This window comes from Desulfovibrio sp. X2 (assembly GCF_000422205.1).
Lineage (GTDB): Bacteria > Desulfobacterota > Desulfovibrionia > Desulfovibrionales > Desulfovibrionaceae > Alkalidesulfovibrio.
On the sequence record NZ_ATHV01000033.1, the window covers coordinates 1 to 52956 of the forward strand.

50 protein-coding genes and 1 tRNA gene are annotated in these 52956 nt (G+C 69.5%); 24 read left to right on the plus strand and 27 right to left on the minus strand.

Features of this window, described 5'->3' with window-relative positions:
• Positions 1-52: 52 nt before the first annotated feature.
• The 3 genes from DSX2_RS11215 to DSX2_RS11225 all read right to left on the minus strand — a co-directional run bounded on the left by DSX2_RS11215 (position 53) and on the right by DSX2_RS11225 (position 3017).
• Positions 53-826, minus strand: a complete 774-nt coding sequence (locus DSX2_RS11215; RefSeq protein ID WP_020880750.1) for a glycosyltransferase family 2 protein — start codon at positions 824-826, stop codon at positions 53-55.
• A 52-nt stretch (positions 827-878) separates the two neighbouring features.
• Positions 879-2003 carry a glycosyltransferase family 4 protein gene (locus DSX2_RS11220; protein WP_020880751.1) on the minus strand — a complete coding sequence of 375 codons (1125 nt, stop codon included), beginning with the start codon at positions 2001-2003 and terminating at the stop codon, positions 879-881.
• A 75-nt stretch (positions 2004-2078) separates the two neighbouring features.
• Positions 2079-3017, minus strand: coding sequence for a sulfite exporter TauE/SafE family protein (locus DSX2_RS11225; RefSeq protein WP_020880752.1), 939 nt, complete (start codon positions 3015-3017; stop codon positions 2079-2081).
• 184 nt (positions 3018-3201) lie between these two features.
• On the opposite strand from DSX2_RS11225, the gene DSX2_RS11230 reads away from it, so the two are divergent.
• Together DSX2_RS11230 and DSX2_RS17630 are read left to right on the plus strand one after the other, a co-directional pair.
• Complete coding sequence (locus DSX2_RS11230) at positions 3202-4392, plus strand: TOBE domain-containing protein (RefSeq protein ID WP_020880753.1); 1191 nt, start codon at positions 3202-3204, stop codon at positions 4390-4392.
• 129 nt (positions 4393-4521) lie between these two features.
• Positions 4522-5193, plus strand: a complete 672-nt coding sequence (locus DSX2_RS17630; RefSeq protein ID WP_020880754.1) for an RDD family protein — start codon at positions 4522-4524, stop codon at positions 5191-5193.
• A gap of 174 nt (positions 5194-5367) precedes the next feature.
• On the opposite strand, the gene DSX2_RS11240 is transcribed toward DSX2_RS17630, so the two are convergent.
• From DSX2_RS11240 to DSX2_RS11255, 4 genes are all read right to left on the minus strand, one after another.
• Positions 5368-6531: an ABC transporter permease gene (locus DSX2_RS11240; protein WP_020880755.1), complete on the minus strand. Its 1164-nt coding sequence runs from the start codon at positions 6529-6531 to the stop codon at positions 5368-5370.
• Positions 6532-6544: 13 nt separating this feature from the next.
• Entirely contained in the window at positions 6545-7699 is a 1155-nt protein-coding gene (locus tag DSX2_RS11245; protein ID WP_020880756.1) for an ABC transporter permease, read from the minus strand.
• Entirely contained in the window at positions 7677-8372 is a 696-nt protein-coding gene (locus tag DSX2_RS11250; RefSeq protein ID WP_035042023.1) for an ABC transporter ATP-binding protein, read from the minus strand. Before DSX2_RS11250 ends, DSX2_RS11245 begins: the two co-directional genes overlap by 23 nt.
• A 76-nt stretch (positions 8373-8448) precedes the next feature.
• Entirely contained in the window at positions 8449-9693 is a 1245-nt protein-coding gene (locus DSX2_RS11255) for an efflux RND transporter periplasmic adaptor subunit (RefSeq protein WP_020880758.1), read from the minus strand.
• 318 nt (positions 9694-10011) lie between these two features.
• Here DSX2_RS11255 and DSX2_RS17635 point away from each other — a divergent pair, with 318 nt between their 5' ends.
• Positions 10012-11007: an acyltransferase family protein gene (locus DSX2_RS17635; RefSeq protein ID WP_020880759.1), complete on the plus strand. Its 996-nt coding sequence runs from the start codon at positions 10012-10014 to the stop codon at positions 11005-11007.
• A 109-nt stretch (positions 11008-11116) separates the two neighbouring features.
• Here the strand turns inward: DSX2_RS17635 and DSX2_RS18060 are convergent, their stop codons facing one another.
• Positions 11117-12988, minus strand: a complete 1872-nt coding sequence (locus tag DSX2_RS18060) for a DUF4209 domain-containing protein (RefSeq protein WP_020880760.1) — start codon at positions 12986-12988, stop codon at positions 11117-11119.
• Positions 12989-13661: 673 nt separating this feature from the next.
• Here DSX2_RS18060 and DSX2_RS11270 point away from each other — a divergent pair.
• From DSX2_RS11270 to phoU, 10 genes are all read left to right on the plus strand, one after another.
• Complete coding sequence (locus DSX2_RS11270; protein WP_020880761.1) at positions 13662-14132, plus strand: Fur family transcriptional regulator; 471 nt, start codon at positions 13662-13664, stop codon at positions 14130-14132.
• A gap of 61 nt (positions 14133-14193) precedes the next feature.
• Positions 14194-14769 carry a rubrerythrin gene (gene rbr / locus DSX2_RS11275; protein WP_020880762.1) on the plus strand — a complete coding sequence of 192 codons (576 nt, stop codon included), beginning with the start codon at positions 14194-14196 and terminating at the stop codon, positions 14767-14769.
• Positions 14770-14903: 134 nt separating this feature from the next.
• Complete coding sequence (locus tag DSX2_RS11280; RefSeq protein ID WP_020880763.1) at positions 14904-16250, plus strand: folylpolyglutamate synthase/dihydrofolate synthase family protein; 1347 nt, start codon at positions 14904-14906, stop codon at positions 16248-16250.
• Between the two features lie 50 nt (positions 16251-16300).
• Positions 16301-17731, plus strand: a complete 1431-nt coding sequence (gene selA, locus DSX2_RS11285; RefSeq protein WP_020880764.1) for an L-seryl-tRNA(Sec) selenium transferase — start codon at positions 16301-16303, stop codon at positions 17729-17731.
• A gap of 38 nt (positions 17732-17769) precedes the next feature.
• Entirely contained in the window at positions 17770-19161 is a 1392-nt protein-coding gene (locus tag DSX2_RS11290; RefSeq protein WP_020880765.1) for an aminopeptidase, read from the plus strand.
• Between the two features lie 337 nt (positions 19162-19498).
• Positions 19499-19711, plus strand: coding sequence for a hypothetical protein (locus DSX2_RS11295; protein ID WP_020880766.1), 213 nt, complete (start codon positions 19499-19501; stop codon positions 19709-19711).
• Between the two features lie 363 nt (positions 19712-20074).
• Complete coding sequence (locus DSX2_RS11300; RefSeq protein ID WP_020880767.1) at positions 20075-21679, plus strand: DNA repair protein RecN; 1605 nt, start codon at positions 20075-20077, stop codon at positions 21677-21679.
• A gap of 225 nt (positions 21680-21904) precedes the next feature.
• On the plus strand, positions 21905-22594 hold the full coding sequence (locus DSX2_RS11305; RefSeq protein WP_020880768.1) for a response regulator: 690 nt from the start codon (positions 21905-21907) through the stop codon (positions 22592-22594).
• 124 nt (positions 22595-22718) lie between these two features.
• Entirely contained in the window at positions 22719-23480 is a 762-nt protein-coding gene (gene pstB / locus DSX2_RS11310; RefSeq protein ID WP_020880769.1) for a phosphate ABC transporter ATP-binding protein PstB, read from the plus strand.
• A gap of 18 nt (positions 23481-23498) precedes the next feature.
• Positions 23499-24161 carry a phosphate signaling complex protein PhoU gene (gene phoU, locus DSX2_RS11315; protein WP_020880770.1) on the plus strand — a complete coding sequence of 221 codons (663 nt, stop codon included), beginning with the start codon at positions 23499-23501 and terminating at the stop codon, positions 24159-24161.
• Positions 24162-24237: 76 nt separating this feature from the next.
• On the opposite strand, the gene DSX2_RS11320 is transcribed toward phoU, so the two are convergent.
• The 9 genes from DSX2_RS11320 to DSX2_RS11370 all read right to left on the minus strand — a co-directional run bounded on the left by DSX2_RS11320 (position 24238) and on the right by DSX2_RS11370 (position 32754).
• On the minus strand, positions 24238-25389 hold the full coding sequence (locus DSX2_RS11320; RefSeq protein ID WP_020880771.1) for an RsiV family protein: 1152 nt from the start codon (positions 25387-25389) through the stop codon (positions 24238-24240).
• Positions 25390-25660: 271 nt separating this feature from the next.
• Positions 25661-26464: a hypothetical protein gene (locus DSX2_RS17645; RefSeq protein WP_020880772.1), complete on the minus strand. Its 804-nt coding sequence runs from the start codon at positions 26462-26464 to the stop codon at positions 25661-25663.
• 106 nt (positions 26465-26570) lie between these two features.
• The gene (locus DSX2_RS11335; protein ID WP_020880773.1) at positions 26571-27788 is read right to left on the minus strand and encodes an HD domain-containing phosphohydrolase; all 1218 of its coding nucleotides are present in this window, start codon (positions 27786-27788) and stop codon (positions 26571-26573) included.
• 223 nt (positions 27789-28011) lie between these two features.
• Positions 28012-28956 carry a hypothetical protein gene (locus DSX2_RS17650; protein ID WP_020880774.1) on the minus strand — a complete coding sequence of 315 codons (945 nt, stop codon included), beginning with the start codon at positions 28954-28956 and terminating at the stop codon, positions 28012-28014.
• 26 nt (positions 28957-28982) lie between these two features.
• On the minus strand, positions 28983-29966 hold the full coding sequence (locus tag DSX2_RS11350) for a tetratricopeptide repeat protein (RefSeq protein WP_020880775.1): 984 nt from the start codon (positions 29964-29966) through the stop codon (positions 28983-28985).
• Between the two features lie 47 nt (positions 29967-30013).
• A complete protein-coding gene (locus DSX2_RS11355) occupies positions 30014-30787 on the minus strand; it encodes a hypothetical protein (protein ID WP_020880776.1) in 774 nt (257 codons plus the stop codon).
• Complete coding sequence (locus tag DSX2_RS17655) at positions 30771-31424, minus strand: glycogen-binding domain-containing protein (RefSeq protein ID WP_020880777.1); 654 nt, start codon at positions 31422-31424, stop codon at positions 30771-30773. The genes DSX2_RS11355 and DSX2_RS17655 overlap by 17 nt, the downstream gene beginning before the upstream one ends.
• Complete coding sequence (locus DSX2_RS11365; protein WP_020880778.1) at positions 31421-31975, minus strand: RNA polymerase sigma factor; 555 nt, start codon at positions 31973-31975, stop codon at positions 31421-31423. Before DSX2_RS11365 ends, DSX2_RS17655 begins: the two co-directional genes overlap by 4 nt.
• A 104-nt stretch (positions 31976-32079) precedes the next feature.
• Positions 32080-32754, minus strand: coding sequence for a CBS and ACT domain-containing protein (locus tag DSX2_RS11370; protein ID WP_020880779.1), 675 nt, complete (start codon positions 32752-32754; stop codon positions 32080-32082).
• 117 nt (positions 32755-32871) lie between these two features.
• Between DSX2_RS11370 and larC the strand changes: the two genes are divergently transcribed.
• Positions 32872-33636 carry a nickel insertion protein gene (larC, locus tag DSX2_RS11375; RefSeq protein ID WP_236615112.1) on the plus strand — a complete coding sequence of 255 codons (765 nt, stop codon included), beginning with the start codon at positions 32872-32874 and terminating at the stop codon, positions 33634-33636.
• Positions 33637-33655: 19 nt separating this feature from the next.
• On the opposite strand, the gene DSX2_RS11380 is transcribed toward larC, so the two are convergent.
• Positions 33656-34504 (minus strand): PHP domain-containing protein, encoded by an 849-nt coding sequence (locus DSX2_RS11380; protein WP_035042009.1) that lies wholly within the window; start codon positions 34502-34504, stop codon positions 33656-33658.
• 230 nt (positions 34505-34734) lie between these two features.
• Here DSX2_RS11380 and DSX2_RS11385 point away from each other — a divergent pair, with 230 nt between their 5' ends.
• The 3 genes from DSX2_RS11385 (at position 34735) to DSX2_RS11395 (ending at position 35935) form a co-directional block, all read left to right on the plus strand.
• A complete protein-coding gene (locus DSX2_RS11385; RefSeq protein WP_020880782.1) occupies positions 34735-34938 on the plus strand; it encodes a Trm112 family protein in 204 nt (67 codons plus the stop codon).
• A 216-nt stretch (positions 34939-35154) separates the two neighbouring features.
• The gene (locus DSX2_RS11390; RefSeq protein ID WP_020880783.1) at positions 35155-35568 is read left to right on the plus strand and encodes an Hsp20/alpha crystallin family protein; all 414 of its coding nucleotides are present in this window, start codon (positions 35155-35157) and stop codon (positions 35566-35568) included.
• A 10-nt stretch (positions 35569-35578) separates the two neighbouring features.
• Positions 35579-35935 carry an Hsp20/alpha crystallin family protein gene (locus DSX2_RS11395; RefSeq protein WP_020880784.1) on the plus strand — a complete coding sequence of 119 codons (357 nt, stop codon included), beginning with the start codon at positions 35579-35581 and terminating at the stop codon, positions 35933-35935.
• 105 nt (positions 35936-36040) lie between these two features.
• Here the strand turns inward: DSX2_RS11395 and DSX2_RS11400 are convergent, their stop codons facing one another.
• From DSX2_RS11400 to DSX2_RS11435, 8 genes are read right to left on the minus strand one after another with little or no spacing between them, the layout of a single operon-like run.
• Entirely contained in the window at positions 36041-36691 is a 651-nt protein-coding gene (locus DSX2_RS11400; protein WP_020880785.1) for a histidine phosphatase family protein, read from the minus strand.
• Positions 36682-37926, minus strand: coding sequence for a DVU_1551 family NTP transferase (locus tag DSX2_RS11405; RefSeq protein ID WP_020880786.1), 1245 nt, complete (start codon positions 37924-37926; stop codon positions 36682-36684). The genes DSX2_RS11400 and DSX2_RS11405 overlap by 10 nt, the downstream gene beginning before the upstream one ends.
• The gene (locus DSX2_RS11410; protein WP_020880787.1) at positions 37923-38948 is read right to left on the minus strand and encodes an XdhC family aldehyde oxidoreductase maturation factor; all 1026 of its coding nucleotides are present in this window, start codon (positions 38946-38948) and stop codon (positions 37923-37925) included. The genes DSX2_RS11405 and DSX2_RS11410 overlap by 4 nt, the downstream gene beginning before the upstream one ends.
• Positions 38923-40014 carry a DVU_1553 family AMP-dependent CoA ligase gene (locus DSX2_RS11415; protein WP_020880788.1) on the minus strand — a complete coding sequence of 364 codons (1092 nt, stop codon included), beginning with the start codon at positions 40012-40014 and terminating at the stop codon, positions 38923-38925. Before DSX2_RS11415 ends, DSX2_RS11410 begins: the two co-directional genes overlap by 26 nt.
• Positions 40011-41477, minus strand: coding sequence for a radical SAM (seleno)protein TrsS (gene trsS / locus DSX2_RS11420; RefSeq protein WP_152512927.1), 1467 nt, complete (start codon positions 41475-41477; stop codon positions 40011-40013). Before trsS ends, DSX2_RS11415 begins: the two co-directional genes overlap by 4 nt.
• An 11-nt stretch (positions 41478-41488) precedes the next feature.
• Positions 41489-41941: a DVU_1555 family C-GCAxxG-C-C protein gene (locus DSX2_RS11425; protein WP_020880790.1), complete on the minus strand. Its 453-nt coding sequence runs from the start codon at positions 41939-41941 to the stop codon at positions 41489-41491.
• Positions 41938-42720, minus strand: coding sequence for a DVU_1556 family methyltransferase (gene trsM, locus DSX2_RS11430; RefSeq protein WP_020880791.1), 783 nt, complete (start codon positions 42718-42720; stop codon positions 41938-41940). The genes DSX2_RS11425 and trsM overlap by 4 nt, the downstream gene beginning before the upstream one ends.
• Entirely contained in the window at positions 42720-45314 is a 2595-nt protein-coding gene (locus DSX2_RS11435; RefSeq protein WP_020880792.1) for a pyridine nucleotide-disulfide oxidoreductase/dicluster-binding protein, read from the minus strand. Before DSX2_RS11435 ends, trsM begins: the two co-directional genes overlap by 1 nt.
• A 164-nt stretch (positions 45315-45478) precedes the next feature.
• On the opposite strand from DSX2_RS11435, the gene DSX2_RS11440 reads away from it, so the two are divergent.
• Positions 45479-46375 carry a DNA polymerase III subunit delta gene (locus DSX2_RS11440; RefSeq protein ID WP_020880793.1) on the plus strand — a complete coding sequence of 299 codons (897 nt, stop codon included), beginning with the start codon at positions 45479-45481 and terminating at the stop codon, positions 46373-46375.
• An 83-nt stretch (positions 46376-46458) separates the two neighbouring features.
• On the opposite strand, the gene DSX2_RS11445 is transcribed toward DSX2_RS11440, so the two are convergent.
• Positions 46459-47526, minus strand: a complete 1068-nt coding sequence (locus DSX2_RS11445) for a hypothetical protein (protein WP_035042012.1) — start codon at positions 47524-47526, stop codon at positions 46459-46461.
• Positions 47527-48314: 788 nt separating this feature from the next.
• On the opposite strand from DSX2_RS11445, the gene DSX2_RS11455 reads away from it, so the two are divergent.
• The 6 genes from DSX2_RS11455 to pheS all read left to right on the plus strand — a co-directional run bounded on the left by DSX2_RS11455 (position 48315) and on the right by pheS (position 52817).
• Positions 48315-48389 (plus strand) — tRNA-Val (locus DSX2_RS11455).
• Between the two features lie 63 nt (positions 48390-48452).
• Positions 48453-50399 (plus strand): threonine--tRNA ligase, encoded by a 1947-nt coding sequence (thrS, locus tag DSX2_RS11460; RefSeq protein ID WP_020880795.1) that lies wholly within the window; start codon positions 48453-48455, stop codon positions 50397-50399.
• Positions 50374-50946 carry a translation initiation factor IF-3 gene (infC, locus tag DSX2_RS11465; protein ID WP_052014769.1) on the plus strand — a complete coding sequence of 191 codons (573 nt, stop codon included), beginning with the start codon at positions 50374-50376 and terminating at the stop codon, positions 50944-50946. Before thrS ends, infC begins: the two co-directional genes overlap by 26 nt.
• Before the next feature lie 142 nt (positions 50947-51088).
• A complete protein-coding gene (rpmI, locus tag DSX2_RS11470) occupies positions 51089-51286 on the plus strand; it encodes a 50S ribosomal protein L35 (protein WP_020880797.1) in 198 nt (65 codons plus the stop codon).
• 103 nt (positions 51287-51389) lie between these two features.
• On the plus strand, positions 51390-51743 hold the full coding sequence (rplT, locus tag DSX2_RS11475; RefSeq protein ID WP_020880798.1) for a 50S ribosomal protein L20: 354 nt from the start codon (positions 51390-51392) through the stop codon (positions 51741-51743).
• Positions 51744-51755: 12 nt separating this feature from the next.
• On the plus strand, positions 51756-52817 hold the full coding sequence (gene pheS, locus DSX2_RS11480) for a phenylalanine--tRNA ligase subunit alpha (RefSeq protein WP_020880799.1): 1062 nt from the start codon (positions 51756-51758) through the stop codon (positions 52815-52817).
• Positions 52818-52956: the final 139 nt, after the last annotated feature.

Consider the following 52956-nt stretch of genomic DNA (forward strand, 5'->3'; position numbering starts at 1 on the left):
CGTGCGCGGGGCTTTTCGCGTTCCTGCCTGTTCAAGCTTCCCGGGACCGGGGTCAGGGCTCCTTGCGCCCCTGCCTTTCCCGCACGCGCATCTCCTCGAGCAGCAGGTACTTCTGGAAGACGTAGAGCATGTCGTAGAGCGCCAGGACGAAGCCCGCGCGGCCGTCGAGGAAGCCGCGCTTGAAGACGTACTTCTTCACGAAGCGCCCGAGCGCGCGGAAGATCGCGCCCGTGACGCCGCAGCGCTTGCCCCTGGCGTACATGATCTCGGCCGCGGTCTTGGTGTAGCTCGAGATCTTGCGCAGGTGCTCGGCCAGGTCCTCGTAGGGGTAGTGGATGATGTCCGCCTGAAGCCTCGGGGCCTCGCCCTTGGGGCGGAACTCCTCGTGCGGCAGGGTGCCCTGCAGCACGTAGCCGTCCGCGCGGAAGACCCGGAAGAGCCAGTCCGGGTACCAGCCGGAGTGGCCCATGAAGCGCTCGAAATAAAAAGAGCTGCGGCGCACCCAGAAGCCGCAGGCGTTGCCCGGGTTCTCCAGGCGCGAGAGGACGTTCTCGCGCAACTCGGGCGAGAGGACCTCGTCCTGGTCGAGGGTGATGATCCAGGGCGTCTGCACGTGCTCGAAGGCGAACGTGAACTGGGGGATGGTCCCCTCCCAGGCGCGGGTGAGGACGCGGGCCTTGAACTCTGCGGCGATGGCGAGCGTTTCGTCCGTGCTCCCGGAGTCCACGACCAGGATCTCGTCGCAGAAGGCGAGGCTTTCGAGGCATTGCCGCAGGAGGCGCTGTCCGTTGAAGGTCAGGACCACCGCGGTGATGGGCTGGCGCATGCGTATACCTGCTTTCGTCCGGCCGCGCGGCTCGCGCGCCGCGGCGTCCGTTTCAGCCGTTTCCACCGCTTCCGGTGATGAGCCCCTGGTAGAGGCTCAGGGTCTGGGACAGGAAATCCCTGCCCGAATACTGGCTCATGGTCCGCTGCTCCTCCTCGCGCACGGCGGCGAGCCACTCGGGCTGCGAGAGCGCGAGGAGCAGGAGCTCCTCCATGCCCGGCACGTCGCCCGGGCGGCACAGGGCCTGGGGCGGTATGAGGTCGGGCAGCACGCCCACGGAGGTGGAGATGAGAGGCCTGCCGCAGGCCATGATCTCCATGGGCGCGCGGGCGATGGTCTCGGAAAAGAGGGAGGCGCACACGCCCACGTCCAGGGCCGAGAGGCAGGCGGCCACATCGTCGCGCGGCCCGGTGACGCGCACGCCGTCCTCGATCCCCGCCTCGCGGCACCAGGCCATGACCTGCTCCGTGGAGAGGGTGGTGGGGAAGCCGACGAGGAAGAGGCGCGCGCGGTGCATGCCGTCGCGCTGCCTGAGCCTGCCCATGGCGGCGATCAGCTCGCGCTGGCCCTTGACCTCGTCGAAGCGGCCCACGATGCCCACGACCTGGTCGTCCGGCGTGAAGCCGAACTCCGCGCGCACCCGCTCGCGGCCCGCAGCGTCGAAGCGGAAGCAGTCCGTGTCCACGCCGCCGAGGATGGTCCAGACCTTGGAGCGGGGCAGGCCCATCTCGCGCACGAAGTGGCGCGCCATGCGGCTGTTGGTGGCGATCACGGCGTCGGCCGCGTCGCGGTGCAGCCACGTGTTGGGCAGGTTGGCCTTGGGCAGGCGCTGGTCGCCGCGCGTGCGCACGAGCCTGAAGGCGCGCGTGCGCAGCTTGAGGATCGCCCAGAGCAGGAAGGACTCGCCGCGGTGGCAGTCCACCACGTCGGGCCTGAAGTCGCTGACGAGCGCCGCGATGTCGCGGTAGAGCGCGGCCATGCGCAGGGGGTTCTGGGTGTTCAGCTCCATGGGGACCGGGGCGAGCCCCCACCTCTCGGCCACGCCGAAGCTCTCGGTGCCGGGCAGGCCCACGACCAGCGCCTCGTGCCCGGCCTCGCGCATGAGGCGGGCCAGGAAGAAGGCGTACCAGGCCGTGGCGTTGAAGAAGCGGACGTTGACCACCTGTATGGCGCGCATGGCGCGCACTATGGCGGTATCGGCGGCAAATGGCAACGCCCGGCGCGAAACGGCCGGAAGGTCGTGCGCGGGAGGCTAGAACAGCCAGCCGACGACGTACTTCGCGGCGGTGTAGACGATGACCGCGGCCAGCCCCCACTTGATGGCCCTGGCAGGGACGAATTTCTGGCAGCGCGCGCCGAGGTACATGCCGAGCATGCCGCCCGCGCCGAAGAGAAGACCCAGCGACCAGTCCGGGGCCACGGACATGTGCGGATAGAAGGGGGCGATGGCCTGGTAGAAGGCCACGCCGAAGACCGAGGTCACGAAGGTGCCCATGAGCGCGGCCCCGGCCACGGTGTAGATGGGCAGGCCGAAGACCGAGACGAAGAAGGGGGCGATGATGGAGCCGCCGCCGATGCCGTAGACCCCGCCGACCACGCCGACCACGAGGCTCAGGAGGAAGATGCCGGGCGAGGAGACGGTGAAGCGCTCGCCGTAGAACTCGTAGGAGACGTGGCGCAGGTTCCAGGCGAGGACCCGGGTCGTGGGCAGGGGCTCGCAGGTCTCCTTCGCACGCTTCCTGTGCGCGGCCACGAGCTCCTGGAAGCGCTTCTCGGCCGCGGCCTTGTCGCCCTTCCTGCACGTCAGGTCGCGGACCATGCGCAGGCCGATGTAGAGCAGCACGAGTCCCGCGAACATCTTGAAGTTGCGCGGGTCCGGCAGCCAGCGAACGCGGGCGATGGCGCCCAGGAAGACCCCGGGCAGGGTGCCGACGATGACCACCCAGGTCAGCGGCCAGACCATGCGGCCCTCGCGGATGTAGCGGTAGACCCCGGACGGGATGGCCACGATGTTGAAGAGCTGGTTCGTGGCGCTCACGGACGGGTTCGTGTATCCGAGGAAGGACATCTGGAAGGGCAGCAGCAGGAAGGCGCCCGAGATGCCGCCCATGGACGTGAAGAACGAGATGCAGAAGGCCACCAGGGGCGGGACCCAGGGCGCTACGTCTATGCCCGCGACGGCGAAGTGCATGGCGGCCTCCCTCCGGCAAGCGGGGCGGGACCGGCCTGCCCGGGCCCTCGGCTTGCCTTGTGTCACGGAAATATGTATTTCCGTGGCAGTGAAAAAATAGCGCTTCACGGATGATTTGTCACGGGGAATCTGCACGGTCGGCCGCAGGGCGGAACGGCCGGCAAAACGCCCCGAAGGAGACGGCATGGCCCGCAGGGCGGCAGGTAAGAGGACGAAGACGGCCGGGGCGGCCAAGGCTTCGGCCAAGGCTTCGGGAAAGACGCCCGGGACCGCGCGGCGCGGCCGGAATGTGCTGACCGCGCAGGCCGCGCAGACGCAGCGTCACCTGGACACGGTGGGCCTCGCGGCGCTGGAGCAGTCGTTCCGCGCCTGGGCCGCGGCCTCGAACCGGCCGGACGTGGCGCTCTCCAGGCGCCGCATGCTCTGCGTCTTCCTGCTCCTGCGCGCGAGCGGGGCGCGGCTGGGCGAGGTGCTCGGGCTCGACGAGCGCGCGGACGTGGACTGCGCCACGGGCGCGGTGCGCTTTGCCGGGCGCGAGGTGCAGCTCTCGGCCGAGGTCTGCGCCGAGGTCGCCGCGCTCATGGAGCACCCCGGCTCGGCCCCGCTCGCCGGACGCCTCTTCTCCCTGGACCAGGGCCAGGTGCGGCGCACCTTCGCCCAGCGCGCGGCCGCGGCCGGGCTGCCGCGCGAGCTCTCGAGCCCCACGGTGCTGCGCCGCTCGCGCGCCGTGGAGATGCTCGGCGGCGGGGTGCCGCTGTCCGTGGTGCAGAAGACGCTCGGCCAGTCCAGCCCGAGCCTCACGGCCGCCTGGCACGGCTACTCCGAGGACGACGCGCGGCGCCTGGTGGCGCGCTTCATGGAGCGTGAACGCCGCCGCACCTCCGCGCGCAACGCCTTCTTCGGCCGCATCACGGGCATCAGAACGGGCGAGGTCCAGGCCCTGGTGGAGGTGGAGGCCGTGGGCGGGCAGCGGCTGCGCTCCATGATCACCGTGGGCAGCGTGGCCTCGCTGGGGCTTCACGAGGGCGCCATGGTCACGGCCGAGATCAAGGCGCCCTGGGTGCTCATCGCCCCGGCGGAGCAGGACGGCGCGCCCGGCCCCGCGGCCGAGTCCGGCGCCGCGGCCGGGCCCGGCGAACCGGCGGCCATGAGCGCGGAGAACCGCTACCTGGGCGTGGTGCGCGAGGTGCACCGGGGCAGCGTGACCACCGAGGTGGTCACCGAGCTTGCCGACGGCACGGCCGTGTGCGCCGTGGTCACCACGGCCAGCGCGGACGGCCTTTCCCTCGTGCCGGGCCGCAGGGCCTGGGTCTTCTGGAGCGCGTTCGCGGTCATCCTGAACGTGGAGCAGGGGAGCGGCCCGCTCTTTCCGTAGCGCACGCGGCCTTCGCGGGAGGGGGAGGGAGCGCCCGCCGCGCCTTGCCCCATGCCGCCGCATGGCGTATAGCCGGGCCATGCATGATCTTTTCATCCGCACAGCCATGAGGGCCGCGGGGGGGCGGGCATGAAGACCTGCCCCAAATGCGGCGAGAACGCATCCGACCAGGCGCGCTTCTGCCCGTCCTGCGGGACGAAGCTGGACGGCGCGCAGCGCGACGACACGGCCTCGAGCGGCCGCTTCGGCGCCTTCTCCGCGAACGGTTCCAGCGATGGGCCCGACGGCGGACCCGACGAAGACCCCTGGGCGCACCTGAAGGCCAGGCGCGCGGCCGAGGAGGCCGCGAGCGGCGACCGTCCGCCCGCGGGCGCGGCCTACGCGGACTTCCCGCGCAGGCTGCTGGCCTTCGTGGTGGACCAGCTCCTGCTCGGCGGCTGCTCGTGGATCGTGGGGATGGTCATCGGCCTGCTCATGAACGTGACCATCGGCAAGAACGGCCAGCCGCCCGAGGCCTTCGAGGACATGTTCCTGATCATCGGCGTCTCGCTCTCCTGGGGCTACTACGCGCTCTTCGAGTCCTCGCCCTGGCAGGCCACGCCGGGCAAGCGCCTGCTGAACCTCTTTGTCACCGACCTCTCGGGCCGCCGCCTCGGCTTCGGCCGCGCCTCGGCCCGCTTCTTCGGCAAGTTCGTCTCGGGCTTCATCTTCCTGCTCGGCTACATCATGGCCGCCTTCACCCGCCGCCGCCAGGCCCTGCACGACATGATCGCGGGCACCCTGGTGCTGCGCAAGGAATAGCCTCCCCCCTCCGGGAATGCGGCCGTCCCCGTCGAAGAACCGAAACCCCAGGCCGTTCCGAAAGTCCCAGATGCAAGGCGCAAGAAAAGTTCAAGCCCGAAGCGTATTTTGACATACGCGAGGGTTTGAACTTTTCGCGGCAACGCAGCAGATGGGGCTTTCGGGACGGCCTGGTCAGTCTTCGCGCAGGGCTTCGACGAGATTCATGCGCGCGGCGCGCACGGAGGGGATGATGCCGCCCACGAGCCCCATGACCAGGGAGAAGCCGATGGACTCGGCCGCGATGGCCGGGGTCAGGGTGAAGCGGAAGGCGAGCTCCGCGAAGGTCTGGAAGTTGGTCGTGGAGACGCTGACCGAGAGGAGCAGCGAGGCCGCGCCCAGGCCGATGAGCCCGCCGAGCCCCCCGAGCAGCAGCGACTCCATGAGGAAGGCCGCGAGGATGGCCCCGCGCGAGAAGCCGAGCGCGCGCAGCGTGCCGATCTCCGCCGTGCGGCCCGCCACGGCCGAGAACATGGTGATCATGGCCCCCACCACCGCGCCCACCGAGAAGATCACGGTCAGCGAGAGGCCGAGGATGCGCAGGAACTTGGCCAGCATCTCGGACTGCTTGGCGTAGAAGGCGGGCTCGCGCTCGAGCTGCACGGTCAGGCGCGGGTCGTGCTCCACGCGCTCCTTGAGCCGCGAGAAGAGGCTCGGGTCGCGCAGGCGCAGGAGCACCGAGGAGTAGGACTGCCGCCTGAAGGCCTGCATGAACTGCCTGCCGTCCCCCCAGATCTCCGAGGAGAATCCCGTGTTCCCGGCGTCGAACACGCCGACCACCCGCCAGGTGCGCGCGGCGAACGAGAGCGAGGCGCCGAGGTTCACGCCCGAGAAGTCGCGCACCACGCTCTGGCCGACCATGATCTCCGTGGAGCCGGGCTGCGGCGGGCGGCCGAGGACCACGCGCACCTGGGGGCGCAGCGCCAGGGAGTCCGTGTCCATACCGCGCAGGACCACGTTGGAGCGCGTGCCCGAGCGCTTGGACAGGACCATGAGCACCACCACCTCCTTGGCGGCCATGGGCTGCCCCGCGCCGTTCAAGGCAACCTCGGGCTCGGTGGTCAGGATGTCGGCCTCGGCGCGCTCCACGCTGCTCTGCACCTCGGTGTCCGCGGACTTGCGGATGGCCACGGCGTTGTCCGGCGAGCCGGTGGAGACGAGCGTCTTCTCCAGCCCCTCGGTGAGCATGAGCACCGAGGCGAAGACGAAGACCACGAGCCCCATGCCCAGGGCGGTGAGCGCCGTGGTCATCTTGCGCGTGGCCAGGTTGCGCAGGCTGTAGAAGAAGAGCAGGGACATCCGGCGGATTTCCTCAGCCTACCCGGCGCAGGGCGTGCGCCACGGGGATGCGGGCCGCCGAGACGGCGGGGAAGATGCCCGCCAGGAAGCCGACCGCGGCGCTCAGCCCCGCGTCGAGCAGGATGGTGGTCTCGGAGACGTTGAAGATGGGAAAGTACTGCCCGAGCGCGGAGCGGAAGAAGTCGGCCAGGGGGAAGGTGAGGGCGAGGCCTATGCCCCCGCCCACGCAGGAGATGACCAGCGACTCCCCGACGATGACCAGCGCCACCGTGGCCCCGGAGAAGCCGAGCGTCTTGAACACGGCCCACTCGGCGCTGCGCTCGCGCACGCTCATGGCCATGGTGTTGGCGCAGACCACGAGGATGATGACGATGATGATCACGCTGACCAGGCGGATGGCGGTGATGATGGCCTCGCTCATGGAGACGAAGCCGAGCTGGAAGGCCTTTTCCGTCTCGGTCAGGGTCTCGGCCGAGGAGTTGGCGAAGAGCGCGTCGATGTCCTGGGCCACGCGCGCCGCGTCCTCCGGCCGCTTGACCCCGACCATGTAGAAGCCCACCTGGTCCGCCCGGCTCGGCGTGGTGCGCTTCATGGTCTCGTTCAGGTAGTCCCAGTGGAAGAGGAAGTTCGTCTCGTCCGCGGTCTGGTCGCGGCCGTGGTAGATGCCGCGGATGGTGAACTCCCAGTTGCCCGGGTAGATGGTGCCGATGAGCACCACGGTCTGCCCCACCTTCCAGCCGAAGCGGTCCGCGAGCTTTTTCCCCACGAGCGCGCCCTTGCGGTCGCGCAGGAAGGCGCGCTTCTGCGCCTGTGGCACCACGAATTCCGGGTAGAGCTTGAGATAGCTCTCGGCCTGCACCGCGAAGTTGCCGAAGAAGTTCTTCTGGTCCACGTAGTAGGCGCCGAACCAGTTGCCGTAGGACACGGTCTTCACGCCTTCCACGCCCGCGATGCGCGACTCGTAGGACAGGGGCAGGGGGAAGATGAGGGAGATGGCGTTGCGCGTCACCAGGCGCGTGGACGAGGAGGCGGCCACGCCCGCGTACCACGCGTCGATGACCGTGCGCAGCGAGCCGAAGGCGAGCACGGCCACGACCATGCCGCAGATCGTGAGCGCTGTCCGCAGGGGGTGGCGGAAGGCGTTCCTAAAGAGGATCTTGAGGAGCACTGCCCAGGCTTCCCTTGTCCAGGTAGAGCATGGTCCCGGCGCGTGCCGCTGCGTGCGGGTCGTGCGTGACCATGACGATGGTCTTGCCGAAATCCCGGTTCATGCGCTCCATGAGGTCCAGCACGTCCTCGGCGGACTTGCGGTCCAGGTCGCCCGTGGGCTCGTCCGCCACCAGCAGGAGCGGGTCCGAGACCAGGGCGCGGGCGATGGAGACGCGCTGCTGCTGGCCGCCGGAGAGCTGCTTGGGGTAGTGGCCCAGGCGGTCCGAAAGGCTCACCAGGGAGAGGGCAGCGGCCGCGTGCTCGCGCCGTTCGGCGCGCGAGAGCCCGGTGAGCAGCAGGGGCAGCTCCACGTTCTCGAGCGCCGTGAGCACCGGGATGAGGTTGTAGAACTGGAAGACGAAGCCCACGCTCTGCGAGCGCCAGCGGGCGAGCTCCGCCTCGGTCAGGTCCGAGACCTCGAGCCCGTCCACGATGATGCTGCCCGCATCCGGCTTGTCCAGCCCGGCGATGAGGTTCAGCAGCGTGGACTTGCCCGAGCCGGAGGGCCCCATGAGCGAGAGGAACTCGCCCCGGCCGATGGAAAAGGTGATGTCCTCGAGCACGGTCTCGGAGACGTCGCCCCGGCGGTAGGACTTGGACACGCCCTCGACCACCACCAGCGGCTCCTGCAGGCCGTCCGGGTGGGCGGAGAGGTGGTCCTGCGCCGAAAGGCCGGATGCGTTCGTCTCGTCCGCGGTCATGGCGCGCCTACTCGCTGACCTTGATCTTCGCGCCGTCGGAAAGCCCCTCGGGCGGGGCCACGATGACGCGCTGCCCGTTCGTGAGGCCGGAGACGATCTCCGTGAGGTCGCCGAAGGCGCGGCCCGTGGTCACGCTCGTAAGGCGCGCCTTGCCCTGCTCGGCCAGGAAGAGGCTCGCGGTGTCCGCGGGGGCGCCTTCCTTGTGCGGCAGCAGCGCGGAGGTGGGCACGGCCAGCACGGCCTTGGCCTCGTCCGGGGGGATGGGGTGCGCGAGGAAGGCCGCCTTGGCGCTCATCTCCGGCAGGATGCGCGGGTCGAGATGGTCGAAGGCCACCTTGACCATGACCGAGGCCTTGGAGCGGTCGGCCGTGGGCACGATCATGTGCACGTGGCCGTCGAAGCGCTCGCCCGGCAGGGCGTCGAGCTGCACCACGCAGGGCTGGCCCGTGCGCACCTGGGAGATGTTCGACTCCGAGACGTCGGCCTCCACCTGCAGCGAGGACATGTCCGCGATGGTCACCACCGAAGCCTTGGCGTTGGCCGCGGCGCCCAGCGGGGTGACGATGTCGCCCACGTCCGCGTCCTTGGTCAGGACCACGGCGTCGAAGGGCGCGCGGATCTCCGTGTAGTCCACGTTCACCTTGGCCTCGAGCTCGGCCTTGCGCGCGCTCTGCAGCTGCGCCTTTGCCGTGCGCACGGCGGCCTCGTCGGCGTCGAAGCTCGACTTGGCCGCGTCCACGTCCGACTGCGCCACGTAGCCGCCGGGCAGGAGCTTCTCCATGCGCAGGTAGGCGCGCCGGGTGTTGTAGAGCCGGGCCTCGGCCTCGTCGATCAGGAACTGGGCCGCGCGCACGTCCGCCCTGGCCCGCTCGAGCGCGCTCTGTACGTCCGCGCCCTCCAGCCGGGCGATGATCTGCCCGGCCTTCACCCGGTCGCCTTCCTCCACATAGAGCTCCACCAACCGGCTCGTGATCTTGGAGCCCACGGCGGCCTTGCGCTGGGCCACCACGTAGCCCGAGGCGTTCAGCAGGGTGAAGGACTGCGAGGGGTAGTAGGGCGCGGCCACGGCCACGCGCACGGAGGCGCTCGGGGTGAAGACCCCGGCCAGCCAGAGCCCGGCCAGAAGCGCGGCCAGCACCCCGATGATGACGGCGCGCCGCTTCCAGCGGCCGGAACGGCGGATGGTGGCCTTGGACTTGTCTATGCGCAGCGCGGAGAGGTCCCGCGCGCTGGTGTCGCCTGTCTGCTGCATGTGCTTCCTCGAAAGCCGGTGCTGCGCCCCGTGCGGCGGATCCCGGCCGCGCTGTCGTTTCCGGGCAGGGGCGTGAACGGTGCCATGGGAATTCGCGCGGACACGGAGTCCTCCATTACATAAACGCGGGAAGGATGGAAATGCCGGGGATTGCGAAAGTTTGTGCACGGCACGCGGACGTTTTCCTCGTCGGCGAAGCCTCGGATGAACGCGGTTCGTTCAACAAAAGGGGCGACGGAGAGGCGATTCGGTGCTATGGTCCCGGTAAATCCCCGCCCCCCGGCAGCTCCGGGAGGCAGCCCGCGAGGACGCCAGCGCATGAACCAATCCGCCCTGTTCAGCAGGAACGCCCAGATCCTGAAGCTGCTCTCCATCCTGACCATCGCCTTCGGCCACTTCTACCTGAGCTCCGGCCTGCACTACAAAGTCATGGACTACTGGTGGTGCCTGAGCGCCATCGGGCTCATCGTCTTCGCCTGCACCTCGGGCTACTTCACGGCCCTGCGTTACGGCCCGGGCTTCGACATCGGCCGCTTCTGGCGGCGCAAGCTCGTGCGCCTGGGCTACGCCTACACCACCCTGAACGTCTTCCTCGCCGCGCTCTTCCTGGCCGAGGGCAGGCACGACGTCTTCTCCTTCCACTCGTTCCTCAGCTGGATAGGCATGAAGGGCTTCCTCACCTGGTTCGGCATCCACAACCAGAGCCCCTTCGGCGCGGGGCTGTGGTTCCTCACCCTGCTGCTCCTCTTCTACCTCGCCTATCCGCTGCTCGAGCGGGTGAACCGCAACCCCGTCCCGTCCTGGCTGTTCACGGCCTCGGCCACGGCGCTGTGCCTCTGGCTGGTGGACGCCGTGCCCATGACGCACACCCTGTGGATCACCCTGGCGGGCTTCCTGCTCGGCGTCTTCCTGGCCAAGCGGGAGATCGCGCTCTCCAGGGGTGTCTGCCTCGGCGGGCTGGCCCTCCTCGGCGGCGGCATGCTGGCCCTGAACCTCGTCCTGCACGTCACGGCCGCCAACTCGGCCCTGCTCCTGGTCCTCGGCGTCCTGGCCGTGGAGGCCTGCCGCCACGTCCGCCTGCCCGAGGCCGTGGCCTCCCTGCTCCTGCCCGTCTCCTCCTATATCCTGGAGATCTACATCCTGCACGCCTACCTCTTCGTGCACCCCCTGCCGCCCAGGAACTTCCCCCTCCTGGCGCTCGACTTCCTGTCCAGCCTGACCCTCATCCTGAGCCTGGCCATGCTCCTGTCCAAGCTCGCCCAGGCCGTGCAGCGCGCCGTGGAAAGCCGCCGCACCGTGCCCGAATCGGCGTAGGGGAGAGGAGCGGCGCGTTTGTGATCGCGGAAATGCGTGTCGGTGGAGGACGGAAAAAATTCGATGCGGTCAAAAGATAAGGGCGATAGCCGAAGCGCACCGTGTGAGCCTAAAAGGTGGCTTGCTCAATTGCTGGAGCAACAATGTCCTTCCACTGTTTCATCAGTGGAATACAAGTAAGGTGATAGATCAGCCAGCATGCGTAGATTGTGGATGGGTGATAACAGGTATCCGTCGACACCTTGCCATGTGCCATCTCGTGCCTGAGAGCTGGTCCAGCTCGGTGATTGAACAACAAATCGAGTTCGTTGATGAGGTCCTCACCGAATATTTTCACCAGTCCCGCGTGGAAATTTTTGAGCAATTCCGAGAGAGAACAATCTTCCTGCAATAGGTCCGACTTGATTTTCGATGAGTCATGATTGGCGATCGATAAGACATGCCGAAGTGAGTTCTCAAGCTGGGGGATAAGCAGATGGGCGGCTGAGGCGTAGTCGCCCTGCCAGAAGCGCGTGAATCCAAGTGCGAACAGGTGGTTGTGCCCTGGTGGAACGAAAGGACTCATGCGTACGATCGGTTCAAAGTATCTGTCCTCCAATGGAAACCTGAGCATGGTAGTAAATCGTGCAGGTTCAATGAACCCAACCACGACCTGATGATACCAAAGATCAAGAAACCGAAGCGACTGCCCCTTGAACCAGTCGGCGCTGGGCTCGCCATCAAGTGGCATCGCTGGTGTTTCGGCGACAGCTTTGCCCTCGTGGTCGGCGTAGCTGGCGCCCATCAGCGAGCCGAGCACACTGTGCTCACGGTTTTCCAACGCTTGTCTTCGGAGTTCGTCGATCTTTGGAGGGCACGGCCGTAGGGCGAACTGGAGCAAGATGTCAGGGAGCGAGAGTCGTTCAAACAATTCGACTGTTTCTTGACGCTCCTGCGTAAGATCAATCGGGATGCTGAAGTGCCCAAACTCATCGAGTGAGGCATCTTGAAGCTCACGAAGTTCAGCCCTTAGCTCGTTAATGCGACTTTTGAACCCGCCCGCCTGCCGCAATTTACCGATTGCCTGTCGCGTCCAATGCACCTTCGCTGACGCTGAGTCGACCTGTCCGCGCATCCGCAGGATTTCGTCCACGGAGCAACTCTGGCAGCGTCGCTTGGCGTCATTATCACCAAGCTTCGTGTAGCCATGGGCGGCCAAATCCCACGTATCATGCAGAGGCATCGGGTAATCGCCGCCAACACGTTGGCTCGCTATCTTTTCCGCATCGGGAGCGACCTTGGACCAAACAATCAGACCATGTCTTGTCCCAAGTTCGGCGAGCCTGATAAAAGCCGCGTAGTGCCCCGTTTCAACTGCACGGTTGTAGATGAGATCAAATACTTCCCGTAGCACATTCGGCATTTCACCTCGCTTGCGGGACAACACGGCGAGTTGCAGTGCTCGATGAATCCAGTCAACAAGATCAAAGATACTGTTGGGGACGTCATCGAACTGACAAGCGAAATCACTATCAAGGCAGCGCCTTACGAGTTCGCAATATGCTTCAATTGCCAGCACTGCAGCGTTGCATTTCGTCCGATCATTGTACCAAACGATGTCCGCAACTCGTGCCCGAAGCGCGGGATGCTCGATGTTCTTAACTATGTTATTCAGGATCGTAGTTTGCTCTCCGCGAAAATCACTTGGTATGTGAGTGCGGTGAGATGAGTCTTGCCATTTCGGTACCCAGATATCACCTGGATTTTCGATCTGCATATGGATGCTGCAAAGGGCTGATAGCAGCATGTAGCCGCGCTTTGCAGCCATATCGTTATGGGATTCAGCTTCCGTTGCAGCTCGTTCAAAAGCTTGCTCAAGAGCACAAGTGTCAGCGTGCTCGACACCTTCGAGGGCGGCTGCGATGCTGAGCGTTGCTAAATCCTCAGCAGACGCGAGAACGATGGGTAAAAGGGGTGAGTCTTGGCTATCCTGGGCAACCATGGCGCGACTCCAGGTTTGCAGGAAGTTGGCGCGCCAGCCAGGATTCGAACCCGGGACCGTCGGCTTAGCGTACCACCACGGATTTGTCCGCCGCGCTGATGCGCGTTCGTGGTCTGGACTATCCCTTCGCCGTATCCCGTCCGTTCCCCGCATGGCGCGAGGGGAGGGGACGTAGGCGCCGACCGTCTAGTCTCTACACCTTCCCGGGGCTTCCGGGCTTGGCTCGGGATCACCATTCGCCCCGTCGCGCTGCGGAGGGGCGGGGCAGGCTTCCCCGAATTTGGCCGGTTCTACTCCCGGGGTTTCCCCCGGGGCACTCCTTTTCTGAAGGCCGATGCTCTATCCACCTGAGCTACTGGCGCGTGAGGCTCCCCTTAATAAAAAACGCCGCGCTTTGGAATGGATTTTCTCCCGTCCTCCCGGGCGGAGTCTTCCGGCCGCCGCTCCCGCTTCCGTCCCTGCCCGGCTTTCCTCGCCCCCTGCCGTTCTCCCGCCGATCCTCCGCGATCCTTCCCCCAGATCACGCTGTCGCTACGGCAGGGCCGCGCAGTCGCCGCATCCCGGGCGCCTCGCGGGCATATTCCGGCAGGATGGAAATTTTTCGCGGCAATCTGAAAAAAATGCTTGACGAGAATGATTCCAAGTTTAGAATGAATCAAAATTGAGAACGCAAATGGACACCACGACCCGCACCACCTCCACCCGGCCGGAAAGCGCCCCGCGCGCCGAGCGCATGCTCGGGCAGCTGAGGGACAAGGGGCTTCGCATCACGCCCCAGCGCGAAGCCATCGTCCGGCTGCTGGCCGAGGACTTCAGCCACCCGAGCGCCGACGCGGTCTTCCGCCGCGCCGTGACGCTGCACCCGTGGATGAGCCGGGCCACCGTCTACAACACCCTCAATTCGCTCATCGAGGCGGGCGTCATCCAGGACATCGACCTGGACACCGAGCGCCGCTTCGACGGCACGGGCGAGTGCCCCCACGGCCACACGGTCTGCCGGGGCTGCGGCAAGGTCGAGGACGTCGACCTGCCCCGGGACTTCGACCTGGCCGCAAAGGCCCTCGCGAGGGCCGGATTTTCCACGGAACGACTGCAGGTGAAGCTGATCGGACTGTGCCGCGAGTGCGCGGCCAAGGCAGAATGACGCGCCCGGCACCCGGAGCGCGCGAAACCCCGAAAACAAGACCACACGAGGAGAGCGAACGATGAAATCCCTGAAGAACACCCAGACCGAAAAGAACCTCATGGCCGCCTTCGCCGGCGAGTCCCAGGCCCGCAACCGCTACACCTTCTTCTCCAGCAAGGCCAAGAGCGACGGCTTCGTCCAGGTCTCCTCCATCTTCAACGAGACCGCCGACCAGGAGAAGGAGCACGCCAAGCGCCTCTTCAAGTTCATGGAAGGCGGCGAGATCGAGATCACCGGCTCGTTCCCGGCCGGCGTCATCGCCGACACCCACACCAACCTGATCGCCTCGGCCGGCGGCGAGCACCACGAGTACACCGAGATGTACCCGAGCTTCGCGGCCGTGGCCGAGAAGGAAGGCTTCCCCGAGATCGCGGCCGTGTTCCGCAACATCGCCGTGGCCGAGCAGTTCCATGAGCGCCGCTTCCTCGACTTCGCCAAGAACATCAAGGAAGGCCGCGTCTTCAAGCGCGAGGGCAAGACCGCCTGGCGCTGCCGCAACTGCGGCTTCATCCACGAAGGTCCCGAGGCCCCGGGTCTCTGCCCGGCCTGCGCCCATCCGCAGGCCCACTTCGAGATGCTGGGCATCAACTGGTAGTTCCACACGCTGACACCAGCGCCTCCCTCCATGCCCGCGGCCGGTCCGTTCGCCTGACGGACCGGCCGCACTGTTTCGCGCCACCCCCCGCCGCCCCCCCTTGCCTTGCGGCCCGCCCGGCGGTAGCACACGCCATGCCCATCTCGAACGATTCCGCACCGTCCGGCGCCGCGCCCTTTGCCGGCGTGGCCGACGTCCTGGCCCGGCTCGAGGGCCTGGGCCTCTTCCACATGGACCTGACTCTCGCCCGCATGGAGGCCTTCGCGGCCGAGGCCGGTCTTTCGCGGCCGCCCTATGTCTGCGTCCACGTGGTCGGCACCAACGGCAAGGGCTCCACCTGCGCCTTCCTGGAGAGCATCCTGCGCGCCCACGGCCTGCGCACCGGACTCTACGCCTCGCCCCACTTCACGGACGTGCGCGAGCGCGTGAAGATCGACGGCCGCCTGATTCCCGAGGCCGACTTCCTGGCCGCGGCCAACCGCGTGGGGCCGCTCTGCGAAAAGCTCGGCCTGACCTACTTCGAGTTCCTGACGGCCCTGGCGCTGGACGCCTTCGCGCATGCCCGCGTCGACGTGGCGGTGCTCGAGGCGGGGCTCGGCGGCCGCTACGACGCGGTCGCGGCCGTCACGCGCGACCTGCTCTGCTGCACGCCCATCGGCATGGACCACATGAAGGTCCTCGGGCCCACGCTGCGCGACATCGCGCGCGACAAGGCCGGGGCCATGCGGCCGAATCTCCCGGTGCTCTCCGCGCCCCAGGAGCTGGACGCCCTGGAGGAGCTGCTGTCCGAGGCCGCGCGCTGCAGGACGTCGTTCACCTCGATCCCGCCGCTGGGCCTGGACGACGCGGCCCGCACGCCGCTCGGCCTCTCGGGCGCGCACCAGCGCGCCAACGCCGCCCTGGCCCTGGCCGCCTTCCGGGAGATCGCCCCGCGCCTGCGCGTGACGCCTGACGACGCGGCCGTGGCCCGGGGGCTCGCCCGGGCCTTCCTCCCCGGCCGCCTGCAGCGCGTGCCCGCCGAGGCCTCGGGCGCGACCCCCGACGAACCCGAGGTCTGGCTCGACGGCGCGCACAACGCGCCCGGCCTCGCGGCCCTGGGCGCGGCCCTGCAGGAGCTCGGCGTGCGCCCTGCGGCCGTGGTCTTCTCCTGCTTCGCGGACAAGGAGCCGGAAACCCTCGCCCCGCACGTCCTGGCCCTCACGGACGGCCCCCTGGTCGTGCCCGGGCTCGACGTCCCCGGCCGGGCCTCGGACGCCCCGGCCGTGGTCGAGGCCCTCGGCCGTCGCGCCGTGCCCGCCGCCTCCCTGGACGAGGCCCTGGACATGGCCCGCGACGCGGCCCGCAAGGCCGCCCGGGACGGGGCCGCGCCCGGCCCTGTGCTGGTCTGCGGCTCCTTGTATTTGCTGGCCGAGTTCTTTACAAAACATCCTCGGCTGCTGCTGCCCCCGGACGCCCCGCAGGCCGCTCCAGAGGGCGAGTGAACGCATCGCGCGACCAGACCACGACCAGAAGACCAGCAAAGGAGCCCGGCGTGTCCGTCCTCTTCCGCCATCTGCCGTCCATGGACCGTCTCCTGCGCCACCTGGAGGCCGACCCCGAGCTTGCGGGCAGGCCCCGCGCCATGCTGCGCGACCTGGCCGACGGCTTCCTCGGCCTGCTGCGCGAGGAGATACGAAGCGGCGCCCTGACCGCCGAGGACGAGCTGGCGCTCGAGCGCATGCTGCCGCGTCTGACCGCCTTCGTGCGCCTGAAGTCGCGCCCCCATTTCCGCCGCGTGCTGAACGCCACCGGCGTGGTCATCCACACCAACCTCGGCCGCTCCTGCCTGGCCGAGGCGGCCACCGAGGCGGTCATCGACGCCTGCCGCAACTACTCGAACCTGGAGTTCGACCTGGCCACGGGCAAGCGCGGCAGCCGCTACGCCCACGTGGAGGAGATCCTCTGCCGCATCACCGGCGCCGAGGCCGCCCTGGTGGTCAACAACAACGCCTCGGCCGTGCTCATCACCCTGGACACCCTGGCCAAGGACCGCGAGGTCATCGTCTCGCGCGGCCAGCTCGTGGAGATCGGCGGCTCGTTCCGCATCCCGGACGTCATGCGCAAGTCCGGCGCCACCCTCGTGGAGGTGGGCGCCACCAACCGCACCCACCTGCGCGACTACGAGAACGCCGTCACCGAGAACACCGGGATGCTGCTCAAGGTCCACTGCTCCAACTTCCGCATCATCGGCTTCACCAAGGAGGTGCCGCTCGCCGAGCTCGTCACGCTCGGCCGCAGCCGCGGCATCCCGGTGGTCGAGGACCTGGGCAGCGGCAACTTCTTCGACTTCGCGCGCATCCCGGGCCTCGCCCTGTCCGAGCCCACCGTGCCCCAGACCGTGGCCTCGGGCGCGGACGTGGTCACCTTCTCGGGCGACAAGGTGCTGGGCGGCCCGCAGGCGGGCATCATCGTGGGCCGCAAGAAATGGATCGACAAGATCAAGAAGAACCCGCTGAACAGGGCGCTGCGCATCGACAAGATGACCCTGGCGGCGCTCGAGGCCACCTTCCGCCTCTACCTGGACATGGACCGCGCCCGCGAGGAGATCCCCACGCTTTCCATGATCACCGCCTCCGCCGACGAACTGCGCGCCAAGGCCCGCTCCCTGGCCGCGCGCCTGCGGCGCGAGCTCGCGGGCCGCGCCTCGGTCTCCACCCGACCCGGCGCCTCGCGCGTGGGCGGCGGCTCGTTCCCGGAATACGACCTGCCCACCACCCTGGTGGCCGTGGACCCGGCCGCGCCCGTCTCCGTGGAGGCGCTGCGCGCCGCGCTCCTGGCCGTGGACCCGCCGCTCGTGGGCCGCGTGGAGGAGGGGAGCCTGCTGCTCGACCCGAGAACGCTTCGGCGCGACGAATTTCCCTTGGCCGCCTCGGCCCTGATCCAGGGGCTCGACTCGGCCGGTCCCGCAACCGAACGGCACTAGGCCGCACACCGGCCGTACCCGTCTCCAAGGAGTGAAACATGGCCCCCAAGAAGGCCCCTGAACTGGAATCCAAGCCCCGCAGCTGCTGGGACGTCTACTCCACGGCCAGGCACAGGAACGCCATGGACACCCTGGCGGACGACTACCTGGCCTTCCTCACGGCCTGCAAGACCGAGCGCGAGACCGTGCGCTACGCCGCGGCCCTGGCCGCCAGGAACGGCTTCGTCGAGGACCTGACCGGCAAGGCGGGCTTTCGCGTCATGCGCGGCAAGACCATCCTGCTCGCCCGGCGCGGCAAGCGCCCCCTGTCCGAGGGCTTCCGCCTCGTGGGCGCGCACTGCGACACCCCGCGCATAGACCTCAAGCAGCACCCCCTCTTCGAGGAAGTCCAGGTGGGCCTGGCCAAGACCCACTACTACGGCGGCATCCGCAAGCACCAGTGGCTCGCGCGGCCCCTGGCCCTGCACGGCGTCATCGCCCTCAAGAACGGCAAGGTCGTCGAGATCGCCCTGGGCGAGGACCCCAAGGACCCCGTCTTCACCATCGGCGACCTCCTGCCCCACCTCGCCCAGAAGCAGGCCGAGCAGAAGCTCTCCGAGGCCTTCGACGCCGAGAAGCTGTCCATCGTCATGGGCCACGAGCCCGCCCCGGCCGAGAAGAAGGACGAGGAGAACGGCAAGGGCCGCGTCAAGAAGCGCCTGCTCTCGCTCCTGCACCAGCGCTACGGCATCGTGGAGGACGACTTCTACAGCGCCGAGCTGCAGGCCGTGCCCGCCGGGCCCGCACGGTCCGTGGGCCTGGACTCCTCCATCCTCGGCGGCTACGGCCACGACGACCGCATCTGCTGCTACGCCGCCCTTTCGGCCCTCATGGCCGCCAAGACGCCCGAGCACGCCCAGATCGTCATCCTCTGGGACAAGGAGGAGATCGGCTCCGACGGCTCCACCGGCGCCAAGTCCCGCTTCTTCGAATACTGCCTGGAAGACCTCGTGGACGCCTGGCAGCCCAAGGCCAAGGCCCGCAACGTGCTCATGGCGGGCAAGGCGCTCTCCTCGGACGTGCACGCCGCCATCGACCCGGACTACCAGGACGTGCACGAGCGGCTGAACGCCTCGCTCTTCGGCTACGGCCCCACCTTCTGCAAGTTCACCGGCCACCGCGGCAAGTACATGGCCAACGACGCCCACGCCGAATACGTGGCCTGGATGCGCAAGGTCCTGGACGACGCGGGCGTGCCCTGGCAGATGGCCGAGCTCGGCCGCGTGGACCAGGGCGGCGGCGGCACCGTGGCCAAGCATCTGGCCGAGTACGGCATGGACATCATCGACTTCGGCCCGCCCATCCTCTCCATGCACTCGCCCTTCGAGCTGGCCTCCAAGGCCGACCTCTACGCCACCAAGCTGGCCTTCGAGGCCTTCCTGAAGTCCTGAGAGGCGAATGCCTCCGGCGGCCAGGGAGGGGCGCTGCCCCTCCCTGGACCCTCCCCGGCAAGGAGGGGCTGCGCGCCCCTCCCTGCACCCTCCCGCGCGAGGCGCTGCCTCGACCCCCTTCGCACGCGACACGACCGGCGACCGGATAGGCGATGCCTGGGCGTGATCGGCCGCAGCCGCCTGCGCAAAAAAGCGGCAACCGGATTCACGAAATGATTTTTTCGCGCCCGTGCTCTCTGCGCATGGTTTTCATGTTCGTTTCTGATATGCTGTAATCATTAAATTTACTCGATCAGTCTGGAATGGAAATCGTTCAACGCGCAGGGAGGAAAGAGGCATGGCCGACTGCGAGATGATCGCCAAGTGCATCTTTTTCAACGACAAGATGGCCGACAAGCCGGGCACGGCCGAGATGATGAAGCGCACCTACTGCAAGGGGACGTTCGCGAAGTGCGCGCGCTACCTGGTGTGCAAGAAGCTCGGCCGGGAGAAGGTCCCCTCTGACCTGTTCCCGATCCAGATGGATCGCGCCCTGGCGCTCATGAAGTAGCCTCGGAATTTTTTCCTGCGTGGCGGAATCGGCCTCTCCCGTCGTCTCCGACGGGAGAGGCCGATTCCGTCGCAGTCTTCCCGTCCGGCCGTGCGCACGACAGCTCCGTTTACATCCATCCCTCCACGCCCGGACGACCTTTCGTTCGTGCCGCCCCGTCCCGCGCGCGAAGGCGGGTCAAGGGGGTGACCCCCTTGCGGGGGAAGGTCCAGGAAGGGGCGCGCAGCCCCTTCCTGGCGCGGGAGGGTGCAGGGAGGGCGAGGAGCCCTCCCTGCCCGCCGGAGGCATTCATCGGGCCATTCCGTTGCCGGACGTGCAACCGGGCTTGTGGCGCGAGGGGAGGGGAGCTATAAGGCGGGTGCCATGCTGTCCTACCTGCGCATCCGCAACCTGGCCCTGATCGCCGACGCCGAGCTGGAGTTCGCCGCGGGCTTCAACGCGCTGACCGGCGAGACGGGCGCGGGCAAGTCGTTCATCCTCAAGGCGCTCGATTTCGTGACCGGCGGCCGCATGGACGTGCAGAGCGTGCGTCCGGGCGCGGACAAGGCGGTGGTGGAGGCGGTCTTCGAGCTGGACGGCGCGGAGATGACGCTGCGGCGCGAGCTGTCCGCCGAGACGGGCCGCAGCCGTCTGTTCCGTGACGACTCGCTGGCGAGCCTCGATTCCATGGCCGACCTCAGGCCGAAACTTTTCCTGCAGACCTCGCAGCACGCGCAGTCGCGGCTGCTCTCGCCCGCGCACCAGGCCGAGCTTCTGGACGCCTTCGTGGACGCGCCCGAGCTGTTCGCGGAGCGGGCGCGGCTGCTGGCCGGGGTGCGCGAGACGGCGCGCGGGCTCGCGGAGTGCCGGGAGCGGGTGCGCTCGCTCGCCGAGAAGCGGGAGTTCCTTGAGTACCAGTCGCGGGAGATCGCCAAGGTGGGCCCGCACGAGGGCGAGGAGGACGAGCTGCTCACGGCGCGCGTGCGGCTGCGCGGGGCGAGCGAGGCGGGCGAGGCCTGCGAGCGGGCGCTGGGCATGCTGCACGGCGACGGCGGGGCGCTGGCCGCGCTGGACGGCCTGGCGCGGGAGCTGCGCATTCTCGCCAAGGTGGACGAGGGGTTCGCGGCCGAGTCCGAGTCGGTGGAGGATTTCCGGCTGCGCCTGCGCGACCTCGAGGGCCTGCTGCGCAGCGGTCCGGCCGCGGCGGACGAGTCCGAGCTCGAGGCGGTGGAGAAGCGGCTGTGGGACCTCTCCCAGCTGCGCAGGAAGCTCAAGCGCGGCATCGACGAGATCGTGCACCTGGGGCGCGAGATCGAGGAGAACCTTTCTTTCCTGGACGCGAGCGAGCTGGACGTGAAGCGGCTCGCGCGCGACGAGGAGCGGCTTGCGGGCGAGCTTTCGGCCGTGCTCGGCAGGCTGGACGCGGCGCGCGGCGCGGCGGCGGACGCGCTCTGCGCGCGGCTGGAGACCGACCTGCGCGAGCTCGGCTTTGCCGAGCAGGTGCGGGTGCTGGTGGATTTCGCGCCACAGGAGTTGCACCCGGGCGTGCACGAGCTTCGCGGCCGCATCCTCTGGGTGCCCAACCCGGGCCAGCCGCCGCAGCCGCTGGACCGCATCGCCTCGGGCGGCGAGCTGTCGCGCTTCCTGCTGGCGCTCACCGGGCTTCGCGCCGAGTCGGACGCGCCCACGCTGATCTTCGACGAGGTGGACGCGGGCGTGGGCGGGCTGACCCTGACCAAGGTGGCGGACCGGCTGGCGCGTCTGGCCGGGAGCCGCCAGGTGGTGGTCATCTCGCACTGGCCGCAGCTGGCCGCGCGGGCGCGCAGGCATTTCCAGATCATGAAGGAGGTGGACGGCGGCCTGACGACCACGCACTGCCGCCTCCTGTCCAAGGCCGAGGTGGAGGAGGAGCTGGCGCGCATGGCCGGCGGCGGCGAGCAGGGCCTTCGGCTCGCGCGCGATCTCCTGGCCGCGCAGGCCGTCTCCTGAGCTTTCGCCGGTTCTCTTTCATCCCGATTCCGACTCGATTCCGTCCCCCGCTCCGGCCGCGCGATCGAGGCCGCGCGCGGGCCGCATATGGGCGCCGGGCGGGGCGCTCGCGCCACGTTACGGTCCGGTTGCCGTTCGTTCCCGGGCGTTGTAACATTCCCGCCACATTCCCTCCGTGAAACCGTCATTGCCTGCGTGCATTGACTCAGCCCTATGGAGCAGACAATGCCCAAGGACGCCATTCTGGTGGTCGAGGACGACGAGGACATCCGCCAACTCCTCCGCTACACCCTTGAATCGGCGGGCTACACAGTGGTCGAGGCCGAGGAGGGCGAGGATGCGCTGGGCAAGGCGCGTCGTCATCGCCCGGTCCTCATCCTGCTGGATCTCATGCTGCCGGGCATGGACGGTTTCGAAATCTGCCGGGAGCTGAAGAAGAACCCCGAAACCGCCAAGACGCCGGTGGTCATGCTCACGGCGCGCGGCGAGGAAGTGGACCGCATCGTGGGACTCGAGCTCGGCGCCGAGGACTACGTGGTCAAGCCCTTCTCGCCCCGGGAGATCCTGCTGCGGCTGAAGAACATCCTGCGCCGCAGCCAGCCCTCCGCCCCTTCGCGCCAGCTCTGGCGGCGCGGCGGACTGGCCGTGGACATGGACGCCCACCGGGCCGAGGTGGACGGCGAGGAGGTCCAGCTCACGGCCACGGAGTTCAAGCTCCTGGCGGAGCTGATCCGCAGCCAGGGCCGCGTGCAGACGCGCGACCAGCTGCTCAATTCGGTCTGGGGCTACGAGTTCGACGGCTACGCCCGGACCGTGGACACGCACGTCAGGCGTCTGCGCCAGAAGCTCGGCTCGTATTCCGGCCTCGTTGAGACCGTGCGCGGCGTGGGCTATCGTTTCAAAGAACAGGCGTGATCAGGCTTTCTTCGACGAGCGCGCCGCGGCCCGGCCGCGTGCGTGCCGTTTCGTTCGCCACGCGGGGCGTCCGCCGCCTTCCGGATGCGGGAGGCGGCAAGGGCCTCGCGAGAGGGGAGATACAATGGTCCAGCAGATGAAGATGGAAGCCCGGAGCCTGAACTTCTACTACAGCTCGTTCAAGGCCCTGGAGGACATCAACCTCAGTTTCCAGCCCAACCAGGTGACCTCGCTCATCGGGCCGTCCGGCTGCGGCAAGAGCACCTTCCTGCGCTGCCTGAACCGCATGAACGACCTCATCCCCGGCACCCGGGTGGAGGGCTCGCTCACGCTGGACGGCCGTGACATCTACGAGTCGAAGGTGGACGTGGTGGAGCTTCGCCGCCGCGTGGGCATGGTCTTCCAGAAGCCCAACCCCTTCCCCAAGTCGGTCTTCGAGAACGTCTCCTACGGGCTTCGCGTGAACGGGGTGAAGGACAAGAACTTCATCGCCGAGCGGGTGGAGACGAGCCTGCGCAGCGCCGCGCTCTGGGAGGAGGTCAAGGAGCGCCTGCACCAGTCGGCGCTCGGCCTGTCCGGCGGCCAGCAGCAGCGGCTGTGCATCGCCCGGGCCATGGCCGTGGAGCCGGAGGTCCTGCTCATGGACGAGCCCTGCTCGGCCCTGGACCCCATCGCCACCCAGAAGATCGAGGAGCTCATTTTCGCATTGAAAGACAGCTACACGATCATTATCGTTACCCACTCCATGCAGCAGGCCGCCCGCGTCTCGGACATGACGGCCTTCTTCTACATGGGCAAGCTGATCGAATCCGACAAGACCGAGACGCTGTTCACCCGTCCGAAGAACAAGCAAACCGAAGACTACATCACGGGTCGTTTCGGATAACAGCGGGGATAAATGCTTATGGAAAGACTGCATCTGGACAAGGAGCTCTCCTCGCTCAGGCTCAAGCTGCTGGAGATGTCCTCGCTGTGCGACAAGGCCCTGGCCGCGGCGCTCAAGTCCGCCTTCGAGCGCGACACCGACCTGGCCGAGACGGTCATCGAGGGCGACAGCGAGATCAACCGCCTGCATTGCACGGTGGACGAGGACACCCTGACGGTGCTGGCCCGCGAGCAGCCCGTGGCGCGCGACCTGCGCTTCCTGCTCGGCAGCACCTACATGGCCGCGAACCTCGAGCGCGTGGGCGACCAGGCCGTGAACATCGCGGAGCGCGCCGTGCTGCTGAACCAGCGGCCCGCGCTGCCCCATAACCCGCTCATGGAGGAGCTGGCCCTGCACGTCCAGGCCATGTTCCGCAAGGCCATCCAGGCGTACAACGCCGAGGACGCGGACCTCGCCATGCAGGTCTGCGACATGGACTCGCACGCCGACAACCTGAACATGAAGATCCTCAAGCACTACATGGACTACATGATCCAGGAGAGCCGCGCCGTGGAGCGCGCCGTGCACAAGATCATCATGGCGCGCTGCCTGGAGCGCGTGGGCGACCAGACCACGAACATCGCCGAGAACCTGATCTTCATCCTGAAGGGCGTGGACATCCGCCAGACCTGCCGCCCCTAGGCGCGGCCGGAAGCGGCGAAGAGAAAAGGGAGCGCGGCCCGAGGGTCGCGCTCCCTTTTTCGTTTCGTTGCCTTTCCTACTCGCGCGAGCAGCAGCCCGTGAGGCTCTGGCCGCCCGGCAGGGTCAGCACCAGGCGCGCGTCGGCCTCCTTGGGCTGGCCTCCCGTTTGGCCCCCGGTTTGGCCGCCGGGCTGCGCGCCGGGCAGGCCCAGGCCGCAGGGGGCGAAGGTCACGGTCGCGGTGACGGGCGCGCCGAGGCTGCCGTCGTCCTGCTTCAGGCGGCCCTGCCAGAAGAGGAAGGGCGGCTTCTGGTAGGGCAGGTAGGCGCCCTGGCCGACGAAGTCGGTTTGGCTGCCGTCGGAGCCGCTGAGCCGGGCCGTCCCGCCCGCTATGGTCAGGCTCCACTGGCCCGAGGCGCCCTGGCAGGTGAGGGTGCCGGGCAGGCCGGGCACGGGCTGCGGCGGAATCTTCTTCGGCGCAATGGCCAGGGCGCTCGGCGGGAAGCCGGGCTTGGTCAGGTCCTTGAGCGCCCCCCAGGGCAGCTTCACGGTCACGGTGCCGTAGACGTAGGGGGCCACCTCGTAGGGCGCGAAGACGAAGATGGGGCCGTTTTCGCGCAGCAGGAAATGCGACACGGCCGCGGCCGGATCGGTGAACGCGCCGCTGACCCAGTTCTCGTCCAGCCCCTGGCGGTTGATCAGGTCGGCCATGACGTAGGAGGCCAGCGTCTGCACCGAGGCCGTGTCGTCCTTGAAGACGTCGCCGAACTTCAGGCGGCGGCCGGTGGCCAGGTCGTAGACCCGGGCGTCGACCACCGGGATGGGATGCGCGCCGCCCAAAAACAGCCCGAAGGTCTGCAGGAAGCTCCAGATGTCGTTGCCGCAGCGGTACGACTCGTAGGTGCCGAAGAGCTCCTTGTGCCAGGGCGCGCCCTCGGGGATCACCCCGGCTCGCCCCTGCCGGGCGAGGTCGTCGGCCACGCCGCGCAGGTCCGCGTCCACCTGCTTCACGCCGGTGTGCGGCACGAGGACGTCCATGTGCAGGCCGTCCACGTCCCCGGTCAGATGCTCGGGCACCACGCTGTGGCAGGCCGCGCGGGCCGCTTGGGGCAGGCCGAGCAGGCCGAGGCAGAAAAGGCCGAAAAAAAGGAGCAGGAGCGCGGGCGAAAACGCCGGGCCGGGTCGCTCCTCTTTCGCCTGGGCCGGGGAGGGCAGGGCAAAACGGTTCATGGGCGCGCCTCCGAAGGTTCGTCGGGAAGAAGGATTTCCGGTCTTCCCGCCAGATTAGCGCACCTGGGGCAGCGGGGCAAGGGCGGGGAGGAAAACGCTAGTGTCGCGTCCATGAAAAGAGTCGATATGCTGCGCAGTCGTCGTACGCGACACATGAACCGGGCGAATGCACGGTTCCGCCGCCGACGGCGGCGTGAGCAAGCAGAAAACCACGTTTTCGGCGCAGCGATCTGCCGCAGAATACGGCTTTGCGTATTTTGCGGACGTCACACTAGACCGCTTCGTCCTTGCGGGTTTTGTCGGCGCCGGTTTTATCGGCCGTCGTGCCGGACACGCCCTTCGTCGCGCCGTTCTTGTCCGGGGATTTTCCCGGGGCCTCGCCCGGGGCGGCCTTCTTCTTCTCGTCCCCGTCCCCGTCCGGGTCGCACTCGTGCACGCGGCTGACGTGGTACTTCCCGTCCTGGCCCTTCTGGTAGACCACCACCTTGACCGCGCCCGGGTTGTCCGGGTCCTCGATCACGGACGAGAGCTTGGAGGCGCGCTTGAGCTTCTTCTTCTCGTCCTCGTCGTCGGGCGGTTCGTCGTTCTCGGCGTTCTTCTCTTCGGGCGCGCCGCAGGTCTCGATGTACAGGCGCAGGAAGGCGGCCCTGGCCTGGCGCTCGGCGTCCTCCGCCGAGGCGGCCTCCGCGCTCGCGCCGCTCGCGTCCGAGTCTGCCGAGTCGGCGGAATCGCCGGACGCGGCATCGCCGGAAGAGGCGGAGGAGGCGGAGGGGAACAGGGATGCGGGAGCCGCCACAAGACCCGCCGCCGCGGCCAGGGGGCCGAAGGCGAACTGTCCGCTGGCCGTCTGGGCGGAAACGGTCTGCGCGGCAACGGACCGGCCGGGAGCGGCGGAGCCGCCGCCCGCTCCGCCGCCTGTCCCGACATCGGTCCCGCCGTCCGTCCCGTCGTCCGGGAGCGAGAACAGGGCCGTGGTCTGAGTGCGTCCGCGGTTCCCGGCGGCCGAGATCCCGAGGGAGCCGGTCGCGAAGGCCGCGCCGAAAGTGTCAGCGTATGGGGAGATGCTGGGGGGCATGTTTTTCCTCCTGGCCTGTGCCGGTCAGAAGGATGCAACATATGTGCCCCGGGATATCGTCCGGCCCGCGTCAGGCCCCCGCATCGGGGGTCGAGCGCCCCGGAAGCTACTCCGCGTCGCGGAAGCGCGTGTGGATGGCCCGGATGACCGGGTAGACCTCGAAGAAGGCGTCCACCACCCCGGGATCGAAGTGGCGGCCGGACTCGGCCCGGATGTGCTCGAAGACGCGCTCTTCGGGCCAGGGGTCCTTGTAGCAGCGCGGGCTGACCAGGGCGTCGTAGACGTCCGCCAGGGCGGTGATGCGCGCGGCCAGGGGGATGGCCTCGCCGCGCATGGGAAGGCCCGTGTATTCGTCCGCGAAGATGTCGTCGAGCCTGCCGGGGTAGCCTCCGCCGGACCAGCGCTCGTGGTGGCGCAGGGCAACCTCGCGGCACAGCGCGTCGAGCTCGCTGTGGTCGTCGGCGAAGATGCGCGCGCCGTACACGGTGTGGCGCTTCATGAGGCCGTACTCGTCGTCCGAGAGGCGCGCGGGCTTGCGCAGGATGATGTCCGGGATGCCGACCTTGCCCACGTCGTGCAGCATGGCCGCGATGCGCAGCTTGTCCTTGTAGCGGCGGATCTCCTCGAGCGGCACGCCGTGGTCCAGGGCCCACTGGTGGTAGAGCTCGGCCGAGACCGCGCCGACGCGCTGCACGTGCGCCCCGGTCTCCGCCGGGTCGCGCAGCTCGGCCATGCGCGTCATGCGCAGGATGAGCTCGCGCGTGGTGCGGCCGCGCTCCACGACCCCGGCAGCGTGCTGGGCGAAGATGGGCACGAGGGCGCGGTGCTCCGCGGTGAAGGGGACGGCCTGGCCGTTCTCTCCCCTGGCGTTGATGAGCTGCATGACGCCCACGAGCTTGTTCCCGAAGGTGCGCAGCGGCAGCGTCAGGGTGGAGCGGGTGCGGTAGCCGCTCTTCTCGTCGAAGCTCGAGTTGAAGCGGTAGGGCAGGCCCGGGTCCAGGGCGTAGACGTCGTCGTGGACGAGCGGCGTGCCGGAGAGCGCCGCGTAGCCGACCACCGACTGGTTGTCGATGGGCAGGGTGTCGCTGCGGTAGGTCTCCGGACTCACGCCCGTGTTCCTGCCGTGGCCGAAAAGGGTGTCGTTGTGCAGGTAGGCGAAGGTCAGTCGCCCGTCCTCGGCCAGGAAGATTGTCCCGGCGTCCGCGTCCGTCAGGGCGCGGGCCTCGCGCAGGATCGCGTCGAGGATGGCGTCCATGTCGCTCAGGTGGTTCAGGCCTTCGATGGTGCGGAGAATCTGCTCGATGTGCGTTCCGTGCGTGTGCATGCGTGCTCTGGTGCGTTTCCTTCGGAGCCGGGCTCTGAACCGGCTTTTGTCACTGCCTATCACTGCAGCTGGTAAAAGCAAGAATTTTTATATGCTTGCGCATGTTTTCGTCAATTCCAGGCGCGAAACGACCGCGGCACAGGGGGAACGGGAAAGGGCGCGGAGCCGGGGGGGTGGCTCCGCGCCCAGGGGGGAAGAAGGCGGCAGGATGTCGAGGGGGGGATCAGTTCCTGCCGCCTCCATTGCCGTTGCCATTACCGTTGCCGTTGCCGCCGGCATTGCCGTTGCCGCCGCCGCTGTTGCCGTTGCCCTTGCCGTTGCCGCCGGCGTTGCCGTGGCTGCCGCCGGAATTGCCCTTCCCGTTGCCTCCGGCATTGGAGGAGGAAGAGCCCCCGGCCGACTTGGACGAGGCGCGGGCGAGGCCGATGGCCTTGCCGTTGGTCAGGGTGTCGCTGTCGGTCATGGCCCCGGGAATGTCGGACCGTCCCGTCTTGGTGTTGCGTGCCGTGGAGGAGTAGGCGTCCATGGCGCGGTTGCGGCTCTTCGCCTGGGTCTGCGTCCTGGTCTTTGCCTGCGTCCGGGTCTGCGTCTGATCCCGCAGTTGATCCTGCGTCTGTTCCTGGGTCTGCGCGCGGTTTCTCCTGCCCAGGCCGAGCACGCCCGGCTGCACGCCGAGCTCGTGCGCTATCTGGCCCCAGCCCATGCCCGCGGCGCGCATGGAGGAGATGTCCGCCACGGCGACGCCCGTGGCCTCGGAGAGGGTCGAGGCATAGGCGGACCTGGCCGTGTCGAGCTCCGCCCGGGCGGCGTCGATGGCCGCCTGGTCCTGGCCGGCGATGGCCGCGTCGAGCGCCTGCTGCGCGCTCTCCACGTTCTGCGCCGCCGCCGCCACGGCGGGATCGGTGGCCGCGGCGTAGGACTCGGCCAGGTTCTCGGCATGCTGCGCCTGGGCGGCGTTGCTGAAGGAGGAGGTCTGCGTGCCGGTGTCGTCGCCGGGAGTGGTCCCGGCCGTGGTTCCGGTGGTGGAGCCGCTGTCGCCGGTCGTGCTGCCGTCTGTCGTGCCGGTCGTCGTGCCCGTGGTCGTGTCCTGGGCGCGGACGAGCAGGGGCAGGCTCAGCAGGGAGGCGAGGCACGCGGCGGCTATGAGGATGCGCATTGGGGTACGCATGGTCGTTCTCCTGTACTCTTCGCCGGTCACTTGGCGACCCTGGTGAAGAGGTTCACTGATTGGGGAAGGTCGTGGCGCGCGCCGTTCACGTGCACTGTCTCGGCCGCGCCGAACCAGCTCAGGGCGAGCCGGTCGGGGGAAACCCCCGGGTACATCCGGGTTATGTAGTTCCTCACGCTGAGCGCCCGCTCGCGGGCCAGAGCGTCGTCGCCCTTGACGTAGGCGACGACGTCGAGTTCCAGGTCCTTCTTGTCGGACATGATGGATCCGATCACATCCAGGGATTCCTGGGCGTCCTCGGTGAGGATGGCTTTCTTGGGGCTGAAGTCGATGGCCTGCAGGGTCACCGTGCGGCGGCCGACGGCGTGGTTGCGCCAGGAGAAGTCGCCTGCCTCGTTGAGCATCTCGGCTCCCTGCCGGGCCTGCGCGCCGTCGGGATAGAGCTCCAGGTAGGCCAGCAGGTCGGCGCGCATCTCCCTGGTGCGGTGCAGCCGCTCGAGGGCGACCGCCTTGTTGAACATGGCCTGGGGCTCGTGCGGATCGAAGTCGAGAACCTTGTCGTAGTATTCCAGCGCCTTGGCGTTGTCGCCCCGGTCCAGGGAGTTGTGGCCCAGGTAGAGGTTCGCGCCCTCGTGGCGCGGGTCGATGGCCAGGGCCTGCTCGTAGGCCGCGCGCTCCTTGTCGGGCTCCATCAGGGCCCACCAGGTCACGCCCTCCCAGAAGCGGTAGTCCGCGTTCTTCGGGTCCAGGGCCACGGCCTTCTTGATGAAGGGCAGGGCCTTGGCCGGGTGCTCGGAGGCGAGCTCAAAGCGGGCCATGTAGTAGTTGGCCTGCGGATCGTCGGGCGACTCGGCGAGCTTCTTGCCGAAAATCCTGGCGCCCTCGTCGTACTGCCGGGAGTTCAGGTAGTACTGCCCCTGGAGCGTGGCGCAGCCCGCGAGGAGGAGCACGGGCAGGAGCACGGCTATGAGGGGAAGGGCGGTCTGCATCTTTCGGCCTGTATGTTTCATGGATTCTTCTCCGATATACGCACGGCTGGGGAAATGGTCACAACGGCTCAGTCGCGCGTTCCGCTCTCGCCGGGAGCGCCGCGCAGGTTGCGGGTGGTGAAGCCGATGTCCTGCATGAATTCGTTGAAGCTGCCCGTGCCGGACAGCGCGTCGCGCGCGGCCTGGGCCAGGCGGGCGTCCGAGACGCCCTTCTCGCGCGCCTTGAGCACGACCTTGGAAAGATAAAGCCAGGACGGCGCGAGGCTGGCCCTGGCGAGGCCCTCCCCCAGCAGCCCGGCGGAGGCCTCGCGGGAGAAGCCTATCTCGTCCAGCAGCGCCTTGATGTGCGCGGCGCGGGCGACCATGGCCGCGTCCGCGTTCCCCGGCACGGCGGCCAGGGCGGACAGCTCGTCGCGCGAGAGCCCCTGGCGCAGGCTCTCGCCCGCCGCGGCCACGGCCTCGGCGTCCGGGGAGCGGCCGTTGGCCGCCAGGGCCTGCCGGGCGAAGGCGTAGTCCGCGAGCTTGGCGTCGAGGGCGCGCACGATGGCCGGGCCGGAAACGCCCTTGGCCAGCCCTTCCTCGACCTTGGCGGCGAACGGGGCGACGGGCAGCCCCTCGCCCGAGGCCCGCGCGAGCTCGGCGAGCACGGCGGCGCCGTCCTCGCGGCCCAGCGCGCCCGCCTCCACCGCGCCGCGCACGCGGGCCACGGCCGAGGCGGGCACCCCGGCCTCCGCGGCCTGCCCGGCAGCGGCGTCGAGGCCTTGCGCGCGCGCGGCCGGAGGCTGCAGGCAGAGCGCGGCAAGAAGCGCCGCGGCGACGAGCAGGCTAGATCGCCTTGCCATTTCCGCCTCGCACGAGGAGCACGGAGTTCACGCCCCCGAAGCCGTCGTCCTTGCTGAAGGAGGCCGCGGGATCGGGCCGCGTGGCCCGGCCGTCGATCTGGAAGACGTACTCGTGGCTGCCCGGGGCCAGCGAGGCGCTGAGCACCCACATCCCGGCCTTGTCGCGGCGCATCTCCCAGCCCCGGCCGTTCCAGCCGTTGAAGTCGCCGATCACGGCCACGCTCTGCGCGCCGGGCGCGGCCAACACGAAGTGCACGGGCACGAGCCCCTGCTTAAGGGCGGTCGTGGGGCCTGTCCCGTGTCGCAGGGCGAGGCCCGCGGCCAGCACCAGGCAGAGCGCGGCCGCGGCCGCCTGCAGCGGGCTCAGGCTGAAGGTGCGCGGACGGCACAGCCAGCGCGCAGCCCGCACGAGGGGGCCTTCGCGGCGCAGGCGCGCGCCCCGCGCGTCGGTCGATGCGGGCGATGCGGGGGCCTTGTGCGCGGGCAGCGCGGCCACGCGCTCCATCACCTTGGCGGCGAAGTCCGCTCCGGGCTCCTCGCGCGGCAGGCCGCGCAGCATCCCTTCGAGGTCCTCGAAGTCTTCGGAACCGGCGGTGCAGCCGGGGGCCGCGTGTTCGTCATGGGGCTTGGGCATCATGGCTCCTCCTCCCCGAAACGTTTGCGAAGCATTGCCAGGCCGCGATGCACCCGCATCTTGGCCCCGGACAGGGTAAGGTCCATGGCCTGGGCGACCTCCTGCAGGGAGAAGTCCTCGAGGTAGCGCAGGGCCAGCGCCTCCCTGTAGCCCTCGGGCAGGTCGCGCAGGGCGGCCTTGATCCGCGTCGCGTCCACGGCCCGGGCGGGATCGCAGTCCCCGGCCGCCTGCAGCTCGACGTCCGCGTCGGGCGCGAGGGGAACGAAGCGGCCGGGCGAGCGCCGCGCGTGGTCGCGCGCCAGGTTCAGGGCCAGGGCGTAGAGCCAGGGGAAGAAGCGGCGCTTCGGGTCGAAGAGCGCGAGGCGCTGGAAGGCCCTGAGGAAGGTCTCCTGGGAAAGCTCCGCGGCCGTCTCCGCGTCGCGCGTGAAGCGCAGCATGAGCCGGTAGACCGGCCCCTGGTAGCGGGCCACGAGCGCGCCGAAGGCCTCGCGCTCCCCTCGCAGGACGCGCAGAGCCGCCTCGGAGTCTTCCCTGTCCTGTTCCGGCGGATTCATTTCATGGACATATACGCGGGCGGGGGGAGGAAGGTCACGGCCGGAAGGGCAAAAAAAACGGAGGGCCCGAAGGCCCTCCGCTCGAAGCTCGCGTCGTGCGCCCTTTACGGGACGACGGGATTGACGTTGTCGCGCAGCCAGAAGAGCAGCTCGTACTTGGAGCCCAGGCTCTCGCGCAGCTTGTTGAGCTCGGACTTCTCCATCTCCGCGATGCGGATGTAGACGTTTCTGTGCGGCACGCCCTGCGGGTAGACGGTGAAGATGGAGAGCAGGTTCGCGCCGTGGTCGGTGATCTCCTGCATGATGGGCTTCAGCGCGCCCGGGGTGCGGGGCAGCTTGAAGCCCATCTGGACGCCGCCGTCGCGCACGCGGGTGATGTCGATGTAGACGCGGAAGATGTCGGACTCGGTGATGATGCCCACCACCTTGTTCGCGTCGTCCACCACGGGCAGGCCGCCCACGCGGCGGTCGTTCATGATCACCGTGGCCTTCTCCACCGTGTCTTCCACGTGGAGGGCGATGGCGGGCTTGGTCATGATGTCTTTGACCTTGATCTCGGAGAGCAGGTAGTACAGCTCGTGCACGTCCAGGGTCGTGGCCTTGGAGGGCGAGGCTTCCTTGATGTCACGGTCCGAGACGATGCCGAGCAGCAGGCCCTTGTCGTCCACGACGGGCAGCCGCCTGACGTCATGGTCCTTCATGAGCTTGGAGGCCTTCATCATGGACTCTTCCGGGCTCACGGTGATGACGTCCTTGGTCATCCAGCTTTTAACGCGCATTGGGGACGGCTCCTTGTAGCGGTTCCAACTGTCGGGTAAAGGGTTGCGCTGTCTCGACCTATGGCACAGCCAGGGGGCTTTTTCAACCGGCCTGGAGGGGCGATGCGGCAAAGAAAGGTGCAAACCCGCCTTTTTCTCGATCCTCGCGGCGGCATCGCGGGCGACATGCTGCTCGCCGCCCTGGCCGCGCTCGGCGCCGACCTCTCCCGCTTCCAGGCCATGCTCGCGCGGGCGGGCATAGCGGCCGGGCTGGCCCTGGTGCCGCGCATGCGCGGCGCGGTGGCCGGGCACGGCCTGTCCATCGAGTGCCGCGGGGCCGAGCCCCTGCGCCACCTCGAAGACCTGCTCGGCCTCGCCGCGCGCCTCGGCCTCCCGCCGCGCGCCGCGGCCCGCGCCGAGGCGGCATTCCGCCGCCTGGCCGAGGTGGAGGCCCGCGTGCACGGCTGCTCCGTCCATGAGGTGCACTTCCACGAGGTCGGGGCCGTGGACACGCTCGTCGACGTGGCCGGGGCCTGCTGGGCCGTGGACGAGCTCGGCATCGACGAGGTCGTGTGCGCGCCCCTGCCCTGGTTCACGGGCACGGTCCGCTGCGCCCACGGCCTGCTCCCCCTGCCCGCGCCCGCGGTCCTGGAGCTGCTCGCCGGAAAGCCGGTCTATCCCACGGAAGTGGACGAGGAGATCATCACGCCCACGGGCGCGCTGCTGGTGGATGTCCTGGCGGACCGCTTCGCCCGGGGGCCTTCGGGCGTCATCCGGGCCCAGGCCACGGCCTACGGCGAGCGGGAGATCGCCTCGGCCCCCTGGGGGCTGCGCGCGCTGCTGCTCGACGACGCCTTCGAGAATGCCCCCGAAGAGGCGCCGTCCGAAGAGGCGGGTTTCTGAAGCGCGGCGTCCGAGACGGCTAAACCGGCAGCCCCTGGCGGGCGCGGTGTTCCTTCAGGGCGTCGAGCACGGCGTGCGGCACGGTCAGGTTGCCCTTGCCCACGCCGATGCGGATGCCGGGCTTGATGGAGCCGTGGAAGTCCGAGCCGCCCGAGACCACGAGGTCCAGGCGCTCGGCCAGGCAGAGGTACTCGCGCGTCTTGTTGGCCGCGTGCTCGGTGTAGCGGGCCTCGATGCCGTCCAGCCCGTGCCCCTTGAGCCGCTTCACCAGCGGCTCGATCTCCCCGATGGACAGGTTGTAGATGCCGGGGTGGGCCAGGATGACGGTCGCGCCCTCGGATTTCAGGAGCTCCACGGCCTCCTCGTCGGAAAGCGCGGTCTTGGGCACGTGGGCCTTGCCGCCGCGCTTGAGGAAGACGTCGAAGGCGTCCTGCACCGAGGAGGCGAAGCCCGTGCGCACTAAGAGTTTCGCGATGTGCGGCCGCCCGATGGTGCCCCCGGCCTCGGCCAGCAGGTCCTCGTAGCTCACGGGCACGCCGAGTTTCGCGAGCGTGCGGATGATCTCGCGGTTGCGCTCCTCGCGCATCTCGATGAGCCAGGCCAGGGCTCCGGTGAGCCTTTCCGGCTCCTCGGGCAGCCACAGCCCCAGGATGTCCACCGTGCGGGGCGTGCTCTTGGCGGCCAGCTCGCAGCCGCGCACGAACTCGATGCCGATGCGCGCGGCCTCGGCCCCGGCCTCGGCGAGCCCGTCCACGGTGTCGTGGTCGGTCAGGGCCACGGCCGCGAGCCCCGCCTCGTGCGCCAGGCGCACCACCTCGGCGGGCGCGCAGGTGCCGTCCGAGGCCGTGGAGTGGGTGTGCAGGTCCACGGGCCGTGTGTCGGGCCGTGTGTCGGGCCGATTGCCGGGGTGAGAGTCGGGCCGACCGTCGGGCTCCTGCCCGGCGGAGCGCGCCGGGCGCGGGGGATTTTCTTCGTTCATGCACGGAACATAGCCAAGGGAGTCCCGGGCGGCAAGCCGGGCCTTGAAGCGAGCGGGCCGACAGGCTAGGGTGCGCCTCACACCGCGCAGGCGTGCGCGCAATTTCAAAGGAGCGTCAAATGAGCCTGAATACCGAACTCCTGAGCATCCTCGTGTGCCCCAAGTGCAAGGGAGACATCGAGCTGACCCCGGAGCAGGACGGCCTGATCTGCAAGGCCTGCAATGTGGCCTATCCCGTGGTGGACGAGATCCCGGTGATGCTCGTGGAGGAGGCCATCCCCCTGGCCGACTGGCCCGCGAAGCGTCCCTCGGCCAAGAAGTAGCCGCCGCGCGCGACCGGTCCCGGCGAAGCGGGCGCCGCGCATGGTCCGGCGCCCGCCGCCCGGCGCCCCGCGTCCCGCCTTTGGGGGAAGAATCTCCGCGCCCACCCCGCCGCCTGCGGATGAAGCGGTTCGGACGCATCGTCTCCTGTTGACAATCCGGCACGGAATTTTATTACTGTGTCACGATAGTCCCACACCCACAGGAGGCTTCCGCATATGGTCATCGACTTCAGTTCCTTCTACGACCTGCCGCGGCAGATGGACCGGCTCATGGCCGAATTCATGCGCCCCTACGGTCCCGTGTCCCGCGGCATGGCCTATCCGCCCCTCAACATCTGCGAGGACGAGGAAGCGATCATCGTCGCGGCCGAGATTCCCGGCGTGGACATGTCCGAACTCGACCTCTCCCTGACCAACAAGAGCCTGATCATCAAGGGCGAGCGCAAGGTGGAGCAGGGCAAGTACTATCGCCAGGAGCGGCCGACCGGCGCGTTCCAGCGCATCGTGACCCTGGGCGTGCCCGTGGACCGCGAGAAGATCAAGGCGACCCTGGTCAACGGCGTGCTGACCGTGACCCTGCCCAAGTCCGAAGGCGTCAAGCCGCGCAAGATAAGCATCGAAGGCGCGTAAGGAGGCAGCCATGAGCAACGCAAGAGAACGCAAGCTGCCCGTCGTGCGCCCGGCCACCGACATCCTCGAGAAGGAGGACGGGTTCCACATCTTCATGGACCTGCCGGGCGTGAGCAAGGAAGCCCTGGTCCTCGACCTGCGCGAGAACGAGCTCGTCGTCTCGGGCAGCGTGGACTACCCGCCGGACGAGAAGAAGAAGCACCTGGCCGTGGAGTTCGGCGGCGGCGAGTACAGCCGCACCTTCACCCTGGCGGACATCGTGGACCGCGAGCGCATCACCGCCAATCTGGTGAACGGCGTGCTCGAGATCTTCATGCCCAAGCGGGAGAAGGAGAAGCCCAAGCGCATCGAGATCGTGGGCGGCTGAGCCACCTCTTCACCGCCCGCTCACCGCACAACTTCCCGCCGGGGGAGGCGTCATGCCTCTCCCGGCTTTTTTCGCGCCTTTGGCCGGGACGCGGGGAGAGGGAGATCAGTCCAGCTCGTCGGCGGCAGCACAGAGCGCGGCGGCCGCGTCCTGGTTGAAGGCCAGGAGGTGCGGGCCGTCGCCGCGCCACTGCAGGACGCAGCGGCGGCAGTAGCCCAGGTCCAGGCGGAAGAGGTTGTCCACGGGCATGCCCAGGGCGTGGCAGAGAAGCGTGCGGATGACGCCCGCGTGGCAGATCACCAGGGCGTGGCGCTCCTTTCCCGGCCGCGCCTCCAGCTCCGCGAGAATGGAGGAGAGCGCTGCCGTGGCGCGCTCCATGAGGTCCGCGAAGCTCTCGCCGCCCTCGGGGCGGTGCGTGGCCATGTCCGCGCCGCGCATGTCGAACTCGCCGGGAAAGCGTTCCCGCACCTCGTCCGCGGTCAGCCCGTCCCACGCGCCGAGGTCTATTTCGCGCAGGCCGGGGAGGTAGGTCACCTCGACGGCGCGGCCGTCGAGCGCCGCCTCCGCTGTCTGGCGGCAGCGCAGGAGGTCCGAGCAGTAGACGCGGGCGAAGGGGACGCGGGTGAGCGGCTCGCGCCAGGCAGCGGCCTGGGCCAGCCCCTTTTCCGTGAGCGGCACGTCGCGCTGGCCCAGGAAGCGCCAGGGGCGCTGCACCTCGGTCTGGCCGTGGCGCAGGAGATGGACGGTCAGGCGCACGGCCCGGCCTCCGAGACGTCCATGACCTCGGCGAGGATCGAGGCCACGTCGCGCCCCGCGGCCGCCTCGATGCGGCGCTGCATGTCCAGGGCGTTGGCGCGGCGGCGGCTGATGGCAGCGGTGGCCTCCGCGTCGCCCGCGAACAGGTCGAGCTTTTCCTGGAAGCGCCTCGCGACGCCCACGAAGCGGTCGCAGCGCACCAGCTTGTCCGCGAAGTAGACCAGCTCGCGCTCGGTGATGCGCGGCGCGTCCTCGGGCGCGATGTCGCGGTGCGCGCCCACGATGCGCGCGGCGGAGAAGAATCCCATGTCGTCCAGCAGGCGGCCGCCCGCGCGCTCGTGCCGCGGCTGGCCCTTGGCGATGTCGTGCAGCAGGCCCGAGACGAGGATCAGCTCGTGGTCCAGGCCGCTGTCCGGCGGCAGGTCGGCGAGGGCCGCGTCTCCCGCAACTTCTTTTGCATCGTCCGGACGCGCCGCCGCTGCCTCGAGCGCCCGGGCGCACGCCAGGGCCGCCTCGGCCACGGCCCGGGCGTGCGCCCGGCCCTTGGCGGGCACCTCCTGCAGGTCCAGCAGTGCCTCGGCCTCCTCGGGCGTGGGCACGCCGCGCCGCTGCCAGCGGCGTATGGCCTCCTGGTAGTCGTCCGGGTGGTCGAGGTCGAAGAGGATGTTGCGGTCGGCCACGGGCACGAGTTCCAGCGCCTCGGCCGGAGGTCTGCCGCTTTTCGCGGCCAGGCCCTCGAGCGCGCCGCGAAGCCCGCCTGCGCCCTGCCAGGCGAGAATGTCCGGCACGAGCCCTGCCGGGATGAGCGGCGGGTGGCCCGGCTCGGCGCCGCTGCCGAAGCTCGGTGTCAGGGCGCGCGTCCTGTCCGCGCCCGCGAAGCGCTCCATGAGGCGGCGCACCGTGGCGGGCCGCACGAGGGGGATGTCCACGGGCAGCACGAAGACGGCGTCCACGCCGTCCGGCACGGCCGCGAGGCCCGCGCGGGCCGAGGTGAACATGCCTTCGGCGAAGTCCGGGTTCACGATCCCGGCAAGGCCCAGGCGCCCGGCCTCGGCCAGGGTCTCGTCCGCGCGGTGGCCCGCGACGGCGGTGATCTCCGTGACGCCCGCCTCCCGGAACAGCCCGGCCGCGCGCGAGAGCAGCGTCTCGCCGCCCAGCGGCAGGAGCGGCTTGAAGCCGCCCATGCGCGAGGACAGCCCCGCCGCCAGGATCACGGCGTGGAAGCGGGGGCTCACAGCCCTCTCCGCCGAGCCCGCTCCTGTATCAGCTCGGCGGCGATGCTCACGGCGATCTCCTCCGGGGTCTCGGCGTCGATGGAAAGGCCCACCGGGCAGTGCACGCGCGCGAAGTCCGCGTCCGTGAAGCCCTGGCCGCGCAGCCGGTCGTAGACCGCGTCGCGCTTCCTGCGGCTGCCGATCATGCCGATGTATCCGGCCTTCGTGCGCAGGGCCTGGGCCAGGACCGAGGCGTCGTGCACGTGGCCGCGGGTGACGATGACCACCGAGGCCTCGGGGCCGATTTCGACGCCGTCCAGGCAGCGGGCCATGTCCCCGGGCACGAGGATCTCGTGGGCCGTGGGGAAGCGCTCGCGGCTCGCGAAGTCGGGCCGGTCGTCCAGCACCGTGACGCGAAAGCCCACCATCACGGCCACTGCGGCCGTGGGCCGGGAGACGTGGCCCGCCCCGGCGATGAACAGCGGATCGGGGAAGCTCCAGGGCTCCAGGAACCACTGCCGCCCGTAGGCCTCGAAGAGCACGGGCGCCTGGATGGAGGCGCCCGCCGCGCGCGCGGCCTCGGCGATCTCGGGCGGCAGGGCGGCGCCCGCGTCCGGGCCGCGCGTGCCGAGCAGGCTGCGCTCCCCGCCGGAGAGCGGCGTCAGGAGCAGGCAGCGCTCGCCCGTGCGCAGCCGTCCGGCCAGCTCCGCGAAGAGCCCGGCGCCGACGCCCGGCTCGATGCGCTCCAGGAAGACGCGCAGCTTGCCGCCGCAGATCATGTCCGCGCCCGCGGCCATCTCGCCCGTGAGGTCGAAGTCGAGGAGGCGCGCGCCGCCCTCGTCCATGACGCGCTGCGCGGCCTCGATGACCTGGGCCTCCACCAGCCCGCCGCCCACGGTTCCCGCGATGCGGCCGCCCGTGCGCACGAGCATCTTGCTGCCCGCGGTGCGCGGCGTGGAGCCCTCGTTGGTGGCTATGGTCGCGGCGACCACGGTCTCGCCCGCGGCCAGCCACTCGTCAAGGGTCGAAAGAAGGTCGTCCACGTCGTCCGGCTCCTTTTTCAGGCTGAATGATGCGCGTCCCGGCGGCGTCGCGCACGATGCGCCCCTGTACCGCGCCGAGTCGGCGAAGCGGGCTGCCGCAGGCGCACGGCCCGGCGAGCATGCGCGCCGCGTCCCCGGTGCGGAAGCGGATGAGCGGCATGCCGCGGCGCAGCAGCGTGCTCACCACGACCTCGCCCAAGGCGTTTTGTCCCAGGGGTAGGCCGCTTTCCGGGTCCACTATCTCGAAGAAAAGGTCCGCTTCGCGCAGATGATACCCCTGATGCGCCAAGCATTCCACCCCTCCGCCGAAGCCCGTCTCGGTCTGTCCGTAGTGGGCGAAGATCTCCGCGCCCCAGGCGTCGGCCACGGCCGCGCGCAGCTCGTCCGCCACGGGCTCGCCCGAGAGGAGCATGGTCCGCACCCGGCCCTTTCCGGCCTGGCGGGCCGAGGGATCGGCCATGAGGGCCGCCGCCTGCCGGGGCAGGGCGGCGACGCAGGAGATGCCCGCGTCGATCAGGAGCCGCGCGGTCTCGGCCGGGGAGCAGCCCTCGGGCGCGAACAGGGGGCGCGCGCCCATGCGGGCCGTGGCCCGGGCCAGCAGGTCGCTCGCGCCGTCCGGCGTGCGGCCGGGCAGGAGGACGAGCACCGCGTCGCCCGGGCGCGCCAGCATGGTCATGCCCTGGCTGAAGAAGTCGAGCGTGGCCGCCACGTCCTCGTCCGTGAGGAAGATGCGCTTGGGGCCGCCCGTGGTGCCGGAGGTGCTGATGGTCACCACGCGCGCCACCGCGCCCTGCGGGACGCAGAGCATGTGCTCGCCCGCCTCGCGCAGGTCGTCCGGCGTGGTGAAGGGGATCTGCGCCACTTCCTCGGGGGTCCTGGGAAAGTTCGGGGGCAGAGAGGCGAGGTGGTTGCGGTAGAACGGGCTCTTCTCCCGCGCCCAGGCCAGGGTGGCGCGCAGCGCGGCCAGCTGCCAGGCGGCCAGGGCCGCGGGATCGGGCGCGCCGTTCGGCCCGGAGACGCCGCTTCGCTCCGCCACCCAGGCGTCCAGGCTCGGGAAGAAGGTCATCGCGCCGCGCCCCGCCCGATTCCGCCCCGCCCGATCCCGTCCCGACCAGTCCGGCCTCGACCGGCTCGGCCCCGGTACAGGGTGCGGCCGTCGGCCGCGGTCAGGTTGTAGAGGCAGAAGGGGATGAGCCCGCTTTCCGGCCCGGCCACGTGGATGCAGCAGCCGCGCACCCGCTCCAGGTCCAGGCTCCAGGCGTCCTGGAAGGCCATGCAGGAGATGGTGAAGCGGTTCTCGCTCCCGGCCGCGGCCAGGAAGCGGTCGAAGTCGTCGGAAAGCTCCGTGAGCGGCCTTGCGGGCGCGGGCGCGGCCCACTGCCGGGCCGTGAAGGACTTGGACTTGCGCGCGCCCTCGGCCGCTTCGGGCGCGGCGCCGAAAATCTCCCCCTCGCGCGGGGAGCAGCAGCTCGACCCGCCCCCCTCGGGCAGGAGGGCGAGGCGGCCGTCCGGGCCGCGCAGGAAGGTGGCGGAAAAGGAGCACAGCTCGTGCTCGCAGCAGGGCGGGTGGAAGTCCTCGGCCGCGAGCGGCACCTCGGTCTGGGCCGCGAGCCCGGCCAGGACCTCGGGCAGGGTCAGCCCTCCGGCCCCCGCCGTCCCCGTATCCCACGGGTAGCGGCCGAAGGAGGCCGCGGGCTGGAAATGCACGCCGCGCACGGTCGGGGCGCGGGACAGGGCCAGGCGCAGGATGGTCCCGAGCTCGCGGTCGTTCACCCCGCGCGCCAGGGTGGGCACCAGGACCACGCCGAGCCCGGCCGCGGCGCAGGCGTCGATCGCGGCCAGCTTCTCGGCCAGCAGCGGGCGGCCGCGCAGGGCCGCGCAGGCCGCGTCAGAGCCGTCGAACTGCAGGAAGACCGAGACCAGCCCGGCCTCGGCCAGGCGCCGGGCATAGCCTGCCTCGCGGGCCAGGCGCAGGCCGTTTGTGTTCAGCTGCACGAAGGAGAAGCCCGCCTCGCGCGCCGCGCTCACGATCCCCGGCAGGTCCTCGCGCACCGTGGGCTCGCCGCCGGAAAGCTGCAGGTTGCACTGCCCGGCCTCGCGGCGCAGCCGCACCAGGCGCTCGGCCAGAAAGGCGAGGTCCGGATCGGGCGTGTCGGCCGTTTCCGAGGACGCGAAGCAGATGGGGCAGCCCAGGTTGCAGCGCTGCGTGATCTCCAGCACCGCGGTGCAGGTGTGCTGGCCGTGGTCGGGGCAGAGGCCGCAGTCGTAGGGGCATCCGGCGTCGCTTGCCGGGCCGGGCCTGAGCGGCGCGGAGGGCTTCTTGGGCCTGCGCCAGGAGCGCATGTCCGGCCCGCCGCGCCAGACCGGCACGCTGAAGGGGCCGTGCTCCGGGCAGTCGCGCTCGAGGAACACGGCGTCCCCGCGCAGCACGCGCCGCGCGGGCAGGCGCCGCAGGCAGACGGGGCAGAGGCTCTGCGTCTCGGAAAGGACTTCTTCGCCCGGCGTCCCGCCCGGAGTTTCCGCCGTCATTTCGCGCGCGCTCATTCTTCGCGCGGCACCGAGGGGTCCACGCCCTGCTCGGCCAGGATGGCCAGGAGCTGCCCCCAGGCGTCGGACAGGAGCTCGCCGCAGCGGCTCACGTCCGGCTTGCCCTCCGGGCATTCGCCCAGGATGTCGGCGCAGGTCATGCCGCCGTACTGCGCGGTGCGCTCGCCGAACCAGTCGTAGAACTCGGACACGGCCAGGTCGGCGCGCTCCGAGGCGGTCTCGTCGTCCGCGCCCTTGCCGAGGTAGAGGGAGAGGACGCAGGCCCCGCCCGTGAGCACCCCGCAGGTGGCGCCGCACTGGCCCATGCCGTGGCACAGCCCGCCCAGCGCGCGGATCAGGTCGGCGTTCTCGCGGCCCTGGGCCCCGAGCGCCAGAAGGCCCAGGATCTGGCTGCAGCAGTATCCCCGCCCGGCCAGGGGCAGGATGTCCATCATGTACTCGCTCATGCGTGCTCCTTCTGGCGGGGGGCCGCGGTTCCGGCCGCGGCGGCCGCGTGGGAAACGGCGATGCACAGGAAATAGCCCGGCCGTCCGGCGGCGCAGCCGCACTGGCCGTCCGTCCTCCCCGTGCCGAGCGACGGGGCCAGGTCCGCCAGGGAGAGCCCGGCGAAGAGCAGGCGGCCCGCAAGCTCGGCCAGGAGGCGGGAGTGGTCCTCGAAGAGGCGGACGGTAAATCCGGCTGCGCCCAGGCGCTGGAGGATTTCCTCCTGGGGCGCGGCCCCGGCCGCGCAGCCCGCCGCGCGGCGCGTTCCGGCCTCGGGCCGGGCGCGCAGGTAGAGGTCCGTGAGGATCAGGAACCCTCCGGGCGCGAGGACGCGGGAGAATTCGTCGAGCGCCCTGCCCGGCTCGCCAAGGAGCGAGAGGACGCATTCGCAGAGCACGGCCGCGCAGCTGTGCGCGGCCAGGGGAAGGGAGAGGGCCGAGGCGCGCAGCAGGGGGATAGCCGTCTGACCACTGGTGCGGCCGCAGGCGTGTTCGCGCGCATGGCCGAGCAGCTCGGGCGAGAGGTCGAGGCCCACGGGCGAGAGCCCGCGCCCGGCCAGCAGGGCCAGGCTCGCTCCCCGGCCGCAGCCCACGTCCGCCACGCGCGCGCCCGCGGGCAGGTCTCCCATGCCCGCGCACAGCTCCAGCCCCCGCGTCGTGAGCGCGGTGCCGCCGGGCCGCAGGGCATCGCCCGCCGCCTGCTGGAAGTCCGGGCGCGCGAACAGCGGCACCGCCGCGTCCATCACTTGTCCTCCAGCAGCTGCTCCACCTCGGTCATCTTGCCCACGGCCAGGGCCTCGGGCACCAGCACCATGCCGCAGGACGGGCAGGAGAGAAGCGAGATGGCGAACGCGCTGCCCAGGTAGGTGACCTCCGTGGTGCGCGGCTCCATGGTCCTGCCTTCCCCGCTCTTGCCGCAGGCGCAGGCCCAGTCGCCGGACTTGGGGAGGTAGACCATGCTCGTGCTGGTCGTGTTCGCCCTCTTCTCGCCGTCCGTCCCGTTGCCCTCCGCCGCGCCGTCGTCCATGGAGCCGGGCACCACCATGCGGTGGCACCAGGCGCGGGAGACGACCACGGCGTCGCCCTCGCGCGCGTACTCGACCCAGTAGGTCACGCGGCGGGGCCGGAAGTAGGCCAGGAAGCGGCCGCTCGCGCGCTCCACGAGCTTCTTGCCCGTGCGCTCGGCGCGCGCCACCGCGGCCGCCACGTCCTCGCGCAGGATGCGGCGCTCCTCCAGGGTCTCCTGGACCTCGGGCGGGATCTCGAGCCTGAGGCCCTGTTCCAGCTCGACTTCGGGGGGCGTCTCGCCCCAGACGTCGCGCAGCAGCGCGGCCTTGAGGCGCGCGCGCCGCTCGTGGCGCTCGGAGAAGCCCGGCCCCCGCCAGGCGGGATCGGCCTCCTCGCCGGACTCGGAGGGCGGGAAGAGGAAGTCCAGGACGTGCCAGGTGCGCTTGCCCTCGGCCGAGAGGCGGTCGCGGCACATGGCGCAGGACGCGGCGAAGTCGCGCGGGCTGAGCTCTGTGCGGCGCCTGGCCACCTCGTGCGCCATGGAGGGGTCCACGGCGCCCATGAGGCCGCCGTAGCCGCAGCACTCGGTATAGAGCCCGGAAAGCTCGAGCTCCTCGTAGGGGATGTCCCGTTTCGCGAGCACCGCGCGCACGGCCTCGCGCACACCGGGCACGTGGCGCATGGTGCAGGGGTCGTGCAGGGCCAGGGGGGCGTCGGGCCTGGTCCCGCCGCCCTCGGGCAGCCCGGTCTCCCCGAGGACCTGCCACAGGGAGACGGCCTGAAGCTCCGGGGCCTGCTCGCGGAACACGGCCAGGCACGAGGAGCAGGCCGCCACCACGCGCGGGCGGCCGAGCTTCTCCCAGGCGGCGCGAAGCTCGGCCAGGGAGTCGGCGAAAAGCTCGTCCTGCGTGGCCCAGCGGGCCGGGATGCCGCAGCAGCGCAGCATGAGCCCCACGCCGCCGGACAGGCGCCCGCGCAGGAAGGCGTAGACCGAGCGCACGTGGTGCGGATGCGAGGCCGCGAGCTGGCAGCCGGGGAAGAAGAGGTGGCTGCACGTCTCCTGGCCGGGCTCGGCGCGCGCCAGGGCGAAGTCCTCGCCGTTGCTGAAGGCCATGTCCTCCAGGGCGAATTCGTGGGCCGTGGGCGGCATCTTGCCGCGCTCCACCATGTCGCGCCTGGCCGTCCGGCAGAGGTCGGCCATGGAGAAGCGCTCCGGGCAGACCTCGGTGCACAGGCCGCACAGGCTGCACGAGTTGACCATCTTGTTGGCCTGGTGCACGCCCTGGACGATGGCCGCGTTGTTGTAGATGAGGCGGGCGTACTTCTTGGGGTAGCCCTGGTAGCGCTCCAGATAGGCGCATATCTTGACGCACTCCAGGCACTGGCAGTTCAGGCAGCGCCCGGCCTCGGCCTTCGCCTCTCCGGCCTCGTAGCCCTTGGCCTCGTCGGCCGGGGCCACGCGCGCCAGGGGCTCGACGCCCTTGAGCGAGGTGAAGAGCCGCGTCTCGAAGGGCCCCTCGCGCTCGCGCGAGGCCGTGAGCGAGGCGCCGGACATGAAGCGGTCCATGGACGCGGCCGCGCGGCGGCCGTCCGCCGCCTCGGCCATGGCCGAGGGCTCGCCCGTGGCGTCGTCTGTCCATCCGCCGCAGAAAATTCCGTCATCGGAAGAGGATGCCGCCAGGGTCACGGGGTCCACTGCCCCGCGGCGCGCGGGGCAGAGCGGGGAGGGGGCCTCGGCGAAGACCGCGTCGAACTCGCCGCGCAGGGCTTCGGCCGTGAGCCCGGCCACGTCCTGCTGGTCCAGGCGCGCCTCGATGCCCATGGCGAGAAGCCGTTCGATCTCCCTGTCGAGCTCGGCCGGGGGCAGAAGCTCCTCGGGCAGGCCGCGCAGGCGGCCGCCGAGGCGCTCGCCCGGGGCGATGATGACCACGGCGTAGCCCTTGCGGCGCAGGTCCCAGGCGCAGGTCATGGCGGCCAGCCCCTGGCCCACCACCGCGGCCTTTTTGTTCTTGGCGGGCAGGACCAGCGGCTTGGGGCCGGGGCGGCCGAGCCGCATGGCCGTGCGTTCGAGCGCGCCGATGGCCAGCGGGTCGCCTGCCTCCCTGCGCTTGCACTGCGCCTCGCAGGGATGGTCGCAGATGCGCCCGAGGATTCCCGGCAGGGGCATGGTCCGTTCCAGGATCTTGCGGGCGCCGCTCGCGTCGCCCGCCGCCATGCGCTCCATGAAGGCGCGCGCGTCCACGTGGATCGGGCAGGATGCCTGGCACCAGGGCTGTTCCTCCTGGATGCAGCGGCGCTCCCACTCGCGCAGTTCTTGCTGGTTCATCATATGTCAATTCTAGCAGAAAAGGGTGGGCTCGGCAAAGCGTACCCGCCCTTCCACGCGCCGCTGGGTCATTTCTCTACAGGCTTGGGTCAAATCTCTACAGCCAGTGCGGGCCGCCTCGTTCCGGGACATCGCGGCGTCTGGCAATCCGCGGCAGGGTCGTGTACATGCGGCGCATGGAGACGATCCCCGAACGCCAATCGCGGGTGGCCGCGCGCCTGGCGCGGCTCAGCGTCGATCCCCCGGCGAGCCTGCTGCTCGAGGGCGGCACCGAGGCCGAGCGCGAGGCCATGGCCATCTACTGGGCCCAGGCCGTGAACTGCGAGGCGGGCGGCGCCGTGGGCAGCAGCGCGGGCGGGAAAGGCCCGTGCGGCGCCTGCACGGCCTGCGTGCAGCTCGCGCAGCGCGCGCACCGCGACCTCTTCTTCTTCGATTTCAGGGCCGGGCCGTGGGCCGACTGCATGGACGAGCTGAAGGCCGCGCGCCGGGTCATGGGCGAGCCGCCGCGCGAGGGCGGACGCCGGGTCATCGTGCTCTTCGAGGCGCACGGCATGCTCGACCCGCACGCCAACCTGCTGCTGAAATCCATCGAGGAGCCCGGACCCTACAACGTCTTCGTGATCACCACGCCGCAGCGCGAGCGCATCCTGCCCACCCTCGTCTCGCGCAGCTTCACGGCCACCCTGGCCTGGCCGCCGCCGGGCACGGAGCTGGCCGCGGACCTGGGCGAGGGCGATGCGGGCGACGTGGCGGGGCTGGCGCGGGCGTTCTACGGCTTTCTGGCCTCGGGCAAGGGGCTCTTCGCGATGACCGGGGGGCGAGGCAAGGTCGGCAAGGCCGTGGCCGAGCGCCTCGTGCTGCTCGTGCAGCGCGACCTGGCCCAGGCCCTTGCGGGCGCTCCGGCCGAGGAGGGCGCGCGGCTCCTCGCCGCGCGGCTGGACCGAGAGGGGCTCAGGCGCCTGGACCTGGCCCTGGACCAGGCCAAGCAGTCGCTGGACACCAAGGTCAATCCGTCGCTGGTGGTGGACTGGCTGGCCGTGACCGCGCGCGGCTGGCTCGGCTGAGCCTGCCCGCTCTCCCTTCCGCCCCGATTTCGGTCCCGATCTCCGCTTGAACCGGGCGCGGCCGTCCTGGCCGCGCCTTTTCCTCACATGTTCATGTGCAGGCCGAACATCAGGCTGACGCCCGGGGCGTCGCCCATGTCCACCTCGTCCGCCAGGTCCGGCGCAGGCGCGAAGACGCGGGCCGAGCCGTCCAGGGTGAGGTCCTGCTCGAGGGGCAGGGCCAGGCTCAGGCGCAGCTCGCGGCCGAGCAGCCCGTCGTCCGGGGAGGCGAGGGCAGCGCCGTCGGCGGCGTAGACGTCGCCCTGGCCGGCCGCCAGGTACTGCATGAACTCCGTGGTCAGCGTGAGGTTGCCGGGACCCTGGAAGGTCACGGCCGAGCGCAGGACCGAAAGGTTCGAGGCGGCCAGGAAGCCGTCCATGGCGCCCACGGCCGAGTCGCCCGCCAGGAGCGGCTGGAAGGCCGTGATCTCGCCGCCGTCGTCGTCCCCGCCCGAAAAGGTGGCGAAGCCGAGTTCCATGGAATCCACGAGGGGGAGGGGCGGAGTGACGGCGACGCCCGCGGCGAAGGCGTAGGCCGACAGGGCCTCGTCGTCCGCGCGGCCGCGCTGCAGCAGGGCGCTGGAGGCCAGGGTCACGTCGCGGTCCAGGGCCAGGCGCGTGGACAGGCCGTAGGTGTTGGCCGCTATGCCGCTGGAGGCGCTGCCGCCCGGGGCCTGCAGCTTGCCCGCGGCGTCGGCGCCCAGGCGCTGGCGGTACCACAGGAAGGAGAGCGTGGCGGGCACGTCGGGCGGGGCGAGCCTCGCCTCGCCGCCGTAGAGCAGGGCCTCGGTCTCCGGGTGCAGCCCGCTGTTCGTCACGTCGTCCATGCGCGCGGCCAGGCCGCTTATGGTGAGCGGCCCGAAGGCGCGCGAGCGCAGGCGCAGGCCGTCCAGGCTCGCCGTGTCCGGCAGAATCCCGGCGAGCAGGTCCGGCCCGAGGCCGAGGTCCATGGACTGGCGTCCGACCGAGAGGGTCAGGGAGGTGTCGCTCGGGATGATGTCCACCACGGCCTGATCGGGCAGGCCGGGCGTCGTCGTGGGCAGGACGGGCGCCCTGCGGGCCGAGCCCGGGATGCGCGCGCCCGCGCCCGGCAGCGACGGCAGCCCCGACATGCCGGATATCCTGGCGCGCACCCGGGCGACGCCGAGGTCCACGCTGGGCGAGGATCTCAGGCCTCCTGCGCCCGCCGCGCCATCCGCCGAGGTGCCCGCCGGGGTGCCCGCCGGGGCATCTGCCGAAGCGTCGGGCGTCGAGCCCGGGACGATGGACGACTGGGACGCGACCAGGGAGGCATGGGCCGGGGCCGTGACCGTGCAGGCGACGAGGGCGAGACAAAGGAAAAGGAGGAGAGCGGCAGGGCGAAGGCGGCAGACAGGGGCGACGCGGGGCCGGTCCGTGGGCGGCGGCGCGCAGAGGAAGGCGCGCGCGGCGCGCATGCGCGGGCCCGGTCCCCTCAGCCTGGCGCAACGAAGCCTCGCTCCGATGGGGCGGCGTTCTTGCGGGGTGCGCCACGGGCGCGTGCATGTCTTCCGATGAGTCTGGACGAATATGGGCAGGTCGCCGTGCATCGGATGAATGATGCGGAACAGAAGCGGCGATACGCGATTGCGGATGGTGTTGCGTTGCTGCTGCATGGCCCTCCTGGCGGCTTGCGTGCCATATAGATCTGAATTGCCGTTCAAACGGACTATAAGGTCGGAATATGTCGATTGCAAGACAGGAAGAATTCGCCTGCGGCGTGCGGGGCTCGTCCCTGTGGACGATGTCGGCGGCGTCCATGGGGGGAAGAAACGCGCCTGGGCGCGAAAACGGGCACAGAAGCGGATGAAGAAAAAAAGCGGACTTTCGCTTGACACCCGGCAGGCCGACTGCTATCTGACTCCTCCCTTGATGGGAACGTAGGCGCGTAGCTCAGGGGGAGAGCACTTGCTTGACACGCAAGGGGTCAGGAGTTCAAATCTCCTCGTGCCTACCAGCTAGACTACTGAAAGGGAGGCTTCAGCCTCCCTTTTTCACTCGTGAGGCAAGGAGCGCGACGGTGCAGCTCACAATCGCCGGGCAGGCGGTGGAAGCCGCCCCGGGAGAGCCCATGGCCGAGGTCCTGGGCAAGGCCCTGTCCAAGAAGAAGTTGAAGGAAGTGGTGGCGGTCCGCGCGTGCGGCCGTCTTTTCGACGTTTCGGCAGCCCTCCCCGCCGAGTGCGCCGACGTCGCGCCTGTCTTCGAGAGTGATCCCGAAGGCCTCGAGGTCATCCGCCATTCCGCGGCCCACCTCATGGCCGAAGCGGTGAAGAAGCTCTTCCCCGAAGCCAAGGTGACCATCGGCCCGGCCATCGAGTCGGGCTTCTACTATGATTTCGACTACGAGCGTCCCTTCACCCCCGAGGACCTCGAGGCCATCGAGAAGGAGATGGTGCGTCTCGCCGGAGCGGACGCGCCCTTCACCTGCCGCGTGGTCAAGAAGGACGAGGCGAAGAAGCTCTTCGCCGCCAAGGGCGAGGACTACAAGCTCGAGATAATGGACGACCTCGGCGGCGACGAGTTCTCCATCTACACCAACGGCGGGTTCGTGGACCTCTGCCGCGGTCCCCACGTGCCGAGCGCAGGCCGCATCAAGGCCTTCAAGCTGCTCTCCGTGGCCGGCGCCTACTGGCGCGGCGACTCGGACAAGAAGATGCTGCAGCGCATCTACGGCACGGCCTTCGCCTCGCCCAAGGAGCTGAAGCAGCACCTCGAGCGCATCGAGGAGGCCAAGCGCCGCGACCACCGCAAGCTGGGCACCCAGCTCGACCTCTTCTCCTTCTCCGAGGAGGCGGGCGCGGGCATGGTCATCTGGCACCCCCGCGGCGGCCTTCTGCGCACCATCCTCGAGGACTTCGAGCGCAAGGAGCATCTGAAGCGCGGCTACGCCATCGTGCAGGGCCCGCAGATCCTCAAGCGCGAGCTTTGGGAGCGCTCCGGCCACTACGCGAACTACCGCGAGAACATGTATTTCACCGAGATCGAGGAGCAGGCCTACGGCATCAAGCCCATGAACTGCCTCTCGCACATGCTCATATACAAGTCGCGCGTGCGCAGCTACCGCGACCTGCCGCTGCGCTTCTTCGAGCTCGGCGTAGTCCATCGCCACGAGCGCACCGGCGTGCTGCACGGCCTTTTGCGCGTGCGCCAGTTCACGCAGGACGACGCGCACATCCTCTGCCGCCCGGACCAGCTCCAGGAGGAGATCCTCGGCGTCGTGCACTTCGTGCAGGACGTGATGAACCTCTTCGGCTTCGAGTTCGAGGCGCGCATCAGCACCCGTCCGGAAAAGTCCATCGGCTCGGACGAGGACTGGGAACGCGCCACCAATGCGCTCATGAACGCGCTTTCGGCCGGAGGCTTCCCCTACGAGATCAATGCGGGCGACGGCGCGTTCTACGGGCCCAAGATTGACATTGTCATCAAAGATGCCTTAGACCGCCGGTGGCAGTGTGCGACCATCCAGTGCGACTTCACCCTGCCCGATCGCTTCGACCTCACCTACGTGGGGGAGGACGGTGAGAAGCACCGTCCGGTCATGCTGCATCGGGTCATCCTGGGGTCCCTGGAGCGGTTCATCGGCGTGCTCATCGAGCACGTCGCAGGGGCGTTTCCCACCTGGCTCGCGCCGGTGCAGGCCAAGATCCTGACCGTGACCGACGCCCAGGCGGAGCACGCCCATTCCGTGCTTGCCGCGCTTCGCGCCCGCGGCGTACGGGTCGAGGCAGACTTGAGAAACGAGAAGCTGGGCTACAAGGTTCGTGAAGCCCAGCTGGAAAAGATACCGTATATGCTGGTCATCGGCGACAAGGAGGTCGAGGCCGGGGGAGTCAACGTCCGCACTCGCGGAGGCGACAACCTGGGCTTCAAGACCATCGCCGAGGCGGCAGAGATGATTTTGGCCGATACGGCCGAACCGTTCAAACGCGGAGGGATGAGCTATAGCTTCGCTGCAGGCGCGTGTTAACCGGCAGATCAGGGTCCGTTCAGTCCGTCTGATCACCGAAGACGGCGAACAACTCGGCGTCAGGACCATCGAAGACGCGTTGGCGTTGGCCCAGGAAAAGGGCCTCGACCTCGTTGAGGTCGCGCCCAACGCCGATCCGCCGGTCTGCCGCATCATGGATTACGGCAAGTACAAGTACGAGCAGCAGAAAAAGCAGCAGTCGGCGCGCAAGAAGCAGGCCCAGGTCCAGATCAAGGAGATCAAGTTCAGGCCGAAGACCGACGAGCACGACTACCAGACCAAGCTCCGGCACATCCGGCGCTTCCTGGAGGAGGGCGACCGCTGCAAGGCCACGATCTTCTTCCGCGGACGCGAGATCGTGCACAAGGACCGCGGCGAGACCGTGCTCGCGCGTGTCGCGCAGGACACTGCCGACATCGCCAAGGTCGAGCAGGAGGCCCGCGCCGAGGGCCGCACGCTGTTCATCATGCTTGCGCCGATTCCGAAGAAGCCTGAAGAGAAGGGCGGCTCCGCCCCGCAGGCCCCGGCCGCCGAGCCCGAGCAGTAGACCCGGGCCGTAGACCCGGGCAGTAGACCCGGGCAACAGGCCCGAGCAGTAGGTTCGGACGGGCGGCCCGAGCGGCGGGCCCAAGAAAGTTCAGTCCGCCCCGCGGCGTGATGCCGGGGGCGAACACATAAGGAGTGAGGACATGCCTAAGATCAAGACCAACCGCGCGGCGGCCAAGCGCTTCCGCAAGACCGGCAGCGGGAAGATCGTCAGGCGGCGCAAGAACCTGCGTCACATCCTGACGAAGAAGAGCGCCAAGCGGAAGCGGCTGCTCGGTCAGGCGGCGCTGGTGGACAAGACCAACGAGCGCGCCGTCAAGGAGATGTGCCCCTACTTGTAGGCCCTCGGGCCTCGGGGTGCACGCCACGTCGTCGGCAAGCGCATGGCCGCCGACGGGTGAACGAATCGGTCCCGGACGGGACCCTACTTAAGGAGAAGAAACGATGCGTGTGAAACGTGGTGTAGCCGCTCACAAGCGGCACAAGAAGTATTTGAGCCTTGCCAAGGGCTACTACGGCGGCCGCAAGAACCAGTACCGCATCGCCCGCGAGACGGTCGAGCGGGCCATGGCCTACGCCTACCGCGACCGCAAGGCGCTGAAGCGCGAGATGCGCGCCCTGTGGATCCAGCGCATCAACGCGGGCGCCCGCGAGCACGGCCTGTCCTACAGCCGTCTGATCCACGGCCTGTCGCTGGCCGGCATCGAGATCAACCGCAAGATCCTGGCCGACCTGGCCGTGCGCGAGAAGGAAAGCTTCGCCGAGCTGGCCAAGCTGGCCAAGGCCAAGCTGGTCTAAGGCCGCGCCGCCATGTCGTCCGACAAAAGCGCCGTCACCGGCATACTGGACGAGTTGAACCGCCTGGTCGGGGAGTGCGAAAGCGCCCTCGGCCAGGCGTCTTCGCTTGACGCGGTCGAGGCCGCCCGCGTCGAGTTCCTGGGCCGCAAGGGCCGCCTGGCCCAGGCCATGTCCGCCATGGCTTCCCTGCCCGGCGAGGACAAGCCCGCGGTGGGCAAGGCCGCCAACGAGGCCAAGGCCCGCCTGAACGAGCTCCTCGACGAGGCGCAGCAGGCGCGCAAGCGCGCCGCCGCCGCCGCGGCCTACGCCGATTTCGACCCCACTGTGCCCGGCCGCGCGCCGCTCCCCGGCTCGCTGCATCCCGTGACCCTGGCCATGGAAGAGGTCGCCACCATCTTCCAGCGCCTGGGCTTCGAGGTCGTGGCCGGTCCGGAGGTGGAGAACGACTGGAACAACTTCGAGGCCCTGAACATGCCGCCGGACCATCCGGCCCGCGACATGCAGGACACGCTGTACGTCACCGACTCCATCCTCCTGCGCACGCACACCTCGCCGCTGCAGGTCCGCACCATGCTGGCCAAGAAGCCGCCGGTGGCGATCATCGCCCCGGGCAAGGTCTACCGCCGCGACTCGGACCTGACGCACACGCCCATGTTCCACCAGATCGAGGGGCTGCTCGTGGACACGCGCACCTCCATGGGCGATCTGCGCGGCGTGCTGGCGCACATGTGCCGCAAGCTTTTCGGCGAGGACACCCGCACCCGCTTCCGCCCGAGCTTCTTCCCCTTCACCGAGCCCTCCTCCGAGGTGGACATCACCTGCTCCATCTGCAAGGGCGAGGGCTCCTGCAAGGGCAGCCCCTGCCGCGTGTGCAAGGGCACGGGCTGGATCGAGATACTCGGCTGCGGCATGGTCGACCCCAACGTCTTCGCCTCGGTCGGCTACGACCCGGAGAAGTACGTGGGCTGGGCCTTCGGCATGGGCGTGGAGCGCATCGCCATGCTCAAGTACGGCATCGGCGACCTGCGCATGTTCTTCGAGAACGACCTGCGCTTCCTCGGCCAGTTCTGCTAGGCTTTCTGACCGGCCGTCCCGGTGCGGCCCGCCGCGCGCGGTTTGCCCGGCATTCTTTGACTGAATCGACATAGACCTCCTCACCCCACGCCAAGAAGTTTTGGGGGAGGAGAGGGGTCCGGAGAGAGGGGGACCCTTT

Excerpts from the sequence above, each read along its gene's own strand:
- rpmI (WP_020880797.1), top strand. The coding sequence starts at position 51,089 with ATGCCTAAGATCAAGACCAACCGCGCGGCGGCCAAGCGCTTCCGCAAG.
- DSX2_RS11230 (WP_020880753.1), top strand. The coding sequence starts at position 3,202 with ATGGCCCGCAGGGCGGCAGGTAAGAGGACGAAGACGGCCGGGGCGGCC.
- rplT (WP_020880798.1), top strand. The coding sequence starts at position 51,390 with ATGCGTGTGAAACGTGGTGTAGCCGCTCACAAGCGGCACAAGAAGTAT.
- DSX2_RS17635 (WP_020880759.1), top strand. The coding sequence starts at position 10,012 with ATGAACCAATCCGCCCTGTTCAGCAGGAACGCCCAGATCCTGAAGCTG.
- DSX2_RS17630 (WP_020880754.1), top strand. The coding sequence starts at position 4,522 with ATGAAGACCTGCCCCAAATGCGGCGAGAACGCATCCGACCAGGCGCGC.
- DSX2_RS11385 (WP_020880782.1), top strand. The coding sequence starts at position 34,735 with ATGAGCCTGAATACCGAACTCCTGAGCATCCTCGTGTGCCCCAAGTGC.
- DSX2_RS17645 (WP_020880772.1), bottom strand. The coding sequence starts at position 26,464 with ATGCCCCCCAGCATCTCCCCATACGCTGACACTTTCGGCGCGGCCTTC.
- DSX2_RS11435 (WP_020880792.1), bottom strand. The coding sequence starts at position 45,314 with ATGATGAACCAGCAAGAACTGCGCGAGTGGGAGCGCCGCTGCATCCAG.
- DSX2_RS11280 (WP_020880763.1), top strand. The coding sequence starts at position 14,904 with ATGCCCATCTCGAACGATTCCGCACCGTCCGGCGCCGCGCCCTTTGCC.
- DSX2_RS11215 (WP_020880750.1), bottom strand. The coding sequence starts at position 826 with ATGCGCCAGCCCATCACCGCGGTGGTCCTGACCTTCAACGGACAGCGC.
- DSX2_RS11225 (WP_020880752.1), bottom strand. The coding sequence starts at position 3,017 with ATGCACTTCGCCGTCGCGGGCATAGACGTAGCGCCCTGGGTCCCGCCC.
- DSX2_RS11240 (WP_020880755.1), bottom strand. The coding sequence starts at position 6,531 with ATGTCCCTGCTCTTCTTCTACAGCCTGCGCAACCTGGCCACGCGCAAG.
- DSX2_RS11350 (WP_020880775.1), bottom strand. The coding sequence starts at position 29,966 with ATGAAACATACAGGCCGAAAGATGCAGACCGCCCTTCCCCTCATAGCC.
- DSX2_RS17655 (WP_020880777.1), bottom strand. The coding sequence starts at position 31,424 with ATGATGCCCAAGCCCCATGACGAACACGCGGCCCCCGGCTGCACCGCC.
- DSX2_RS11365 (WP_020880778.1), bottom strand. The coding sequence starts at position 31,975 with ATGAATCCGCCGGAACAGGACAGGGAAGACTCCGAGGCGGCTCTGCGC.
- DSX2_RS11220 (WP_020880751.1), bottom strand. The coding sequence starts at position 2,003 with ATGCGCGCCATACAGGTGGTCAACGTCCGCTTCTTCAACGCCACGGCC.
- DSX2_RS11395 (WP_020880784.1), top strand. The coding sequence starts at position 35,579 with ATGAGCAACGCAAGAGAACGCAAGCTGCCCGTCGTGCGCCCGGCCACC.
- DSX2_RS11440 (WP_020880793.1), top strand. The coding sequence starts at position 45,479 with ATGCGGCGCATGGAGACGATCCCCGAACGCCAATCGCGGGTGGCCGCG.
- DSX2_RS11295 (WP_020880766.1), top strand. The coding sequence starts at position 19,499 with ATGGCCGACTGCGAGATGATCGCCAAGTGCATCTTTTTCAACGACAAG.
- DSX2_RS11355 (WP_020880776.1), bottom strand. The coding sequence starts at position 30,787 with ATGGCAAGGCGATCTAGCCTGCTCGTCGCCGCGGCGCTTCTTGCCGCG.
- DSX2_RS11415 (WP_020880788.1), bottom strand. The coding sequence starts at position 40,014 with ATGACCTTCTTCCCGAGCCTGGACGCCTGGGTGGCGGAGCGAAGCGGC.
- DSX2_RS11320 (WP_020880771.1), bottom strand. The coding sequence starts at position 25,389 with ATGAACCGTTTTGCCCTGCCCTCCCCGGCCCAGGCGAAAGAGGAGCGA.
- rbr (WP_020880762.1), top strand. The coding sequence starts at position 14,194 with ATGAAATCCCTGAAGAACACCCAGACCGAAAAGAACCTCATGGCCGCC.
- DSX2_RS11445 (WP_035042012.1), bottom strand. The coding sequence starts at position 47,526 with ATGTCGGGGCTGCCGTCGCTGCCGGGCGCGGGCGCGCGCATCCCGGGC.
- DSX2_RS11335 (WP_020880773.1), bottom strand. The coding sequence starts at position 27,788 with ATGCACACGCACGGAACGCACATCGAGCAGATTCTCCGCACCATCGAA.
- DSX2_RS11255 (WP_020880758.1), bottom strand. The coding sequence starts at position 9,693 with ATGCAGCAGACAGGCGACACCAGCGCGCGGGACCTCTCCGCGCTGCGC.
- pheS (WP_020880799.1), top strand. The coding sequence starts at position 51,756 with ATGTCGTCCGACAAAAGCGCCGTCACCGGCATACTGGACGAGTTGAAC.
- trsS (WP_152512927.1), bottom strand. The coding sequence starts at position 41,477 with ATGACGGCGGAAACTCCGGGCGGGACGCCGGGCGAAGAAGTCCTTTCC.
- DSX2_RS17650 (WP_020880774.1), bottom strand. The coding sequence starts at position 28,956 with ATGCGTACCCCAATGCGCATCCTCATAGCCGCCGCGTGCCTCGCCTCC.
- DSX2_RS11425 (WP_020880790.1), bottom strand. The coding sequence starts at position 41,941 with ATGAGCGAGTACATGATGGACATCCTGCCCCTGGCCGGGCGGGGATAC.
- pstB (WP_020880769.1), top strand. The coding sequence starts at position 22,719 with ATGGTCCAGCAGATGAAGATGGAAGCCCGGAGCCTGAACTTCTACTAC.
- DSX2_RS11370 (WP_020880779.1), bottom strand. The coding sequence starts at position 32,754 with ATGCGCGTTAAAAGCTGGATGACCAAGGACGTCATCACCGTGAGCCCG.
- DSX2_RS11300 (WP_020880767.1), top strand. The coding sequence starts at position 20,075 with ATGCTGTCCTACCTGCGCATCCGCAACCTGGCCCTGATCGCCGACGCC.
- trsM (WP_020880791.1), bottom strand. The coding sequence starts at position 42,720 with ATGGACGCGGCGGTGCCGCTGTTCGCGCGCCCGGACTTCCAGCAGGCG.
- DSX2_RS18060 (WP_020880760.1), bottom strand. The coding sequence starts at position 12,988 with ATGGTTGCCCAGGATAGCCAAGACTCACCCCTTTTACCCATCGTTCTC.
- DSX2_RS11305 (WP_020880768.1), top strand. The coding sequence starts at position 21,905 with ATGCCCAAGGACGCCATTCTGGTGGTCGAGGACGACGAGGACATCCGC.
- phoU (WP_020880770.1), top strand. The coding sequence starts at position 23,499 with ATGGAAAGACTGCATCTGGACAAGGAGCTCTCCTCGCTCAGGCTCAAG.
- DSX2_RS11290 (WP_020880765.1), top strand. The coding sequence starts at position 17,770 with ATGGCCCCCAAGAAGGCCCCTGAACTGGAATCCAAGCCCCGCAGCTGC.
- DSX2_RS11270 (WP_020880761.1), top strand. The coding sequence starts at position 13,662 with ATGGACACCACGACCCGCACCACCTCCACCCGGCCGGAAAGCGCCCCG.
- DSX2_RS11390 (WP_020880783.1), top strand. The coding sequence starts at position 35,155 with ATGGTCATCGACTTCAGTTCCTTCTACGACCTGCCGCGGCAGATGGAC.